Genomic DNA, 57,671 nt, shown 5'->3' with positions numbered 1-57,671 from the left:
AAATGATCTTCTCCGTTTGTGGTTACAGTTTTACCATCGTAATCTAATACACGTAAATTTTTCCAAACATTAACGCCTAATTTTATTAAAAAATCTTCTGCTTTTTCAGAAGCTTGTGCGCTCATTCCTTTTAAAATTTCACCAGAACTTTGTATTAAATTTATTTGCATTTGACGAATGTCTAAATCTGGATAATCTTTAGGTAAAATTCCTTTTTTCATTTCTGCCAAAGCACCAGCTAACTCAACACCTGTTGGCCCGCCACCAACAATTACAAAATTCATTAAAGCTTTTCTTTCTTCGTAATTAGAAGTTAAAAGTGCTTCTTCAAAGTTTTCTAAAATTAAACTTCTAATGTTTAAAGATTGAGGTACAGATTTCATTTCCATGGCATATTTTTGGATGTTTGTGTTTCCAAAAAAATTGGTCGTAGAACCTGTTGCAATTATTAATTCGTCGTATTCTAAATTTCCAATAGAGGTTTCTATCGTATTTGTATCAGTATTTATTTTATCTACTTCTGCTAATCTAAAATAGAAATTATCTACATCATTAAATCTTTTTCTTAACGGAAAAGCAATAGAATCTGGCTCTAAACCACCTGTTGCTACTTGATATAGCAAAGGCTGAAAAGTATGATAATTATGCTTGTCTAATAAGACAACTTGCAATTCTTGCTTTTCTAATCCTTTTGCTGCAGCTAAACCTGCAAAACCGCCACCAATAATTACAACTCTTGGAAAACTAGTTTGTGGTATGTTCATATTGATGTTAAAACTTTTAGATTTTATATTGAGAAAGACAAATTTACAGAAAACAGATGATTTCTTATTTGAATCTTATTTTTATTTCTTGCAATGTTTTATCAGAATTTATAAACTCCGAAATAATGTTCTTTCTAATAATTTCAACATCATCATCAAAATATTTAGCCCACTTATCATCTTTAAATAAGTGAGTTATTTGTTTGATTCTTTTTTGAGCTTCAGAAAAAGAAAATAAATAATTGGTTGTGTTTTCTTTTTTAGGGTTGATTTTAGCTGTTTTTTCATCAAAATTAACTTCAATATAAAAGTTTTTTTCTGATGAATTAATAGGGTAAAAGCAGCTCCATTTTGCATAAGCAGTAACCGTATTCTGATTTTTATAATTTTTATCTGCAATTAATTTCCATCTGCAATTGGCAACTCTTCCCCAGTGGTTTGATTTTCTGTAAACTCCTTCACTTGTATAGAAATACATGCTATTAGATTTGCTTACATAGATTGTGTTTTCTGGAAAATCAAAATTATCAATTTGTGTAAATTCACAAAAAGTATGTTTAAAAAAATTTGTTTTGTTATAGGTTTTCAATCGTAATTATTTAATCACTAATTTTCTAGAAGGTTCTCTATAAAAACCGTTTACAATAATTGTATCTTTTTTGAATTCTACATTTGCAAAGGCAGATTCATTTTCTGTATCTACCATACCTTTAAAGGTTAAATAATGCACGTTGTCTTTTAATTCATATGCTCCGGCATGATTATGTCCGTTAAAGAAAAATTTAACATTGGTATAGGGCTTAATTAGTGCTAAGAATTGTTCTCTGTTCCAGATATTATGTTGATCGATTGGATAAATAGGGAAGTGACAATAAAAACCAACTTTCTCATTATTTTTTGTTGCAATATCTAGTTCATTCTTAATCCAACTTAATTGTTTAAAACTTAATGCACCATTCCATTTTTTTACAAAAGGCAGGTTGTTATCCTTTAGTAAATTAAAAATTGAGTCAGTTTGTCTTTTTTTATCCTTAGAAAGAGCGCCAAAAAAACTTAAGTCATTACCATCTAAAACAATAAAACGCCAATCATTTTTTACAATACTGTAATATCTGTTTTTTAAATTTAATTTTTTAATAACTTCTTTTTTCAAGGAATCTTTTACTTCAAAGTCATGATTTCCTAAAACATGATATGTTTCTGATTTTAATTTATGCCAAGTTGGTAAAATACTATCTAAACTCTTAAAATCTTTGTCTATAAAATCTCCTAAATGAATTGTGTAACTTAAAGTGTCTTTATTTAAAGTATGTACTGCTTCTTTTAATCTTGTGGGTGATTTTTTGTAATAACGATCCCATTTTACGTCGCAATGGCAATATTGGCAGTCTGAAATTACACCAATTTTAAAGTTAGTATTTTCTTCTTTTTTACAAGAAACAATACTGATTATTGAAATTAAAAAGAAAACTATTTTTTTCATTAGAATATGTTTTTTACAAATATATCACATTACAAAAAAACGCAATCAAATTAATGATTGCGTTTTAGTATCTTTTTCTTTTTTTGGGGGATTTTATTCTTTTACAAATCTTTTTAAACCAATATTATTATCGATTGTTGTTATTTTTAAAAGGTAAATGCCGGTACTAAGTTTGCTAGTATTTATTGTTTTTAGTTTGCTAAAAAGTACTTTTTGTCCTTGTAAGTTGTAGATTTCTGCTAATTTGATATCTTCATTTAACTTGATGTTTAAAACATTTACTGTTGGATTAGGATACACAGAAAACGCTATTTTATTAATGTCGCTTAAACCTGCTACTGCAGATGCGCCAAACTCATAAGCTCCTAAATCTACAGTGGTATCAAATATTCTTGTATTGCCAAGTATATCTGCATTAATATCTGCAGGTACTTTAGAATTATCACCCATGTTTATGGCAGGAGAATTTGCTTTTAAACTAAAATCTGTTGCACTAGTAAATAATGGATCTGAAGTTATAATGTTTTGTTTATATGTAACTTTAGAAAAACCATCTGAATCTAAACTATTACTTACTAACATATTTGTAATATCTGGGTATGCATCATTTCCGTTTCTACCCAAAGCAGGTACAATATTGCCATTACCATCTGTATTGTTCCAGAAAATACTGTTAGAAATATCTGTTTTTATAACTCCTTTGGTTTGCCCAACGGTTATAACAGGTAAGTCATTACCGGCAGAGGGCACTCTATTACCTGTATTATTAACAAAAGTATCATTTATAAATTTTGCATTTACTGTACATGCACCCTGATCATTTCTAAACCAAAATACACCAGAGCCGTTTACATTATCTATTATGTTGCTATCATATAACATATTTACACTGGTAAAATTTAATATTTTTCCAGAAAGAGTTCTGCTGTACAATGCATTTGCAAATGCTGCTAAATTATTTTTAAAAATTGAATTTGAAAATAATATTGATACGTTAGCCGAAGGATCTATACTTTTAATACTACCAGCTCTTTGGTTGATATTATTAGAAATAATGCTATTATTTAGCACAAAGTTTTTTACAGTTGGTAAAAGCGTTATAGCACTTCCTTCTTGTTCATTTTGTGTACTACCATTTGCATTTGCATTTGTAATTGTAAAACCATCTAATAATACATCTTCTGCACTTACTTTTACAATGTTGTAAGTGTTTTCTGCCATTGTAGTGTTGTTAAATGCCAATGCACCAGAATCATCATTATTTAAATCGCCAGATAATATTGTTGGATTACTAGAAATATCTCTTTCAGAAATAGAGGTTTCTGATCCATCAAAACCACCATATAGTTTTAAGTTATTATTAGATATAATGTTAAAAGATTCACTTCTGTCTGTTGTACTTGCATAATATGTGCCTTTTGCAACCCAAATTTCTTCAGTTAAACTAGTAATATTTTGTAAAGCACTTTGTAAACTAGGGTTTGCATTTGTCCAAGAGCTACCATTTCCATTTACATTCGGCGAGTTTTTATCTACATAAATTATAGGTTGATTAGCAGGTTTAATTATTGAAAACTTCTTAACGGAAGCTTTAGAACCATCTAAATATACTACATAAATAGAACCATCTATTTTATCGATAGCCATGTTTATAAAGAAGTTAGCGCTACTATTACTATCAATACTAGTTGCTGGTAAATTAGACCAGCTATCTGTAATAGAATTATAACTCTGAAAAGCAATATCAGCAGAATTTTTTTCTGCATACATAACATATAATTGATTATTTACAAAGTTTTTTCTGAATTGAACAATTTCATTTACTGCACCAATTCTTTTTACCTCTGTTGTATTATTGTAAATTACAACCTCATTAGCAGGTTCTGTTATACCTGTAGTGCTGTTATATCTTGCAGATACATCAAAGGCGGCAACAAAATCATTATCAGAAATTCCAGAAATATTTTTTAAAGTGATTTCTGTTCCTCCACCGTAAGAACGTGGTCTTATCGTAAAATCTGTTATACCATATCTATCTACTGATATTTTATGAATTTCCCATTCACTTCTAGATTGATAGACTCTATTTGCAATGTAGTATTTGTTAAAAGCATTAAAATCAAATTTATTTTCGGTACCATAATATTTCGGAGTAGTATATTTAGTAATTGGACCCGACATTTTCTTTTCAACTACTACCAATCTATCATTGCTTTCATGTCCAGAAAATCGCATGTCACCCGCGGCGTTAAATTGAATTTGAACTTTATGGTTTTTAAGCGTAACATTATAATTCATTATTAAAGACCATGCTGTTCCATCAAATGTATAGGCGTACAAAGTAGAATCAGTTGTGTCTCTATATGCAACAACAGGTTGATTGTTAACCGGATTAATGGCTAAAGCGATATTTATTGCATTTTCACCAACTAAAGTGCCTTGAGAAACCCAGTTTGTACCATCAAACTTTTTAACAGAAATTTTGCTAGAACTTAGAGGTTCTACAATAGCAACATATGGATCACCGGTAGATGGGTCTGTTGCTATGACGGCGTCAGAAGCAAAGTTGGTAAATTGTGTTGTACCAACTTGAGACCAGTTTTGTCCAAAAGTTGTTACCGTTACAAATAACACTAATAATAGTAATTTTAATTTCATTTTTTCTTTTTTTAATTTGTTGATGTAAAAATGAAAAAAGTACTAGTTGTTAGAGTAAATTATTTAGTGAACCGTTTAAAAAATTTAGTGAACTGTAATTTTTAATTAAATTGTTTAAAATGTGTTGTTAATCATTTTTAAGAATGCATCTTTTCTATCTCTAGCAATTGGTATGGTTCTTTTATTTTGCATAACAATGTGTATTCCGTCTTTTTTAATAAGTTCGTCCATAAATTTTAAATTAATTAAATAAGAACGGTGTGGTTTGTAAAAAAGAGGTTTGTCTGCTAATTGATCTGTAAAATGCTTTAAAGTTTTACAAATAGTTTCTGATGATCCATTTACCAAGTGTACTTTAGTGTATACACCATCTGCTTCAAAAAATAAAATTTTGTCATGCGATATAAACTTAATACCACGAGGTAAGTCTAACGCAATTTTATTAAGAGCTAATTGCTGAAAAGATTTTTCTAAAGTCAATATTTTATCTTTTACCGATAAGTTTTCTGATATTACTTTTACTTTATTTACAGCAGATTTTAGTTCATCAGAATCTATGGGTTTAAGTAAATAATCTACTGCAGAAGTTTTAAAAGCCTCAATTGCATATTGATTGTAGGCAGTTGTAAATACTATTTTAAAATCTATAGGTTCACCTTTAAAATAATCTAAAATTTCTAAACCAGATTGTTGTGGCATTTCTATATCTAATAAAATTAGTTGAGGTTTTTTTGATTTTATGATAGATACACCTTCGCTTAAATTAGTAGCTTGATAAATATTTTCTACACCATTGCATTCTTCTTCTAGTAATGTAGCTAAAACATTTCTAGCATGACTTTCATCATCTATTATTAAAACTTTCATAAAATTATTGTATTGGTATTGTAAGAATTATTTTAGTTCCCGTTGGTTTGTTATCATCGGCTACTTTATCTATAATTTCTATTTCTATTTTTTCTGTTGTTGTAGAGTTTATTAGATCTATTCTTTTTTGATTTGCTTTTGTTGCAAAAGATTTAGGAAATTTAGTTCTTTTCTTTATAATCTCAGAAGCATTTCTACCAATTCCGTTATCATCAACAGTACAAATAATTTTTTTGTTGGTTGAATTTAGTGAAAAATTTAAATTTAAAATTTTGCTACCTTTTTTATGTAATAAACCATGTTTTATGGCATTTTCTACATAAGGTTGTATAAATAAAGACGGTACAAATATTGTTTTTGTGTTTATTTCATCATCTATAAAAATGGTAAAAATAAGTTCGTTATTAAATCTATCTTTTTCTAATTCTAAATAGAGTTTTAAAGCTTTTATTTCTTCTTCTAAAGTGATATTTGTTTCTTGACTGTGTTCTAAATAGGTTCTAATTAATCTAGAAAATTTAACTAAATACTGTCTCGCTAATTTTTTTTCGTTTAAAATGATGTAATCCTGAATGGAATTTAAAGCGTTGAATATAAAATGAGGATTCATTTGAGATCTAAGGTTTTCTAATTGAGAAAAAACCAAAGCTTTACTAATTCTCTCTTTTTCTAATTCTTTTGCTTGTAATCTTTTTAGCCTTTTTGTTTTTGTGTTTACATAAGTAATCGTTAGCAATACAATTAAAAGGAAACCTATTAAAATAAACCACCATCTTTGATAAATTGGGGCAAGTACTTCAAAATTTAGTTCTATTGTTTTCGAATAATTTTTACTGAATTTGTTTTTTGCACGTAATTGAAAGATATAATTACCAGGTGCCAAATTTATGAATTTAACAAAATCTACTTCTTCTCTTAAAATCGTCCAATCTTTATCTTTTGCAAATTTGTATTCGTAAATAATGTGTTTTACAGATTGAAATTCTTTTGTGTTAAAACTAATATCAACATTGCTTTTATTGTGGTCTAAAACATATTTTTTTTTAATTTCTACTGGTTTTTCTTGAATAGAAATCTTTGTAAGATATATAGAAGGAGGTTCCTTTTGCTTAAAAATTTTAGTTTTATTAAAGCCATAAACACCTAGATTATTGGTGTAAATTAAAAAATCTCCTAAAATTTCTAAATCTTTAATTTTGTAAGAATTTATACCGTCTTGCTTGGTTAGTACTTTTACTTCATTTAAGTTGCTGTTATAGTATTGCAAACCTTTATCTGTAGAAATCCATAAACCTTCATTATCTGCACTGATGCAATTAATGTCATTAGATGCAAGACCATTCGTTTCATTTAAATGATAAATAACTTTATTGTTTTTAATACCTAAAATACCGTTATCATAAGTAGCAACCCATATTAAACCATTGTTTGTTTCTACAATATTAAAACCATAAATAGGTTTGTTTTTGTAGGTAATATTTGGTTCTTTTAAATAATTTTCATCATAAACTTTTAAACCTTCTACATCTGCCAAAAATATTTTTTTATTTGTTGCAGAATAAATAGACTCGTGTGATCTAATATTACTTATTGTGTAATTATTTTTAGGATTCACAATTTTTGTACCTGATGAAGAACTTATAAGAAACGTAGTGTCATTAACAAAAGCAACAGATTTTATAGATCCAAATTTAGTTATCTCTTTTTTCTTGCTATAATTATTAGAATACACCAGGTTTTGATAATCGGAAAAGTATAAAAGTGTATTGTTGCTTTTATTATAATCTAAAGCTCGTATGGGTGTTTCATCTATAATTAAATTTTTATGTAGCTTATTAGTTTTGATATTTAACTCTAATAATTCGCCATTTCTTTTAGCTAAATAACAAATCGAATCATTTTTTTGCTCTATTATTTGTACGTTCTTAAAAGTATTAAATTGCTTTAAATTTTTATTAGGTATTACAAAAACACCATTTTTTAATGTGGCAACCCAAATGATATTATTTTTGTCTTCAATAATATCTGTTATCATTTTATCTTTTAAAAAATGAGTTGTAAGAATTAATTTACCTTGATGAGATTCTGTGATAAAAACTCCTTTATTTGTAGCTAAATATAATTGATTATTGATGTTTGTAATCCTACTAATTTTAGAGTTTTTAATTTTTTTAGGAAGTTTAATTTGTGTTGTAGATTTATGGTCTATATCTACAGAAACCAATAAAGACCTGTTTAATATATTGTCTTTAAAAGCAATAAAGACTTTGTTGTTTGCTTTTGTAAAATGAGAGAAAAATGTAATATTTTCTTTGGTTTTTAATTTAAAACTAGATTTTTTAAGTAAGGTATCTAGTAAAACAATATTATTATCTCTATTTAAAAACAGATATTGATTAGGCATTGTGATTCCAATACTAGTTGTATTTGCATTTTTATAAATAGATTTGATTTCTTTTGTTTTAATATTTATAGAGAGAATGTTGTCTCTTTGTCTTATTAAAAGTTTTTTATTGAAAAAAATATAGTCTGCCAGTTGACCTTTTAATTCTTTTTGATAATCATTAAATAAAACCAGTTTATTATTTTCTACATAAAAAAACTGGCCTGCAATATTATTACACCAAACTCTTCCTTCTGGACCAATTTTTAGGTTAAATAGAGATCGACCTTTTTTATCTGGATGAGAAAATTGCTTAAATACTTTACCATCATATCTATGCAATCCTTTATCAGATGCAAACCAAATAAATCCTTCTTTATCTTCTTTCATAGAATAAAATTCTATGTCTGGTAAACCATCTTTATCTGTTAAATGTATAGATACTGGTTCTTGTGCGTTACTAGAAATAGCATTACAAATAATAAGAAATAGATATAAAATTCTTAATAATTTCAATAGGATTTATATTTGGTTATAAATTTACTAATTTAAATATTTTTGTTTTCAATTTTTTAGTGAAGCGTTTATTTCTTGTAATGAGTTGTTATTTATTTTAAATTATTTAAGAATCTAAAGTTTGTTAAAATAAAAAACGCAATCAAATTAATGATTGCGTTTTAAAATATTTAAAGAATATAATTTTCTTTTTTTGAATAAGTGCTAAAATTAAATTAGCAAAAGTGATTTACTTAAAATTTCTAATGAAATTTTGTTATCTGCTTACTTTACTTCTTCGAAATCTACATCTTCTACATTGTCACCTTGATCTGCATTACCAGCTTCTGGTTGACCTTGTTGTGCACCTGCATCTGCGCCACCTGCAGCTTGTTCAGCAGCATACATTTCTTCAGAAGCAACTTTCCAAGCTTCATTTATCTTTTCCATAGCAGCATCAATTTGTGCTAAGTCTTTAGATTCATGTGCAGCTTTTAATTCTACTAAAGCAGCTTCAATTGGTCCTTTTTTATCATCAGATAATTTATCACCAAATTCTTTTAATTGCTTTTCTGTTTGAAAGATCATAGAATCAGCTCCATTTACTTTTTCCGCAGTTTCTTTAGCAGCTTTATCAGCTTCTGCATTAGCTTCAGCATCTTGTCTCATTTTTTCGATTTCTTCTTCAGATAAACCAGAAGAAGCTTCGATTCTAATTTCATGAGATTTGTTTGTACCTTTATCTAAAGCAGAAACTTTAATAATACCATTGGCATCAATATCAAAAGTTACTTCAATTTGAGGTACACCTCTTTGTGCTGGTGGTAAACCATCTAAATGGAAACGACCAATTGTATTGTTGTCTGCTGCCATTGCTCTTTCACCTTGTAAAACGTGAATTTCTACAGAAGGTTGGTTGTCTACAGCAGTAGAAAATACTTGAGATTTTTTTGTAGGAATAGTTGTGTTTGCATCTATCAATTTAGTGAAAACATTCCCCATTGTTTCGATACCTAAAGATAAAGGTGTAACATCTAATAATAATACATCTTTAACATCTCCAGATAGAACTCCACCTTGTATTGCAGCACCTAAAGAAACAACCTCATCTGGGTTTACTCCTTTACTTGGTGATTTTCCAAAGAATTTTTCTACAGCTTCTTGTATTGCAGGTATTCTAGTAGAACCACCAACTAAAATAATTTCATCTATTTCAGAAGTTGATAAATCAGCATTTTTTAATGCAGTTTTACATGGCTCAATAGTTCTTTTAATTAAATCATCAATTAACTGCTCAAATTTAGATCTGCTTAAAGTTCTAACTAAGTGTTTAGGACCGCTTGCAGTTGCAGTAATATAAGGTAAGTTAATTTCTGTTGAAGCAGAAGAAGATAATTCAATCTTCGCTTTTTCTGCAGCTTCTTTTAAACGTTGTAAAGCCATAGGATCTGTAGTTAAATCCATGTTTTCATCAGCTTTAAATTCTGCAGCTAACCAATCGATAATTTTAGCATCAACATCATCTCCACCTAAATGCGTATCACCATCTGTAGCTAAAACTTCAAAAACTCCGTCTCCTAATTCTAAGATAGAAACATCATGTGTACCACCACCAAAATCAAAAACAACAATTTTTTTATCATCATTAGCTTTGTCCATACCATAAGCTAAAGCAGCTGCAGTAGGCTCGTTAATAATTCTTTCTACTTTTAAACCAGCAATTTCACCTGCCTCTTTAGTAGCTTGTCTTTGTGCATCGTTAAAATATGCAGGTACTGTAATAACTGCAGAAGTTACATCAGATCCTAAATAATCTTCAGCAGTTTTTTTCATTTTTTGAAGAACCATTGCAGAAATTTCTTGAGGTGTATATAAACGACCATCAATATCTACTCTAGGTGTATCATTATCTCCTTTTACTACTTTATAAGGTACTCTTTTAACTTCGTTAGAAGATTCAGAAAATTTATTACCCATAAAACGTTTAATAGAAGAAACTGTTTTTGTTGGGTTTGTTACTGCCTGTCTTTTTGCAGGGTCACCAATTTTACGTTCTCCTCCTTCTACAAAGGCAACAATAGATGGTGTAGTTCTTTTTCCTTCAGCATTAGGAATTACAACTGGCTCATTTCCTTCCATTACAGAAACACAAGAGTTTGTTGTTCCTAAATCGATTCCAATTATTTTACTCATAATAATTATTTTATATTAATTTTTTAAATTCAATTTTACATTCACACTATAGTCAAAGGGTGTGCCAACTGGTTATTTATTATGAAATGTCAGTTTTTTTTAAAAATGACGAATTATTTATGTGACATTATGACATAAATTGTGTCTAATTTATTGAACACAAAGAATATTTGAATACAATTTTAAATTCCTTATATTTGGATAGTTCAATTAATTTTTTAAAAAATAAAGAAAAAATCATGAGTAAATTTGACGAGAAAGTAGCACAGTATTCTAAGTTTATGGACGAAAAAGGTCTAAGTTATGATGCTGATTTATTAAAAGCAGTAACTAAAGGTTTAGGGCCATCTATTTATAAAAGAGATGCAGAAACTGTGTCTGGTTCTGATGCAAAAGAATTATTAACTGTTAAGAAAAATTTCTTAATGAAGAAGTTAGGTTTAGAAGATGGACCAAAATTGGACGAAGCTATTGCTAAAGTTGTAGATGCAATAGGTAAATCTGAAAGAAATAAATACAGAGCAGTTGTTTACTATATGTTAGCTAAAGAGTTTAATAAAGAGTCTGTTTACGGAATGTAGAAATATATCTTTTTAAATTATATAAAAAAATCCAACTCATTGAGTTGGATTTTTTACATTTACAGCATATTTATTAATCATTTTTACGAATGTCGCAATTTATTAGTGTTTTTGATATGTTAAAGATTGGCGTTGGCCCATCTAGTTCACATACTTTAGGTCCTTGGCGCGCTGCAGAACAGTGGGTTAAAACGTTAAGAGAGCATAATCTTTTAGAAAAGTTAGATGCTGTAAAAGTAGATTTGTACGGTTCTTTATCTTTAACAGGTAAGGGGCACGCCACAGATTTGGCAATTTTATTAGGTTTAAGTGAAGCAGACCCTGAGTACATACCTATCGAAGACGTTTTTATTATTGTTGATAGAATTAATACACAAGAAGAGCTTTATTTTAAAGGAGGTAAAACAGTACCTTTTTACAAGGATTCTATAGTTTTTAATAGAGATTTTTTACCTTTTCATTCCAATGGTGTTACTTTTCGAGGTTTTTGTAAAGGTGAAGAAATTTCTACCGAAACTTATTTTTCTATTGGTGGAGGCTTTATTGTTCAAGAAAATGATCATTTAGAAGAAGAGATAGAAATCAATAAAAAGAATTTTCCGTATCCAATAAATAGAGCGATACAGTTAGAAGAATATTGTGAAAAAGAAAACTTATTAATTTCTGATATTGTTTTTAAAAATGAATTAGAAATAAATTCCGCAGAAAAAATAGACGCAGAATTGTCTAGAATTTGGGATACAATGTTAGAGTGTATGTATATTGGTTGTCATACAGAAGGTACGTTACCCGGTGGTTTAAATGTAAAGAGAAGAGCTTTTGGCACACATCAAAAATTAATAAAAGACGCGACTTATAAAAATCCACAAGAATGGATTAAGGCAATTCGAAGTACAGAAGTTAAGTTTAGAGAAATTTTAAAATGGGTAAGCTGTTTTGCATTATCTGTTAACGAAGTAAATGCATCTTTAGGAAGGGTAGTTACAGCACCAACAAATGGAAGTGCAGGTGTTATTCCGGCAGTATTGATGTATTATTTGGTTATTGAAAATCATGAAGCAGATTTTAAACAAATTAAACAATTCTTATTAACTGCGGGAGAAATTGGTAGTATTTTTAAGAAAAATGCTACGATTTCTGCAGCTATGGGTGGTTGTCAAGCAGAAATTGGTGTTTCTTCTGCAATGGCTGCGGGTGCATTAACAGAATTGTTAGGCGGTACACCAGCTCAATCTTTATCAGCAGCAGAAATTGCAATGGAACACCATTTGGGTTTAACTTGCGATCCTATTGCTGGTTTGGTACAAGTGCCTTGTATAGAACGTAATTCTATGGGCGCAATTAAAGCGATTCATGCAGCAGAAATTGCATTAGAAACCAATCCTAAAGAATCTTTAGTGCATTTAGATAAAGTGATTGATACTATGTGGGAAACTGCGAAAGACATGAATAAGAATTACAAAGAAACATCAGAAGGTGGTTTGGCTGTAACCGTAAGAATGGTAGATTGCTAATTTTTAGGAGTATTTAATTTTTTATCAATAAAATAAGAAATTGAAACTCCTAAAAGATATGCTAAAAGATCTAACCAATCGAAAGTTGCGCCTAAAACTGTAACCGCTATTTTGTTATTTTGTAAACCAAGAATTTCTATCAATTTTAAATATTGTAAAAGCTCTATGGTAAATGAGAATATTAAAACGCCAAGAGCTAATTTTAAAGCGTTACCCTTGTAAAATATTCTACAAAAAGCAAACAGTAAAACGGTTGCCAATACATCGCCTATAAAAGGTCTAATAAATTGATCTCTTACAAATAAAGCAATTAAAATTTCTACAAAAAATATTAGTAAAAAGAATAAAAGATATTTTTTATTGATTTGCATTATCTTGTAAAAACCAAATCGTTACCAGAAGAGATTTCTTCAGAAAAACGATATTTATCTACATTAAATCCTTTTAAATCCTCTATAGTTTCAACATCGTTTTCTATAATATAGCGTACCATTAAACCACGAGCTTTTTTGGCATAGGTCATAATTGTTTTATACTGTCCGTTTTTAAAATCTTTAAAAACAGGTGTTATCATTGGTACTTTTAATGTTTTTTTAGGTAAAGCCTTAAAATACTCTGAGCTTGCTAAATTTACAAGCAATTCGTCATCAGTTAATTCGTTATTAAGAGAATCTGCTAAGTCATTATCCCAAAACTTATATAAGTTTTCTGTTCTACCTACCTTTAATTTTGTTCCCATTTCTAAACGATATGGTTGAATTAAATCTAAAGGTTTTAATAAACCATACAAGCCAGAAAGAATTCTAAGTTTATCTTGTAAAACGGGTATTTTATCTTCTTTTAAAGTTGTTACATCAATTCCTTGAAAAACGGCTCCGGTAAAAGAATAAATTGCTTGTTTTGCATTTTCTTTTGTGAAAGGAGTGCTCCAAGCTTGGTTTCTATCATAATTAAGTGCAGCTAAATCATCGGAAATTTTCATTAATTCTGATAATTTATTTTTAGAAATCGATTTTAATTTTTTACTCAATTTTTCAGATTTATCTAAAAAACGTGGTTGTGTAAAGATTTCTGTAGATGCTTTGCTTTCAAAATCTAAAGACTTTGCTGGTGATATTATGATTTTCATTTTATTTAAAATTGAAAAATTAGAATTGTAATTTTGTTTGATAAAAGTACAAATGATTGTGTTAAATTTAAAAGATTATAAGTAGTAAATTCTGATATTTGTATCGATAAAATTTATTTATCTTCACTAATAAAAATTATAGTTTTTAATGATAAGAATTAGTAAAAACATTACGTACAAAGAGTCTCGTTTTTATCAGTATATAAAAAGACATCAAAAATACGCGCCTTTACTTTTTTTTATAGGTGGTTTTACTTGGGATTCTTTAACACTTGGTAGAATTGATCGTGTTTATGATATCGTAATACTATGCACTTATATATCGCTTTTAACAGCTAGTATTTACATTTATAATTTGGTTGATGGTGACAAATGGAAAAATACTTTTTTTAGAAAAAATGAAGCGTATTTACCTTTAGCCATTCAGTTTTTTTTAGGAGGATTAACAAGTGCGTATGTAATTTATTTTTCTAGAAGTGTTTCTTTATCTAAGACCGCATCTTTTTTTCTCATTTTACTTTTTTTATTGTTTGCAAATGAATTTTTTAAGAAAAGAGTTTCAAATAAATACTTGCAATTTGGTGCTTATTTTTTTGTAAATTTTACTTTTTTGAGCTTTTTTATTCCGGTGATTTTAAAAAAAATGAATACAGAAATATTTATTATTTCTGGTTTAATAAGCCTAGTATCTACATTTTCACTAATAATTTTAGTTTATAAAAATAGTTACTCTACAAGAGTAGCAATGGTAAAGTGGAAAATGATTGGTTTAATTTTTAGTATTTACATACTTATAAATACTTTTTATTATTTCAGATTAATTCCGCCTGTGCCACTAGCACTAGATAAAGGTGTAGTTGCACACAATATTCAAATACAAAATGGTAATTATAAAGTTTCTTATGAAATAGACAATTGGTATATCTTTTGGCGAGATCATAAAATAGATTTCAATAGAACTATAAACAAACCTGTATATGTTTTTACTTCGATATTTGCACCAACAGATTTAAAAAAGAAAATATATCATCAATGGAAATGGTATAATAAAACTTTAGATAGTTGGCAAAATCTAGATAAAATTGGCTTTGAAATTACCGGCGGAAGAGACAATGGTTATAGAGGCTACAGTTATAAAAACAACGTAAAAGATGGTATGTGGAAGGTAGAGGTAATTACAGAAGAAGATTTGGTTTTAGGTGTCGTAGATTTCAACATAAAAACAGGTAAATCCTCTAAAAAAACCAACTTAAAAGTTAGAGAATTTTAATACAATATAATTTGTAGATTTTCTATCTGTTTAAAAATTCATATTTTTAACAAATCATTCAAATTCATTCAACTTTATAGATTTAAAAAAATTATTTTAAATCTTAAATACATCAATCATGAAAAAAATTACAATACTATTATTCTTGTTTGTTTCAGTATCACTTTCAGCACAAACAGACGCAAAAATTTACGATATTATTAATGCTGTTTCTGCAGATAGAATTAAAGCTGATGTTAAAAGGTTAACAGAATTTGGTACTCGTAATACATTTTCTGATACCATTTCTAACACACGCGGTATTGGCGCTGCAAGAAGATGGATAAAGTCTGAATTCGAATCTATTTCTAAAGACTGTAACAATTGTATTGATGTGTTTTATCAGAAAGATTTTGTTACCAAAAAAGGAAACGGAAGAGTGCCACATGATGCTTGGGTTGTAAATGTTGTTGCGGTTCAAAAAGGAACAAAATATCCAAACAAATATGTTATTATGAGTGGTGATATAGATTCGAGAGCTAGTAATACTATGGATTTTACAACGGATGCACCCGGAGCAAACGACAACGCATCTGGAATGGCAGGAACCATTGAAGCGGCAAGAGTTTTAAGTAAATATAAATTTGAAAGTAGTATTATTTATGTTGGTCTATCGGGTGAAGAGCAAGGTCTTTTTGGAGGTGCAGGTTTAGCCAAATATGCAAAAGATAATAATTGGGATATTATCGGAATTTTAAACAATGATATGATTGGTAATATCGAAGGAGTTGATGGAGTAATTGATAACAGATCTTTTAGAATTTTTTCTGAACCAGTACCAGCAAATGAATCTGAAAGACAAAGAAGAATGAGACGTTTTTATGGTGGAGAAGTAGATGGTATTTCTAGGCAGTTGGCAAGATATATTCATAATAATGTAAAAACATATATGCCAGAAATGAATCCGATGATGATTTATAGATTGGATAGATTTGGTAGAGGTGGGCATCATAGACCTTTTAACGATTTAGGTTTTGCAGGAATTAGAATCATGGAAGCTCATGAAAATTATACACAGCAGCACCAAGATATTAGAACCGAAAACGGAATTAATTATGGTGATACTTTTGAACATGTTAATTTTCCGTATGCTAAAAAATTAACTGCTGTAAATGCAATTAATTTAGCAAGTTTGGCATGGGCACCAGAAGCTCCTAAAGAAGTTGCCATTGGCGGAATTGTACAAGCTAGTGCAAAATTAAAATGGAGTAAAGTTGACGGAGCTAAAGGTTACAAGATTTATTGGAGAGATACAACTTCACCAACCTGGGATCATTCTAGATATGTAGAAACTACAGAGTTTACTTTAGAAGGTATTGTTATAGATAATTTCTTTTTTGGTGTTTCTGCAGTAGGAGAGAACGGTCATGAAAGTGTTGTAGTTTTTCCGAATAAAATATGGAGATAAAGTGATTTTTAGAATTTTAATTATTGGTTTTTTATTGGTCTCGTGTTCAGAAACATATAAAAAACCAAATTATATTAAATTCAATCTAACTACAGATTCAATTTTTGTAATTACCAAAAACAAGAATGTTTCTCCTATATTTATTAAAATAGTAGATAAAACTGCCAAAGAACAGTTTATAGATATTGATAAGAAGAGTGAAAAAGTCTTATTAAAATTCAATAAATCTGTTGTTGATACCAATTATGTATTAGAGCATTACAAATTCTATGGTTATTATGGTATTTCTAATTTAAAGAATTATGATACGCTTTATAATTACCAATTGCCTTTTTTAAAAGGGAAACGTTATAGAGTTTTACAAGGTAATTTTGGCAGTTATTCTCACTATAAAATAACATCAAAATATGCTATAGATTTTAAAATGAAAATTGGGCAAGAAGTATGTGCTATAAGAGATGCCATAGTTGTAGATGTAAAAAATCATTTTGAAAAAAATGGTACAAGTAAAAAGTATCTAAACAAAGCAAATGTTGTTTTTGCAATGCATAAAGACGGTACTTATGTTCAATATGCGCACTTTAAGAAAAATGGCGTGTTAGTTAGTAAAGGTGATTCGATTAAAAAAGGTCAAATTATTGGTTATTCTGGTAATACAGGTTTTTCTTCAGAACCGCATTTGCATTTCACTATTTATAAGCCAACAAAAAATGGTTTGGTTTCAATTCCGTTTATACTAGATAGTATACCAAGTTCTAAATACAAGAAAGGTAAATACGCATTACATAATTAATGTAATAATTATATCAAACTAAAAGCATTAATTTCTTTTGCTGAAATAACAGGATTTGCACCTTCATTTGCAGCTACCAAAGCACCAACAGCACAGGCGAAGTTTATAGAATCTTGTGGTGTAGCACCATTTCGCAATTTACTAATTAAAGAAGCTAAAAAAGAATCGCCAGAACCTACAGTATCTTTAACCTTAATTCTATAACCGCTATTGTAAAATAAACAATAGTTGTACAATAAAACGGCACCGTGTTCTCCTTTTGTAACACAAATATGTTTTGTTTTTGTTTTTTCTGATATAAAATGAATATTCTGTTCTAAATTATTAAATTTTGAACCTAGAAAATCAGAAATTTCATAGAGTTCATCATCATTAAATTTAATAAAATCTGCTTTGTACATTAAATCTATTAAAACCTCCTTCTGATAAAAAGGAGCTCTTAAATTAACGTCGAAAATTTTATAATTAGATAATTCTAATAGTTTAAATAAAGTTTCTTTAGAAACGTTGTCTCTTGTTATTAAACTTCCAAAAACAAAGGCATCAGCTTGTTTTACTAAGTTTTCTGATGCTTTTGTATAAGGTATTTTGTCCCATGCTTTTGGTTGTGGAATGCTATAAGTTGCCGAACCTTTATTATTTAATGTTACATTGACTTCGCCAGTATTGTAATCATTTAAAATAGAAACTGCGTCTAAATTAATTTTTAAATCTTCTATTAATTTTAAGATAGGTTTTGCTAACTCATCATTACCAACGGCAGTTATTATTGCTACATTATTATGAAAAGACTTTAACCTATTGGCAACATTTAAAGGAGCGCCTCCAATTTTTTTATGAGTATCAAAAACATCCCATAAAACTTCACCAAAACACACAAATTTTGTCATAGAATATTAAAATATATTAGTTTCCATTGTTTGTTGATTTATAGAGCTGTTAAAAATAGTCAACATTCTTTTAGCAATACCTGTCCAACCAAAATTTCTTCTTGCAAAACGAGCTCCTTCCACAGACATTTCGTTTCTTAAATTAGGATACAAGAGCGGCATTGCCATCATTGCGCCAAACTCTGTTGGTCTATGCGGATCTGCAAATAAAGCTTGATTTCCAAAATCTATTAAATCGCACAAACCACCATGCACAGTTACAACACTTGGCGTACCACAAGCCATTGCTTCAATTGCAACCATACCAAAAGGTTCGTATCTAGAAGGCATTACAAAGATACTTGCAGATCTGTATACGTTTGCTAAATCTTCATCAGAAATATAATTTTTCCATTTTATTTTATCTGTAATACCAAGTTCTTCTGCCAATTCTTTCAATTTTTCAATACCATCTCTGTCTTGCTGAGAGTCTCCACCAATTGCAGCGACCAATCTCGCTTCCGGACACAATTCAAATACGGTTGGTAAAGCATGTAGAAGTAAATCGTATCCTTTATTATGCGCCATTCTTCCTAATGCTAAAATATCGGTAGGTTTTATATCGTATTTTAAACGAATCTTGTCATTTTCTTTTGAAGGAACAGGAAAAAATCGATTCTCGTCTATTCCAGGAGGAATCATACTGCAGTTTCTAGACAAAACATCGTATTGCTGAATTAATAAATCTACTTGAGGTAACGTTGTTGCAATTACATAATTACACATTTGATACACAAAATATTCTTTTCTAATACGTTCTTTAAATCGGTAGGTTTTTTCCATTTCCTTTTCGTCCATATCACTTCCCATGGTGTGCTGTTTCCACCAACCCAAAGAATGTGGTGTATGAACGTGACAAATACCTAATTCTTCTGCTATTTTCTGTCCTGCCCAACCAGCATCCCAATAATGAGAATAAACAACATCATATTTTTTATTCTCTTTTTTGATGGCTGCTAAAGTGTTTGTAACAAACTTTTTAAGATGGTCGTGCATATCTTCTTTTCGGATGAATTTTTTTCCACCAAAAGGAATCCTCCAAATATTAAAATTATCATCTACATGATCGTATTCTGGTTGGTCTTCAAATTGTCTTGTTACTAAATCTACACGTTTGCCTAATCTACTAAACCTGTCTGCTAATTCTAAAACATATACTACTTGGCCTCCTGTATCTGGTTTTCCTAGTTCTGCATTTGCTCCAACATACCCATGTAAAGAGATCATTAAAATCGATTTCATATTTTTATTTTTTTGTATTGATTATTTTTAAATTACTACACGCAGAAATATATTGTGCGGCAGACCAAGCTTGGTAAGCTTTACCCATTGGTTTACCTGTTGTACCATGAGCCCATTCTGTAAATTCCCATTCGTCTGTTATACCTTCTTTATTGATAAGCGCAAGCTTGTAAAGTTCTGCAATTGCGATATCTCTAAAACCAAGTTTGTTAACAAATTTCACCCAAAAGCCACCAACAAAAGGCCAAATTCCGCCGTTGTGGTAATGGTTTGGTAGATTTAAAAGATTTACGGTATAGTAAGGTTTCCAATCTGGGTCTCCAGGACTAACTACTGGGTAAACGTTGGCAACAGGAAAAGGATCATTTACACCAACACCCAACATAAATTTAAATGTTTGATGCGCTTTTTCTGCATCTATTGTGCCATGTAAAAAGGCTAAAATATTACCTAAAGTATCACAACGCCAACTAAAATCGAAAGGTGTAGTTTGTGCTATTAAATAAGAAGTATCACCAAGTGTAAATTGTTTTTCTGCAAATGATACAGATTGAAATAATTTTTGCTGCGTAGAAGGCCAAAAGTTTTGAACGATTTCTTTTTTAATTACTTGAGACCACCTAATATATTCACCAGCTTCTTCATGATTACCTAACATTTCTAACATTCTACCAAAGCAAACGTTAGATCTGTACCATAAAATCTCATCATATAAAATGTTATAACTTCTTCCAAATAGATCGGTCCAATCACCAGCTTCTGGTATTTCTAAAAGTGCATCGTTATTACTATCGTGTGCACCTAACCAACGCATGGTTTCTTTAATGGCATCAATGTATTTTCTTAAAAAGGCAATATCTTTTGTAACATTTACATATTCATAAAATGCAATAACTACCCAAATTCCGCTATCGATAGAGCAAATTCCGCCTACACCAGAATAATCTGGTTCTTCATTTTTTAAGCGAACATTGGCAGGTATTTGTCCGTTTCTAGAAATATGTTCTAATAACGTAATTAATGTTTGTCTTTGACATTGATGAATTTCTTCATCATCTATTAAAGAAAGAGAACCAATTACTGTAATTGCGCCATCTCTTGCCCAAACGCTGTGGTAATTTTCGTCGGTGCCGTTTGGTATATTATCTTTAATAGAACAAGCCGAAAAACCAAGTGGTGTAATATTTTTCTTTAAAGCTTCTATCGCTTTTATGTATCCTTCTTTAATTAAGGCAATTTTTTCATCTGTATCTTCTTGTGCTATATTTTCCTTTTCCCTTTTTATAAAAAAGTCATCAGAATGATCTATTACAATATCTTTAATGGCTTTTTCAGGAAATATTCCGTAGAAAATTAACCCTTCTATAACACCATCTCCTTTTGTTTTTTCTGTGTGATAAACTTTTTTATGTTTTGTATAAATATATAGTTCTTCATGTGCATTAGAAACAACAATACCATAGACGTTTTTAAGGTCGAACATGGCAGAGTCATTACCACTATCTCCAGCAACTAAAACTTGGTTTGTAGAAATTTTTAGTTTTTTAAGTAGCCATTGCAAGGCGTTACCTTTGTTTGCCCATTTTGGTAAAATATCTAAAAACTTATTACCAGAATATACAACGTTAACATCCATGTTGGCATCTATAAAATCTTGCTCTATACTTTCTATAAGTTCTGTGTTTGCATCATGAAAAAAGTAACTTCTCTTATAAGAATGTTGAAATTTGCTTGGTTGATCGCTAATAGGGTGTTCTATTTTTTTAACAATGTTTTCTACAGCATTTAAATTCCATCCATCATCTAAAACATCATTAAACTCTTTAATTACAGCTTTGTCTTTAAAATTATAAATATGTGTACCAACACCAGAAATAATATAATCGGGTTCTGGTAAAATGTTTTTATTAATAAGATGTAAAACATCATCTATTAAACGCCCAGTGTTATATGTAAGAATTGTTTTGTTATTTTTTCTGTACTTATCCCAAACTTTTTTGAAATTACTTTTGTAGGTATGAAAATCGATTAATGTGTTGTCTATATCAAAAGATAAAAGCTTTATTTCATTTTCAATTTTTAAGTTATTTACGCTCATTTTAGTGTAATTTTTAAGTAGAAAATTATATTTTTCTCTTAAATTATTAAAAATTAACAGGTTAGGCAAGGCGCAAAGAGCTTAAGATTTAATTTTTATGATTGTGATAATTAAGCCTATCAAAAAATACTATATAAGGAATATTAAGGGGAGTAGAATCGTATTTTAAAAATGACGAAGAATTGTGTGTTTAATAATTAAGTATCTTTATTTACCTAATTATTAAAACTCTTTAAATTGAAAAAATAAGTGTCTTTTTTTAAATTGATAGTACTATCAATTTAAATAAAAGTATAGAAGAGGTTGTGAAGTCTTTTATTTCGGTTTTAGATATAGATTATCCGAAGGTATTTAATTCATTAAAAAGACCTCACAAATTTTTATATCTGTAAGGTCTTTAAGTAAATTATAATCCGTTTATAAAATTACCATAAGGATCTTTAAATTGAGTACCTTCTGTAAAACGTTGTTTGCTTAATTTTTTATACTCTACCAAAGCCCAAAGAACAAATTCTTTCATAAAATAAGTATCTGTATCATTCATGTTTGGTTGATACTTTGTAATTAATTTTTGCAAGGGTTCTATTTTATCTAATTCACTTTTGTATCGTTTATCAGAATAATCATCTAATAACTCAAAATCAGTATCAATATTAAAAAACCAAGAAACAATAGTGTCATAAGGAGATTCTTCTTCTTGTTTTTCTAATTTTTTAATTTCAGGAAAATAATCAGGAAAAAGATTTTTAATAGCAGTTCTAATTAATTTTTCTGCAACTACGTGTGCACCTTCCTGTTCACCTTCATAAACCAATTCTACTTTACCAGTAATGGCAGGTATAATTCCATCAAAATCGCTTAAACGAATCATTGTTCTTGAATCGCCAGATATAATGGCTCTTCTTTCTGCAGTACTTAATAAGTTTTCGAATGCAGAAATACTTAATCTTGCACTTACACCACTTTTAGCATCTATATATTCGCTATCTCTAGCTTCAAAAACAATTTGCTCTAATAAATCTTTAGCTAGTTCTGGTACTTCTATAAACTCTTTTTGTGATGCTACTTTATTTGCTTCTTGTGCGGTAATTATTTTAGCTGTTTCTATATCTGCAGGATAATGTGTAAGAATTTGAGAACCAATTCTATCTTTTAAAGGTGTAACAATACTACCTCTGTTTGTATAATCTTCTGGATTTGCTGTAAATACAAATTGCATATCTAGAGGCAAGCGTAATTTAAAACCACGAATTTGAATATCTCCTTCTTGTAGAATATTAAATAAAGCAACCTGAATTCTAGCTTGTAAATCTGGCAATTCATTAATTACAAAAATACAACGGTTTGCTCTTGGTATCATTCCGTAATGAATAACTCTGTCATCTGCGTAACTTAGTTTTAAATTGGCAGCTTTAATAGGATCTACATCACCAATTATATCTGCTACAGTAACATCTGGCGTTGCTAATTTTTCTGCAAAACGTTCGTTTCTATGCAACCAAAAAATAGATGTGTCATCTCCTTTTTCTTTGATTAATTCTACTGCAAATCTAGATATTGGGTTTAAAGGATCATCATTAATTTCAGAACCTTTTACTACCGGAATGTATTCGTCTAACAAGGTCAACATCAATCTTGCCAATCTAGTTTTTGCTTGACCACGTAAACCTAATAAATTGATGTTATGTTTACTTAAAATAGCTCTTTCTAATTCTGGTATTACTGTATTTTCATATCCATGTACACCTTTAAAAATGGTTTCTTTATTCATCATTTTACTGATGAGGTTTTCTCTTAATTCATCTTTTATAGATTTCGATTCGTATCCAGATTTTTTTAAATCTCCTAGTGTATTTATGCCGCTTATATTCATTTGAGTTTTCTTTTACTTGCAGTAATTAATATTTTATAGTTCTATTTTTACTACTTGTATTATTTATCCTTTAATTCTTTTTTTTCTATTGGTTTCGTAGTCTTCAAAAATCATTTCTCCTAAACCTTTTAAACCGGTATAAAACGCTTTACCTTGATTTGCTTGGGTAAATGCTCTAACAAATTGCATTAAATACGGATCTTGTGCAATCATGAAAGTTGTGATAGGAATGTGTAATTTTCTTGCTTGTTGTGCCATTGCATAACATTTGTTTACAATGTATTTATCTAAACCATTACTGTTTTTATAATATTGACCATCGGGTAAACGCAAGCAACTTGGTTTTCCGTCGGTAATCATAAATATTTGTTTGTTGGTGTTTCTTTTTCTTCTTAACAAATCCATAGCTAAATTTAAACCCGCAACCGTATTTGTGTGATAAGGACCAACTTGTAAATATGGTAAATCTTTAATTTTGATAGACCAAGCATCGTTACCAAAAACGATAATATCTAAAGTGTCTTTTGGGTATCTTGTTGTAATTAATTCAGCCAAAGCCATGGCAACTTTCTTAGCAGGCGTAATTCTGTCTTCGCCATACAAAATCATAGAATGACTAATGTCTATCATTAAAACAGTACTCATTTGGCTTTTATGCAGCGTTTCTTCTACAACTAAATCATTTTCTGTAAGATTAAAATCGTTAATTCCGTTATTAACTTGTGCGTTTCTTATACTTTCTGTCATAGAAACCTTGTCTAAGGAGTCTCCAAATTGATATGCTCTAAAATCACCAGTATGTTCATCTCCAATTCCTGGCGATTTACTTTTATGATTACCAGCACCGCTTCTTTTAATTTTACCAAAAATATGATTTAACGCTTGTTGTCTAATAGCACGCTCTGTTTTTGCAGTAATTTTTGTTCCGCCAACTCCATTACCATCGATTTCTTCTTTGATGTAACCTTTCTTTTTTAGGTCTTCTACAAAATCATCAATCGTATAATTTTCATCGGTTAATTTATACTCTACATCCAAAGATCTTAACCAATCGATGGCTTCATCAAAATCACCAGAAGTATGTGTAATTAGTTCTTTAAATATTTCGAAAAGTTTTTCAAAAGGAGAGATGTTTTCTGCTTCGTAAGATTTAAAAACAAATCCTTTTCTTATTTTATTTTTTTTCATCATAATAAAAATACAACATTTAGTTATTTTAAATCTTTCTAAAAAGTTAATTTAAAAACCTTATTGTTTTACAAAAATACAAAAAGATTAAACAAAATTATATATATTTGTCGCATGTCTATAATATTAATTACAGGAGGTACAGGTTTAGTTGGTAGTAAATTAACAGAAGTTTTACTAGCTAATAATCATGAAGTAAGAATTCTTAGCAGAAATCCTTCCAATGAGAATGAATTTAAATGGGATATTTCTAAAGGATTTGTTGATGAAAAAGCATTGACAAATATCGATTATATAATTCATTTAGCAGGAGCTGGTATTGCAGATAAAAGATGGACTGATAAAAGAAAACAAATTATTATTGATAGTAGGGTAGAGACTGCCAATTTACTTTTCGATAAGATTAAAAAATTAGATATTCAATTAAAAGGTTTTATCTCTGCTTCGGGTAGTAATTACTACGGAGCAAAAACAGTGAATAATGTTTTTAAAGAAAATGATAAATCTGGAGATGATTTTTTAGGAGAGGTTTGTTTAAAGTGGGAAAATGCGGCAAATAAATTTAAAGAGTTAAATATACCCGTAACAATATTAAGAACAGGTATTGTATTGTCTAAAAAAGGTGGTGCGTTAGAAAAAATGAAAACACCTATAATTTCTCCGTTAGGTTCTGGAAACCAATATATGTCTTGGATTGATATCGAAGATTTATGTAATTTATATTTAAAATCTGTTGAAGAAAATTTTGAAGGAGTTTTTAATGCCGTTTCTCCAGAATTTCACACAAGTAAATCTTTTTCTAAAATATTAGCAAATTCTATCGGTAGACCTTTTTTACCAATAGCCGTACCTGGTTTTCTGTTAAAATTAGTTTTCGGAGAATTGGCAGTTATCCTTTTAGAAGGTAGTAGGTTATCTAGTAGTAAAATTTTAAATACTGGTTTTAAATTTAAATTTGAAAGTTTAGAAAAAGCATTGCGTAAAATGTAATAGAAACAAGCTTATTTTATATAAATTAAGTTTATGATATATTAAATGTAACGTTTGGGGGAATGTTATGTTTGGTGTAGTTTAAAGTAAAAAGACGAACTGATAAGTTCGTCTTTTTTGTTTTTTATAACCTATAAAATATATGGGGGTATAACTTATAGGTAATAAAAGCTAGGGGATTTATGTAAACGAAGTTAGGGCTTCATTTGAAATCTCTATAGTCTAACATGGGGGTTTTTAATAGAGTTTTTTAATTAATTTATTGATTAATAATCTTTTGTTTCTACGATGTAAAATTATTACAGTTTTATGAATCAAAAAAAAAAAAATAAATCGAAAACGTTTTCGGAAAATCGAAAACGTTTTCGATTTATTTTTTAACCTACTTTAGTATGTTAATTTTTGATTGTTTAATTATTTAATACAGGAAAAACACCCTATAATTTATCTTTTTACTTTTTTTTTAGGGTAGCAATAAACTTATTCATAAAAAAACATTTAAAAATTATCAATTTCGTAGCTAGTAGTTATTCTAAAAAAAAAGACGAACTATAAAGTTCGTCTTTCTCTTTATGATTTTAAAAAGTATCTGGGGTTCATTAGACTTTTAAAAATCATGAGTAAAAATTGTTTTAAAAATTTGAACCAGGTGCTTCAGGTAGTGGTGATTGCGCTTGCGCTTTCTGCGGATTTAAAATCATATAGGTTCCTAAAGCAGTTAAAGCAGCATATTTACCATAATTACCAATTTTTTTTATGGCTTCTTTTCTTGTAATGTCTTTATTGTTTTCCATTTATTGAATGTATAGGGATTATTCTAAAATTATTTTTTTTGTAATGTTATTTGTGCTACTCTTTATTTGTAAAAGATAAACTCCTTTAGATAATTTTGGTAATGTAATTTCTGATCTACCATTAGATGTAAAGTTTGTCTTGTAAACTTTACTACCAAGAATAGTAAAAATCGATAAGTTAATATCAGAATTAACAATACCATTAACAGTTACTTTACCTTTAGAACTATAAATAGATACGTTATCTAAAACTTCTGTTTCTGTAGCTAATACTTTGGCTCTAGTATGTAAGTAGAAATTACCAGTTCCGTTTAAATCTTCTTCTAAAACAATTTTATGTTTGCTGTTACTATCGCTTAATTTTGTAAATGTATTTTTAGATGTATCTTCTAAATAAACATTTAAACCAGCTGGTAGGTTTTTAATTTCTGTTGAAAATTCAATTTCTGTTCCAGATTTTGCATTAATTCCTATTGGTATAATCATTGCTTCATGATTACTATTAGGTAAAGATTGGATGCTTAATTTTTTCTCATCAGTTTTAGAAACTAAACCGCTAAAAACCTGAAAATTAGAGCTAACTCCGTTAAAGATTTCTCCATCATAACCATTGTCAAAACCTGTTGTTGTACCGTCTATATAATAGATTTCTGTAAATTTAATATTTGTACCGTCTGTAATATTCAATTTAATTTCTGGTCTCTCAGATTTTAAGAATGTATCTGTATTTTGGTGACTTTGGGCAGCCGCAGAAAAATTGATATCATTAGTATTTTCAACTTCAACAAAAAAGGCTTGTCCTGGTGCTATCTCAAAATTTTGAACAGTTACTCTTGTATCATAATCACCTAATCCACCGTTTAAATTTTGATTCCAAATCCATAAAGTTTGTGTTTTTAAACTTTTTCCTAGACCAGAATTTTGAGTTAAGAAATCGGCACTACTTAAATAAGAAGTATAAGGATTCGCAACTAAGTTAAAAGAGTTTGTACCTTGAGTTACCGTTCTTGCAACATTTTCGGTATTTATTGTACCTGTAAAAGCTAAAGTTCCATTGGAAGTTAATCTAGTGGTAAAACCCTTTCCTGGAGCTAACAAATCTGCAGTATCATCACCATTAATTTCATCAACTTGACCAACTTTATAATAAGACCATCTTAAAGAATTTGCTTTTGAATTGTCAAAAGGAGCCAAAGCAATGTTTCTATCAGTTCCAGATCCAGATCCTTTAGCAATACTTGGATGATTGTTTGCAAAGTCTACAATAGTCTGTCCTGCTAGTGGAGATCCTATTAAATACCATTTATTTCCATCAATATTTCTATTGTAAACCAGGTTACCTGTTGCGGTACCATTTACAATTAAAGATGCACCAGATGCTATTGTAAAATTACCTGTATTATCTAAATTACCAGCAACTGTTAAGGATTTATCTGAATTTATAGTTAAGTTTCCTTCTACAGTAATATCATTAATCGATTTTTGATTGCCATCTAAATATGCAGTATTTCCAGAAGGAATTAAAACATTATCTGTTGCTATTGGTTCTCTATTTAAACTCCAATTAGAAGGTTCAGACCAATTACCAGTAGTAACTGTAAACTCATTAGTAACTTCATCTGTATTAATGGTAATTTCTGTTTCTTTTTTATAAAAACTACCTACGTTTGGTGCTTTATATGTAATTGTATACGTTCCTGGGGTAGAAGAAGCAACGTTAATTTCTCCGGTAACAGTGTTCAAGTCTAAACCAGAAGTTGAAGAAAACTCTCCACCCGAAATTCCTTGTATGGTTGGTGTTGTATTAATTCCGTTTATAGAGTAGCTAGTGTTATCATAAGAAAAATTAGAAAAATCATTATAATGTAAATCGATAAATTTTTCTAATACTTTAGCGTAATCTCTAGAAAAATAAGGAATTGTAGCTGATCTAGAATCAGAAACACCGTAAGTAGAAGCGTAAGCATTTCCTAAATCTCTAACTCTTCTATTTACTTCAGTCATAATACCATCAATAGTACCACCACCACCGTTTACAGTACCACCACCGCCTACAACAGAGTTTGCGTTACTTGTACTACCAGAACCGTGTCTAATATTACTATAATAATCTCCGGCAAAATAAGCATTACTCCCAGGATTCGTATCATCACAAGAACCTTGTCCACCATTTCCAATATGACTTGGTACAGTTCTGTATCCTTCAGTTTTTCCACAACCTGCATGTCCTAAAGCAGCATATTCAGCACCTCCGGTAACTTGCATTAAACCTCCAAAACTTTCAGATCCTCTAACTAAATCTTCAAAAGTTAAATTTTGTAAGTTATTTTCAATTAAATTTTTGATGGTTACTCTTGCTAATTCTGCAGCATTAGTTGATGTATTATTTAAATCTTCATCAAAAGAGCTACTTGGTAAATTATAACCAGCTTCTATTCTTGGAATCGAGTGACTTTGTCCGTGTAAATCTATATACAAACCTTTACCAAACTTAGTATTAACATCTGCACTTGCTTGATCTATAAAATCATGGTAAGCATCAAAGTATTCGTAAGCACTTGTATTATTACAAGTCGCAACACTTTTAGTTCTGTTAGGATCTAGTTTATTTCTTCTAAGATTATTGATGATTATATAAGGATATACACCAAATTCATCAAAACACTTTTTTTGAATTTCTCTAATTAAAACGTCTGTGTTATCATCCATTTCTCCTGTACCACAACTTCTAGTAGTTAATTCTCCGCCGGTAAGTCTCCCACCGTGAGGAGCCGAAATAATAACAGGCATTGTACCAGGAATATATTCTATATATTTTTTTGAAGTATTATGGTATTGAGATTTAGCAAAATTAATTGTAATGTTTTGCTGAGAACTACTTTGATCTGGATCGTTTGTAGTATACGTTATTGTATGATTAGCAATAGTAGATTCTGAAAGATCGATAACACCTGTTGTAGCATTGATTACCAAACCGGCTGTTGCAGTAAAAGTACCACCTGTTTCTCCTGTAATTGTAGGAGTAGGGTCGGCGTCCGAAATTGAATAACTATTATTTGGATAAGTAAACGAAGCGTCGTCTAAATTAGGAGCCTTGTTTACAGCAAAGTATATTCTATTAGAAACAACTGTTCCACCACCACTAGAAGATAATCCGGTAAAGTTATTATCATTAACTGTTAATATATCTTCACCATCAACATTAATTGTGGCATACCCGTTTCCATTCCATCCATCTCCGTAAGTATCGTATAAAATAACATAGTATCCTGATCCTGAAGGTATGTTATCATTAATACTTCTATTAGAAACTACTAATGGAGAATCCAAATTGTTCGCAGAAGTATTACTCGTACTACCTGTATAGCCATCATCTAATGTTGCAATTAGATCATTGTTAGGAGCATATAACTCAATTCTATTTTCTTTAGAATAATTTGGCCAACTATATCGAATAGTTATGTCTACTGTTTGAGAAAAGATGAATAATGATTGTGAAAAAATAATTAAGGCAAGACAGTGCCTTAAAAAATTAGGGGTAATTTTTTTAGTCATTTATTTTAGGGGTAAAAAAGGTTAATTAAAGCTTATGTTAGAGCAAAAAAAAGGCTGTTAACATAAATTTAACAGCCAAATATAATATATTTTTTGAATTATCGTTACTAATTTCTAGAATTTTGTAGTAATGTTTAGTGCAACTTCGCTCCAAGTCTTAGAAACTCCGTCAGAACCAGTATGTAAAGCTTCACAAACTTTATTTAAAGAAGCCAAAGCATCTAAGGCATTCCAATTACTAACGTCCATTTTACCACTCATGGCAAAAGTATTGTTTACAATTGTGTATTTAAAAGGTACTTTGTTAGATACACCGTTCATTTTAATTGTTGCACTTCCAATAGAGTCATTTTCGATATTTAATTTCCCAGAAAGTAATTTTGTGTCAGACATTACTCCGAAGAAAAACTTCTGAATTTTGTAATCTCTACTAGAATCTTTTGTAAAAATACTACTAACAGGAATAGAGAATTCTGTATTATTAATTGCTTCTTTAATCGTTTCTCCAGTTCCACCAGAAATTACATCTACTTGTCTAAATTGACCACCTACAGGTGTTTTTTCTGTAAATTTATAGGCTGTAAAATTAATTTCTTTTTCAGCTTTATTTACAGAAAACTTAGCATTGTCTTCTTTTTGTGTTGTTTTCGCTGTTGTTTTATCAGATTTACAAGAGATAAAACTGATGTTTGTTGCAACTAATAATAATAAAATAAATGCTTTTTTCATTTTGATTGTTTTTTATTTAATACTGCGTTTGCTAATTTTATATATTCTTGTTTTGCTTCTTCAGAAGACATGTCTTTTAATTGCATCCAAGCATTTAATTTAAATGCATTTCTAACATTTAAATCGTTTTCAAAAGGTAAATTACTTCCATAATTAGCTTGTTTGTAATACGCATAAAATTTAAGCATAATATCTGGTGTAACTGCCTCTTTAAGCTCAGATATTTTAATGAAAGCTTCTTTAAACTCTTTGTCTAAATCACTATTCATATTATTTATTTTCTTGCTACAATTTGTGTGCCTCCTTTTACTTTATCACCTAGTTTTACAGCCAATTCTGTACCTAATGGTAAATATAAATCTACTCTAGATCCAAACTTTATAAAACCAGCATCTGTACCTTGCACCACTTCTTCACCTTCTTTTGCGTAGTTTACAATTCTTTTAGCCAAAGCACCTGCAATTTGTCTGTATAAAACTTCTCCTATTACATTATTTTCGATAACAACCGTTGTTCTTTCATTTTCTGTAGAAGCTTTTGGATGCCATGCAACTAAATATTTACCTGGATGGTATTTGCTGTATTTAATTATACCGCTCATTGCATATCTAGTAACGTGTACATTTATTGGAGACATAAAGATAGATACTTGTAATCTTTTATCTTTAAAATATTCTGGTTCTTCTACCTCTTCTATCACAACAACTTTACCATCAACTGGCGCAATGATAGTTCTTTCATCTAATGTGGTAATTCTTTTAGGGTTTCTAAAAAATTGAAGTACTGTAAAAAGCAATATAAGTATCGCTATTTGAATAACTTTTACAAGCCAAATAATTTCAATGAATTTATCTGCCAATAAAATACCTGCAATAGATAAAATAAAAGCAATTACAATAATTTTATACCCTTCTTTATGAAAACGAATCATACTTAAATAATAAAGTTAATATACAAATATACAAACGGAGCCGCAAATAATAAACTATCTAGCCTATCTAAAATACCTCCATGACCTGGCATAATATTACCACTGTCTTTAATTTTTGCTTGTCTTTTCAATTTAGATTCTACCAAATCACCAATTGTACCAATTACAGAAACAATAGTCGCTATGATAAACCAATTTAGTAAAGAAAAATCGTTATTTAATTGACTAATAAAATATGCTGCCACTAAAGAAAACACAAAGCCACCTATAAAACCTTCTATGGTTTTTTTAGGAGAAACAGAAACAAACAATTTTGTTTTACCAAAGTTTTTACCGACCAAGAAAGCGAAACTATCGTTTACCCAAATAAGGATTAAGATAGATATCATTATATAAGGTCTGTACTCTTGATTTACAAAAGGTAATAAAATTAAGAAACAAAAAGAAAAAATAAGATATCTTATTGTTAAGCCTAGTTTATCTCTTTCTGTTTTAAATTTAATTTCTTTCTTTTTAAATAACTGAAAAATTAAAAATAATGAAGACGCAATATTTATAGCCAAAATAATATTGATAGCGTAATTGTAAGGTCTTTTAATTATTAGAAATAGCGAAAAACCAAAAAGTAAATAAGCACCGATACTTTTTAATTGAATCATTTTTGAAAGTTCCCAAACGGCAACAAAACCAAAAAATGCAATTAAAGCCATATAAGATTCTTTAGAAAAAAGAATAGCAGATATAAAAATTAAAACATATATGATTCCAGAAAAACTCCTTCTTAAAAGGTTGCGCATATTATAAATCTTCTAACAGCAGCAAATATAAGTTTTTTGTATTACTGTTGCCATAATTTAAAAAATTATCATCTTTTTTATTAATCTCATAATTTTTTACTGAAGATATATTTGTAGGCAAAGTATCTTTAGAGTTTGTTTTGATACCTGTTAAACCCTCGCCAGTGTTTCTAACTAGTTGACTAGTTGTGGCGTAAACAATAAAGTTTTCTGATAATTCTGATAATTTGGTACTCTTTAATTGATTGGAAGAAAATAAAACTTCTCCTTTATCTGCAATTAAATGTTCGCATGAAGTAAGAAAAGGAACCGATTTTTTAAAATTACTGTGTATTGCAATTTTATCTTCGTCTATAAATCTGCGTAAATTGTCATTTATTAGTAAAATTTCTTTCCAATCGTTTTCAGAAAGTATTCTTTTTAGATTTTCTAAAACCTCTTCTTTCTTTAAACAATATAGAAATTTACCACCTTTTTCTATAAAATTATGTACAAAAAGATCATCCAAAGACAAGTTTACTTCTTGTCTTTGGATTTCTTTATCTTCTTTAACCGGTATGTTAAATATCTTTTTTAAAAAATTCATTCTTAATTGTCGAATATTAGATTATTCCTCAGTGCTTTCTGCTGCTGGGGGAACATTCGCTTCTTCTTCAATCAATTTTTCTACTTTTACTTCTGCATCTAATGCTTCAAATGGTCTTTTACCAAATACTTTTTCTAAATCGTCTTTAAAGATAACTTCTTTCTCTAAAAGCAACTCAGCTAAAACTGTTAATTTTTCCTTATTATTATCTAATAACTCAATAGCTCTTTGGTATTGGTTTTCGATTAATTTAGAAATTTCTTCGTCAATTCTTTTTGCAGTATCATCACTATAAGGCTTCACAAAAGAATCGTTTCCAGAAGAATCATAATAGGTAACATTACCAACTTCTTCATTTAAACCATATACAGTTATCATTGCTCTAGCTTGCTTAGTAACTTTTTCTAAATCACTTAAAGCACCTGTAGATATTTTATTAAAGATGATTTTTTCTGCAGCTCTACCACCAAGTGTAGCACACATTTCATCTAACATTTGTTCTGTTTGCACAATCAACCTTTCAGCTGGTAAATACCATGCAGCTCCTAGAGATTGTCCTCTTGGTACAATAGTTACTTTTACTAAGGGTGCAGCATGCTCTAACATCCAACTTACTGTTGCATGACCAGCTTCGTGATAAGCAATTACTTTTTTCTCTTTTGGTGTAATTACCTTGTTTTTCTTTTCTAAACCACCAACAATTCTATCTACAGCATCTAAAAAGTCTTGATGATGAATCGCAGTTTTACCATTTCTAGCAGCAATTAAAGCAGATTCGTTACACATATTAGCAATATCTGCACCCGAAAAACCAGGTGTTTGTTGTGCTAAAAACTCAACATTTACATCATCTGCTAATTTTAAAGGTTTAATATGAACCTCAAAAATTGCTTTACGCTCATTAATATTAGGTAAGTCTACATAGATTTGTCTGTCAAATCTACCAGCACGCATAAGTGCACTATCTAAAACATCTGCTCTGTTGGTTGCAGCAATAACAATAACGTTTGTATCTGTACCAAAACCATCCATTTCTGTTAACAGTTGGTTTAATGTGTTTTCTCTTTCGTCGTTACCACCTGTCATGCTATTTTTACCACGAGCTCTACCAATTGCGTCAATCTCATCAATAAATATAATCGAAGGCGATTTTTGTGCAGCTTGTTTAAACAAATCTCTAACTCTAGAGGCACCAACACCAACAAACATCTCTACAAAGTCTGAACCAGATAATGAAAAGAAAGGTACACCAGCTTCACCTGCAACAGCTTTTGCTAATAAAGTTTTACCTGTTCCCGGAGGTCCTACTAATAAAGCACCTTTTGGTATTTTACCACCAAGAGAGGTATATTTTTCTGGGTTTTTTAAGAAATCTACAATTTCTTGCACTTCTTCTTTAGCACCTTCTAAACCTGCTACATTTTCGAAAGTGGTTTTTACTTTCGTGTCTTTATCAAATAACTTTGCTTTCGATTTACCAATGTTAAAAATTTGGCCACCACCACCAGAACCAGCACCACCGCCAGACATTCTACGCATAAAGAATAACCAAATAGCAATTAAGATAATAAAAGGTAAAAAACCAATTAAGGTATCTAACATGCTTGTTCTACTTTCGTTTTTTAAATCGAAAGTTAAATCGTTTTCTTTTTTAGCTTCTTGTAAGCTGTTTTCAAAATTTTGTAAATCACCAAAATTATATTCGTACAAAGAAGATCCTTTTCTGTAAAATGTAGAATTTATTAATTTTTGATATTTCTCTTTCTTAATAGCTTCTTCTTTTATAAAAACCTGAGCGACGTTGTTATTAACTACAATTATTTTAGAAATATCATTATCTCTTAAAACCTCATTAAACTCGTTTTTCGAAATGCTTTTAGTAGCTAAATCACCACTGCTAAAAAACTGGAATCCAATTAGTAATACTAAAATTGCACCATAAATCCAATAAGCGTTAAACTTAAATTTTGGTGTATTTGTGTTGTTGTCTTTTTTATTTTCGTTCATTTTTTATAAAATCTAAAAATTTAAGCTGGTTTTATTTCTGTAATTTTTGCATCTCCCCAAAGACCTTCAATGTCATAAAAATCTCTTGTTTGTTTTTGAAAGATATGTACTGCAACGTTTACGTAGTCCATTAGAATCCATTCAGCAATATTTTCACCTTCTATGTGCCAAGGCTTATCTTTTAGCTGTTTGCTTACCATTTTTTGAACCGAACCAGAAATTGCTTTTACTTGTGTGTTGGAGTTACCAGAGCAAATTATAAAATAATCGCAAACGGTATTTTCAATTTCGCGTAAGTCAAGTAATTGAATATCTTCTCCTTTAACTTCCTCAATTCCCTGAATTATAACAGATATTAAATCATCTGTACTTACTTGTTTATTTGTCATTAATTTTTTTCTAATTTAAACGCAAAGTTATTATTTTTTTGCGACTATTTTATGTAATATTGAACTTGTTTACACTTTATTTAACACTTGAAAATAATCAAACTTAGTGCCATCGATTCTACCAATTCTTTTTTAAAAGAAATGGCATCTAATTCTGTCTTAGAAAATTACACAATTGTTGTTACAGATAGCCAAGTAAATGGTCGTGGGCAACAAGGCAGTGTTTGGGTTTCAGAACCTTATAAGAACTTGATATTTAGTGTTTTTGTTCGTTTTTCTGATTTGGATATTTCGAAAAGAAGATATTTGAATTTTGCAGTTTCCTTATCCATTTATCAAGTTTTAACAGCTTTAGAAATTCCGAAAGTTACCATTAAATGGCCTAACGACATTTTGGCAGTAAACAAGAAAATTTGCGGAGTTTTAGTTGAAAATAGTTTAAAAGGGGCAAAAATAGTATCCTCTGTAATCGGAATTGGACTCAATGTAAATCAAACTGTTTTTCCTGTGCACTTAGAAAAAGCGAGTTCTTTAAAACTGATAAGACCCAAACCTTATAATTTAGAAGAAATTTTAGATTTACTTATTTTAAAGTTGAAAGAAAAGATAGCAGTTTTAGAATCTGATAATTTTGAGACTTTAGAAAAAGACTATTTACATGTGTTGCATAAAAAAAACATTCCTACTATGTTTAAAGATAGTAAAAATGCTTTATTTATGGGTGTAATTCGAGGTATTTCTATAGATGGTAAACTTCAAGTAGAAGTAGAAGATGAAACCATTTTAGAATTTGGCATTAAAGAAATTTCTTTACTTTAAAGTTTCGAAATATTTTCTGTCAAAGTATCTACAAATTTAGATAATGGTTTTTTTACCATCATAGCCATCATTGGGTTAAAATCTCCATTAAAATTTAAAGAAACCTCACTTTTAGTATCTTCAATTTTAACAATATCCGCAGCCAATGCAAAAGATAATTTACTGCTAGCAGCACCAAGGGTAATATTAGAAAATTCAGTTTTTTCTTTTAATACCAATCTTATTTCTGGCATTCCTGGTAAGCTAAATAAAAAAGAATCGCCATCAACTTCAAACTTTTGTGTGTTTTCTGGCATTATTTTTTCAAAATTATTTAAGTCGCTAAAAAAGTTAAATAATTCTTCTTGCGATTTATCAATCACAACTTTGTTTCCTGTAATATTCATGTTTTTAATCTTTTTTTATTGATTCCAAGTACTAGGCTCTCTTCTCCATTCGTGCAAGGTAATCAATTCTTTTTCAGAAATATAATTACTTTCTAGTGCTTGTTCTAACAAGTTGTCGTAGTTGCTTAATGTAGTAAGTGCAACGTTCTTTTCTTTAAAATTCTCTGTCGCAACCTCAAATCCATAAGAAAAAATAGCGACCATACCTTTAACAACAGCGCCCGCTTCTTTTAAAGCATCTACTGCATTTAAGCTACTTTTACCAGTACTTATTAAATCTTCTATAACCACTACATTTTGTCCGCTTTCTAAATGCCCTTCAATTTGGTTTTTTCTACCATGTTTTTTAGGTTCTGGTCTTACATAAATAAAAGGTACACCTAATTCTTGCGCTACTAAAATACCAATTGCTATTGCACCTGTTGCAACACCAGCAATTACATCTGGTTTACCGTATTCTTTCTCTACAATTTTTGCAATTTCTTCTTTTAAGAAAATACGAACCGGAGGATATGAAAGCGTTACTCTGTTATCGCAATAAATTGGCGATTTCCAACCCGATGCCCAATTAAAAGGATCGCTTGGGTTTAGCTTAATTGCTTTTACTTGTAGTAAAAGTTCAGCTGTTTTTTTTGCCGTATCTTTGTTTAAAATCATACCGCAAATGTATAAAGTTTTTGTAAATGATAAGCCAATAATTGTAACATCTTCTCAAAAAAAAGAGAATGATTTTCCTTTGTATATTTTAAAAAATTCTGTAACAGAAGAAATTATACATAAACTTAAAAGTAACAGTGTTAAGGGGATAACGCTTTATACGCCCAATTTAGAAGAAGGTTGGCGCGCTTTTTTAAAAACTTTTAATATCGTTTCTGCAGCCGGTGGTTTGGTTTTAAATACCCACAAAGAAATATTGTGTATTTACAGATTTGATAAATGGGACTTACCTAAAGGAAGAATCGAAAAAGGCGAGTCTGTAGAAGAAGCTGCTGTAAGAGAGGTAGAAGAAGAATGTGGTATAGATAGCTTGCAATTGGTACAGCCTTTACTTACTACCTACCATGTTTATTTTCAAAACGGAATGAAACTAAAAGAGACCTTTTGGTATTTGATGACAACGACGTATGCGGGTGCTTTAACACCACAATTAGAAGAAGGCATTACAAAGGTTGTTTTTAAGAATCAAAAAGAGGCAGCAATAGCGCTAACAAATTCCTACAAAAACATCGCTTTAGTTTATGATACTTACCTAAATATGTAATATTCTCAAAAAACATTCTATCTTTGCCGACTTCTAAAAAGCTACAATAAAATGACAGGATTTATCAAAAAAATAATGCCAAATGCAAAAGATGATGCATTAGCAGGTATAACGGTTTCTTTAGCAATGATACCAGAGGTGGTAGCCTTTGCTTTTGTGGCGCAAATTAGCCCAATTGTGGCCTTGTTTGGTGCTTTTGTTATTGGATTAATTTCTGCTGTTTTTGGTGGTAGACCAGGATTAATTTCTGGAGCAGCTGGTGCTGTAGCCGTTATTTTTGTAAATATGATACAAGAAGGGCACGCCAAAGGATTGCTTTTTGACACACCTGTAGAAAATATGGGGTATTTCTACCTGTTAGCAGCAGTGGTTTTAATGGGAGTTATACAGGTAATTGCCGGTTTGTTTAAACTAGGTAAGTTTGTAAGGTTAATTCCGCACCCTGTAATGATGGGATTTGTAAACGGTTTGGCTATTGTTATTTTTATGGCACAGTTGGGTATGTTTACAGAAAACAAGAAAGATGTTTACGGACAAAACATGCGTAAAACAACTGCCAAAGAATTGGTATATAAAGTAGAAAATAATCAAGTAAAAGATCTTGCTTCTGGTACAGTGTTGTTTACAATAGAAGGTAGTACCATTAAAAACGCAAATACCAGCCAAGACGCATTTTTAGTTTCAGAAGGTCAGGTTTTTGATATCAACACAAAAAAGGTAATCTATAATGCAGATAAAGAAGGTTTTTACACTGTAAAAGATAGTGGTGTGGTAAAAACAACCATGCAAGGTAAAACACTGTATGTTATGATTGGTTTGGTGTTGTTAACCATGTTTATTGTTTGGGGCTTGCCTAAATTAACAACTAAAATACCGGCAGCTTTAACAGCTATTTTAATTGTAACCTTGGTGTCTATATTTAGTGGTTTAGGTTCTATAAATGTGGGAGACTTTATTAGAGATGGAGGAGGAGCTGGCTTAAACGGAATAGCAGAACTTTCTAAAAACTTAAATGTATTAGATTTATGGAGTAACCTGCCTTTTAATTTAGATACTTTAAAATTCATTGCGCCGTATGCCTTTTTAGCTGCTTCTGTTGGTTTGATAGAAACGCTAATGACAATGAACTTGGTAGACGAGTTAACAGAATCTAGAGGTAATGGTAATAAAGAATGTGTAGCGCAAGGTGCTGGAAACATCTTAAGCGGTATGTTTGGTGGTACAGGTGGTTGTGGTATGATTGGGCAAACTGTAATTAATATCAACGCAGGTGGTAGAGGCCGTTTGTCTGGTGTTATGATGGCATTAACTTTATTAACCTTTATTTTATTTGCAGATAAATATATAGAACAAGTACCAATTGCAGCTTTGGTAGGAGTTATGTTTATGATGGTTATAGAAACCTTTGCTTGGTCTAGTTTTAGAATTTTAAAGAAAATACCAATATCGGATGCCGCAGTATTAATTATTGTATCTGCAGTAACCGTGTTTTTTGATTTAGCCATTGCAGTATTTGTGGGGGTTATTATTTCTGCTTTATCTTTTGCATGGACAAGTGCTAAGAAAATTAGAGCAAGAAAACGTTTTAAAGCAGATGGTACAAAGATTTACGAAATTTGGGGGCCTTTGTTCTTTGGAAGCATTACTGCTTTTAATGATAAGTTTGATATTAAAACAGATCCAGAACATATAGAAATAGATTTTGTAGAGTCTAGAGTTTCAGATCACTCTGCCATCGAGGCAATATTTGCTTTGGTAGAAAAATACCAAGCAGCGGGTAAAAAAGTTACGTTAAAGCATTTAAGTGAAGATTGTAAAGTGCTTTTATACAAAGCATCTCCTATTTTTGACGGAGTTATCGAAGAAGGTATCGACGATCCTCGTTATCACTTAGCTGCAAACCCAGAGAAGTTTCCGAAACCTCTTGGTGAATATAAGTTTTAAGGGAATATAATATACATCATAAAAAAAGGCTCAACTTTTAAAAGTTGAGCCTTTTTGGTTTTATTCTAAATTTAGTTTTAAGTTTCTTTGTTATTCATTAATTCAGTTAAGCTAGCAATGTAAGGTATTGCTGAAGCTCTTCCTAATTTATAGTTTTCTAAGTCCTTAAAACGCCATAATACATCTCTAAATTCTTTATTATTGCATTTTTCGACACCAATAACTAAATAATTTTTTTGTCTTGGATTTGGATATTTTAAGCGTACTAATGTGGCTTTTCTTGTTACTCTAAATTCGGTTTTCTTAATAGTGTAGAGTTTTGATGAAAACTTATCACCTTGCATATGAAGCAATAAATATTTAGCATTTAACGTCTCGGTAGTCAGTTTTAATGCTCCCCTATTGGAATCCATTCTAAAGTTATATAGAGATTTATCTTCAATCCATTTCAGATGTTCTTCAGATTTACAATAACCAACTAGAACATAAGTCTCATCAGGAATTAGTTTTTTGCCATATACATATTCCGGAATGGGTTCATTTAATGGCTTTGATATTCCATCTTTAGTAATATTATATGTTTTTGATGCGACGTTTTCTCGTTGAGAAGCTCTGTTTAAGAAATGGTCTTTTATTTCATTAATAAAATTTATTAGATACTCAATACCGCTATTCTCTTCAGAAGGTCGAATTGCAAAAGCACCTAAACCTGGCAATACTTCATGAAAACCTTTAAAATTAGTTGGTTCAATATCTGTTCCTGGATATAAAATATAAGCACCTCCAGTTCTTCTGATTGCATCTTTATAAGCATGCATTTTAAAAACGTCTTCAGGTTTAAATTTTGTATTATCTTTTTTGTTTTTTACTTTATACTTAGCATCAAAATGAATGTGCACAATTTGTTCTGTTCTCTCAGCTTCTTCCTCTTTAAGTTCTTTTGGCCAAATTGATAAAGTGTAATCCGGGTCCATTTGTAAAGTCCAACTTCCTTCTTTTGAAATATCATTTCTATAGCTTATTCCAAATGTTTTATTGTAAGAAAACTGTATAGATAGCTCTCGTTCTTTTGAAATATATGTGCCTTTTAATGCAATTTGCTTTCCTTCCTTTAATTTGAGACCTAATTTGTCATCAGTTTTACCAATTAATTTTTTGTATTCTTCAGAATCAATATTAAAAATGTGTTTTATTGCCTCTAATAATTTAAAAAACAGCCAATATTCATATAATTTTGAAACTCTTTTACTTCCGCCACCATAAACGTCTTCTCCTCCCAACCAAATTAATTTTGCTGATAAATCAAACATTAATTTCGTTTTTAAAACCTCTCTGTAGCCAGCTTTTTTTTGCAGAATAGGGCTGTTAAGTTTTATAGAGGTTAACCTAGAAACTTCTTTGAATAAATTATGTTGTAAATGATTCTCTAATTTATTAGAAATTAGTTTTGCTTCTTCGTTTAGTCTTGAACCATTTTTACTTCTTAATTGAATTTCTTCACAAAAGAATAAAAAGGTTTCTAAAACATGTTTTATAAATCTATTCTCAGGTGTGTCTGTAGTTTCTTTTTTTATTGAGGTAGGTATCTTTAGTGCAATAGATTCTATTCCTTTTTTTGTTAAACTATGATTAGTAGGAAGTTTTAATCTGTTTTGAGAATGAAGTAAGTTTCGGACATCTTTACTATTAAGTTTTTTTAAACTTCTTATGTCTCTATTTTCTGTCTTACTTGTCCATTCTGTAACAGGTGCTTTAACTATTTGTTGAATTGCAACTTCAAAATCTTCTGTTTCAATAATTGATTTTACAAAACAAAATTGCTGATATAAGGTTTTGGCGTTAGCTTCATTATTAACTTCAAAAGTTTGATTTACAGGTGAGTTGGTTTGTAAAATTAAATCGGAAGCATGTTTTGTAATAGATTCTAACATAAATCTATAATCCTTTCTATAAGAGGTTTTTATAGATTGAACTTCAAGTTTTAACTCGCCAATTTTATTACTATTCTTTAGAATTGGAATTGCTAGAGTCCCAACATAAGTATTTGGACTTATCCTGCCTTCTGAAGGATTGAAATTTGAAATTTCAACAACTTCATCTTTGGCTAGACAATAACCATCAGTTAGTTTATATTGATAAAAACACCCTTCTACAAGTTGATATTCAGCTTCGTTATTTTCAGGAGCATCATTTACTTTAAATAATGTGTCTGCAATTACTGCGTAAATATCAATAGATAAACCTTGAGCTATATGGTCTAGTTTTATATTATGCTTCTGCATAGCTTGCAAATCCGTTTTCAATAGCGTTTTTATACATTCTAGCTATTTTATAAAATGATAAGGGATATTTTATTTTATCTGTAGTAATATTAATTTCTCCGTCTTCTTTAAAGATATTGTCGATAGTCTCAGTTAAACAAAGTGCAGCTAAAAGTTTTAATGGTTTAGATAATTTTCTTCTACTTCCATGTATTTTAGGAAGTAGTTTTTGCATAATTGCTACATCTATTTTGAAATCATAATTCTTAGAATAAGTCTTAAGAAAATCTTCACTTTTATCATAATCTGGATTTATTAAGTCAATCATTCCAAATAAGGTTTGAATTTCTGAGGCAGTTCTGTAGCCAAACTCACTTCCAACTATTTGCAATTTATTGAAGAACTTAATCAATTCATCGTTAATTATTTTTAGATTTTCCTTCTCTGTTTTTTTAATGGATATTTTTACAAAATCTTCTCCATACTCAGCTCCTAATCCTTTTTTTGTTTCTTCTACCCATAATTTTTTCATATCAAGAGTGTTCGTTTCTGGTTTGAAATAATTTTCTAAGTCATCTTCAGTTACCCTAAACTCTATAACATTGGCTCTGTCTAAAACTTTAGGACTGAACATATAAGTTGTTTCATCAATATTCACTGTCCCTACAACAAATAAGTTTTTTGGCCAACCAATATCTTTAGGAACCTCAATAAGCTTATCATATTTTTCGTTTTCATTATTATTCAAATTCTTTTCTGAACTATGCAGTTTAAAGGTGTCATTAGACTCCATAACACTTAAAAAGTCAGCGAAATAACGCTCTACATGACTCAGGTTCATTTCGTCAAGAATTAAAAAATAAGGTTTTTTAGGATTGTTATTTGCTTTGATTATTAAATTTAAAGCACCGTTTTCTGGTAATATATACTCAGTGTTTTCTAAAGCATTTACATAACCCAATAAAGGTTCTCTGTTAGTCCAATCTGCTCCAACTGGCACAATACAATATTGTTCTTCGCTCTCACAAATCCATTGCGCAAATGCTTGTGCTAATTTTGTTTTACCAGAACCAGATAAGCCACTTAATAGTACAAATGGTTTTGTAGCTAAGGATGCAATGTATCTTGTAATTAATTCTGGATTGTAGTTTAAACCTGCATCTTTTGTAGCTGATATAAATTTGTTTATGTTGAATTTTTCTAATATCGGGAATTTTAATTTTAATCCTTCAAAATCACTAGATGTGATAAACTCTTGTAAAAATTTCAAATAATTTTTCTCACCTAAAACAGCCTTTGGGGCCCCTTTACTGCTAGATGCATTAAAATCCAACCACTCTTTGTTTGAGTTATTTGAGATTAAATTTTTAATCTTTGAGAAACTTTTTTGCTTGTTATTTATATCAATATTAAAAATTTGATTATTAAAGTAAGTTTGATCCCAGAAATATAAATTCTCCCTATTTACAATTCCTTTATATGAAAGCTTATAATTTTCGCTCTTTTCGAACCATTTCACAAATTTCTCAATGACTTGTAAATTATTTCTATTAGAAAAATTACTATTTTGATTTGTATATTTTTGAAAAATTTTCTGTGTTAATTTTTTTTCTGAAAATTTACTGTTGTATTCAGATAAAGCTTTTGAGAAAAGTTTGTCTTTTATCTCTAGGTTTTTAATTATATCTAAATCTTTTGATATTAAGTTCCTTTCTCTAAAGTATTCTATTAAGCTTAAAGCAATACCCTCTTTTAACTCATACAATCCTGCTTGATTTGGTATACCTTTTGTAGAAGCTCCTAAATTATTAATAAATTGCGGAAAAAAATAAAGATCTTCTTTTGTTACATGTTTTTCTAGACCAATTAAAGAAACTGAAACACTTTTAGCTTCTGAATTAATACTATTAATTACACCAATTGAATATATACCGTTAGTATAATTATTTAAAACTTTATTGTCTTTAAAGTACCTTCTTTTGTTAGAGCTATCACCTCCAATATGAATAAAAATAATATCTTTTTTGTTTGCATTATCTAAGTTGTTTGGGATGTTTTCTAATTCAAAATTAAAAATCCTTTTGTGAAAAATATGTTCAAAAAGATTAGAAAATTTATTATTGTCTTCTTGTTTAGGACAACTTAATTTAACATAGAAAAATTTTAAATTACTCATTTAATATTTTTATTAATTGCGTTGATATTTTTTTTACCACATTTACGGGAACTGAGTTACCTGCTTGTTTATATTTTTGTCCATCTGCAATTTTAACTTTTGAAAGTTTGGTAACTATTTTTTTACTAAAACCTTGTATTGCAAAACATTCTTCTGGAGTTAATTTTCTAATTATTTTCTCCCCATTATCTAATTCTCCACAAATTATTAACGGTACATTATGACCTCCTGTTCCCATATTGGCAGTTAGTGTAGGTGAGACTCCGGAGGTATTTCTTCGTACATATTTTCTTCTCCACTGATAAATATTTTGATAAGATTTATCATACCATCTTTCATCACCCCATTGTTCCCAGTTGTTTGTGTTTGGTTCTCCTTTAATTTTCCCATTAATAAAATTTACAGCTTTTATAAAATGACCGTTTTTACCATTATAAATAAAATTCTCCCAATCATTTCTATCTTCGAAATTTTGAAAATATTTATTAATTCGTTTAGATGGGTTATAATATTTCCCTTGTTTATCATTAATAGTTATAGGATGCCAATTTTTATTATTATTTGATATTTCAGAGAAAGTATTAATCTCAATTTTCTTAATTTTAGAAAAATCAAAACTTATTATCTTTGAATGATTTTGCTTGTTTAGGATTGTTTTAATCTCTTCAAACTTTAAAATATTAAAATCTGTAGGTAGTGGTATCTTTTCTCCATTCCAACAATTAGCTATTCCAACAATGTAAATTCGTTCTCTATTTTGATGTAAACCATAATCTTTTGAATTTAACACTTCTGCTTTTATTCCATATCCTAAAGAGGTTAAATGACTGCATATAGTTTGAAAAGTCCTACCTTTATCATGTGTTTTTAAATTTTTAACATTCTCTAGAATGAATGCTTTTGGCTTTTTTTTATCTAAAATACTTAGAATGTTAAAAAATAAATTTCCTCTACCCTTTTCATCTTCAAAACCTTTCCTATATCCAGCTATGGAGAAAGCTTGACAAGGGAAACCTCCACATAGTACATCAAAATCAGGAATTGATTTGTAGTCTAAATCACTATCTGTTATATCTTCATTAAAATTTCCATTTTCAAAAATTTCAGGTGAAATATTTTTAAAATTTTCTTTATAAGTAATTCTAGCATATTTATCAATTTCAGAAGCAAACACGCACTTTCCTCCATTTTCATGCATAGCTATATGAAATCCACCAATTCCAGCAAATAAATCAATAAATTTAAAGTTAGTTTTTCTCATTTTAATATTTTATTTTTCTTGGTGTACTTTACAAAAGGAATAATTAATTTATAACCATTTCAGCCATCTAATGTAAACAAACTATTTACAATATCTTACATAATGAGTGGTAAAGTTATTGTCAAGTTTATGTTTTTTTAAGAAATATATTATTTCTTAATTACTTTAATCTACTGTAATATTTTTTTCTTAAAAGAAGCTTTATAATATTTAAGCCTTAATAAACTTATTTTTAGGACTAAAAAATAAGTTGAGAAATAAACTAGATTAAATCATGAGTATAACAAGCCTCTAAGCTATCTTCTAATAAATTATATACGTCTTCTTTAGTACTTTGAGATAGTGTAAAAATTTGACTATCTGCTAAAAATAATTTAATTAGTTTTCTGTAATTTGAATAGCCTTCAATTGATTTTGTTTTAAAAATTTGATTCTCTCTTTCAGGTTCGCTACAAAATTCTAGAAACCATTGTATTTGAGTTCTCATATTTGCTGTAGATCTTTCTGTAACTTGTGTCATAAAATCTTCTGAATACCACATTGTTTCTAATAATTCTAAACTATCATTTCTGTTTTTATCATAGCATAAGAAAGCCGTCCAATAAATTCTTAAAATTGCATGTCTAGAAATGTTTACATTTGATAAGTTTTTAATTATCATTCTAATAGAGTCGCTGCTATTTCCCCATCTTTCTGTAACATAATTATTCAATTTAAATAAAGATAAATAATTCCAAATTCTAGAATCTGTAGCTTGCACAATACTAATGGGTATTCTATTTTCATTTTTATCTTTTCTATAAATTCCAAACTTATTTTGGTTTCCATCAAATAACAATTTAGAACTATATAAATCCCATTTACTTTTAGAAGGAAAATAAGAGCTTGGGTTATTTAAGTGAAATAAAACCTCATCATCAATATAGATTCCTGTATCTCCAGGTTCACAATATTTTTTTAAATCGTTTGAATATGTTCTGTGAATATCACTTAAAAATTCTTTAATAGTTTTGTCTTGATAATCAGAAGTCCAATTATCATATAGTTCAGAAACAAATTCAGGTTTTAAGGCATATAACTTTTCTTCCATGTCAGATTTTAATTAGTTTTCGTATTTACTTGTAAAGTAATCAATGAATTTAGGAATAGGTGCTTTTAGTATTTCATCACATTTTTTTAAAATATCTTCTTGAGATTCTAAATTTAAAATATCAAATTCTTGATCTAGCATCTGAGCCCATGGCTTTTCTTTATTTTGCTCATTATTATTAAGGTCTGATAGGGCAAATTGAAGTATAGGTAATGCTAGGATATTGTCTAGAAGTCTAGAATCTAAACTATTTAATTCTTTAAATTTTTGAAAAGTATTTTCATTTAGTTTTACAATTATATTAAACTGTTCTGAAAGTTTAATATCCATAGTTCCACACCTAGGGTTTTGATTTTTAGGTAACTTAGAAATTCTAATTAAAGGTCCAGAATCAAATAACTTATAGCCTCTTTGAAATTTTAGTTTTAAAGAGTTATGACTACCTAATATTTGGTTTTTTTTAATATTAAAACTATAAGAGTCCATTGGAAATTCTGCATTTGAATTTTGATAACTAAAGGTCTTTTTTGCAATTAATAAAGGTGTAAATTCAAAAGAGAAGTCTGCAGGAATTTCTTCATATTCAATATTAAAATTAACTTCGAAAGGGTTTGCTGTAGTAGCGTTAAAAACTTTAGAATAGTAAGGTTTGCAATCAACTTTAATTACAAATAGCACTGTCTGTTTTTCTATTAGATTGAGTATATTTGGTTCTGTTATTTCTGCTTCAAAGTGAAAAGAATACAAACCACCTTGAATCTTGCTTTCTAATAATTCACAATTAAATTCTTGATCTAAAAAGTTACCTTTTTCATTATCTAATAAAGGATGTGGGTTGTTAAATATGGCCATAAATTTTTATTTGATAATTATTTGAACTTTTTTATTAAATCGAGTTTTTACTATAAACTTATTTAAGCCTTGGTCTAATTGAAAGTTTTCAAATTCATTGGCTAAAGATCCTTTTTGGATATTTCGTTCTAGCATAATATTGTTCTTATCAACAATGTTATCAATAAAATCCAACTCAGCCAATTTTCCATTTTCCATTGGGATGTCAAAGCTTATTGTTTTAATATTAGCTTTTGTTTTTGACTCAATATAGAGATGATATTCATTTGTTTGAGCATCATTTTTAAAAATCATTGCTTTAAAATCATCTACTTTATAACTTCGTTCTTTTGAATTCTTTTTCAAAGGTGTTTTATCTGATGGTTTATTTGGTTTTAAATATGCTGGTTTTTTAGGTTTCGTTTTTTTCTTTTTTCCTTTTCTATCAACTTTTACCTCTCCGTTAAAAAAACTTTTTTTTATACTATTAACTGTTACATTTTTTGGAAAAATGATGGCAGTTGAATTTTTAGAGAGTTGTTTTGTCGGTTGATTGTTCTTTGCTTTACCAGAATTTCCGAACGAAAGTAAATTGGTGCCCGAAATTGAAAACTCATCAGAATTATCAAAAGTGGCTACTTCTTTTACACACCTCTCGATGAATTGATAAATCTCTTTTTTGATTCTTCTTCCCTTGGCATTTATATTAAACTTCCATTCTTTATGGTGGGAATCTTCTAGTAACCTTAATTCTTTATTTCCTTGTTCAGAATTACAAATAAAAATACCAGCAAAATTTATGTCTCCTGCAGAGATTTTTTCATTATAAATTTGCATCCTTGGACCTCTCATAAAATTAAAGTTTCTAGTAAATTCATCATCTTGTTGAATCTGGATGAAACATTCACCTAATATTGGTGTTTCTAATTGTTTTGATTTAAATTTTTTACCATTTGCATACACATTTACAGCTTCTACAGTGAGACCCTCTGGTAATAATTTTGATTTATTTTTTAAATTAGTTTCGTCGAAATAATCTAAATGATTAATTATCGTGTCTATATTAATCATTATGGGGTCTTGGTCTTGATTTACTACAGAAACAATTAATTTTTTATCAAGTATTGCACCATAAAAGTTTCTAATTACTGCCTTTAATACCTCTATTTCCCAATTAAATTTTTCTTCATCCGGTATAGAAAACCCTAAAGAAAAAACATCTGTTCCTCGTTCTTTTCTTTCTGATAAAAAGCCTTCATGTAATGAAGATTTTCTTTTTAAGACATCGTTGTTGTTTCCACCAAGATTAATTTCTCCTGTATATTCTGTTTTTTTTATATTATGGGTGAAATATTTACCCCAACCATAATAAATATATTCATTGATTTTATTTCTTGAAGAGTAAAAACAAAACCCAATATTAGAAACTGTAAAAGGTGCATATTTACCAAGTCCACCAGAACCTCCACCAGAACTTTCATCGTCAAAAACACCATCACCTCCTAGAAATCTCCCCAAGTTAGAATTCATATCGTTTCTGCTTCCAACTAAACCAATTGTGTTATAATCAGAAATTTGTAAAACACTAATTTCTCCTTCTTCAATTGATGCTTTTGCTTTGGAAAAATGATTTATGTGGTTTTGAATTAAACCCGTTTCACTTTTCTTTTGACTATATAAAGTTTTCAAGAGGGCATTAATAGTTTCTAAAATCTCCTCATGTTTTGGGATTTCAGAAACCTTCATCATTCTTTTTTTAAAGACAATTTTAACTGGTTTGTTTTTATATAAAGGATTATCTAGAGGGTTTTGAATTGTTTCTCTAACAAGTGTATCTATTCTGGTATGAATATCTCCAGAAAAATATTGCATATTGGCATTTTTAGGGCCAATTTTATTTGCGTTAGGATCTTGTTTAATTCTATTGAAGTGAAATCTACTCATTTCTTATTTTGTAGCAATTATTTTTTAAAAACTGTTTGATATCTTAATTGTTTAAATAAGATCAGAAATTTAAAATTTTAATTTCAAATATACATTAATTAGAAAATGTCAAAAAAGATATCTTCAATTATTCTGTGATTTAAGAAAAAATAAACGTTATAATCATTTTACTTATATTTAATTCCTTAATTTTTTCTCTTTTTATACATTCAACTTCTGTTTCTCCTTCTTCAATTTTTCTTCCTGGAAATTCCCACTTTAGTGGAAGTTTCCTTTTTTCACTTCTTTGAACTACTAAAACGTCATTGTCAAATAAATTGATAGCACTAGTAACTTTGATAGTTTTATTAATTATTGAACCACATAAAAAATTATAAGGTCTAATTTATAAAAAAAATAAAGGAGTAATCTATAGCATCAAGTAGTAATCACAACACAACACAGTAGCAAATACTGCAAAGCTGCTGAGCTATTGCAACATTGCACAGGAGCAAGTTTGTAAAAGTTGTAGAATATATTTTAAAATATACTAGTATATTTTTGAATTTATACTAGTATAAATTTTAAGAAGTTGTAGTGTTTTTATTAGTATTGGTTGTAAGCGCTTGTTTTGTAGGCAAGTATGCGCCTTGTACAATATACAATATTTAAACTTAAAAAAAGGTTTTATGTTGCATATTTATTCAAAGAGATACCAAGGGTTTTTAACAATTACACAAACCCAGCATTTGTTAATGGCAAACTTCTTACACGTTGCCCTGTAGCTTTAAAAATGGCATTGCAAATAGCAGGTGCCATTACAGGTACACCAGGTTCTCCTACGCCTGTTGGTGGTTCGTGCATTTTATCCATTATGTGTATGTGTATATTTGGGGCGTCTTGCATGCGTGCCATTTGGTAATCGAAAAAATTATGTTGCTTAACAGCACCATTTTCTGTAGAGATTTTGCCGTACATAGCTAAAGACATTCCAAAAATGGCTGCACCTTCTAATTGGTTTTTAATATTATCTTTATTCAAAGCCAAACCACAATCTATCGTAGTAAATACATTTTCTATTTTTACTTTTTTATCAATAACAGAAACTTCTACAATAGTGGCTACATAGCTATAAAAACTATAATGTATGGCAACACCCATACCGTGGTTTTTAGGAAGCTTTTTACCCCAATTGGCCATTTTAGCGGTTTGTTTTAACACTGCAATCATTCTGTTAGTGCGATATTGCAATGCTGTTTTTTCTAAACTTGGGGTTTCTTTGCTTAGTAAATCTAAATGTATTTGTACAGGATCTATATTCCCTGCAAAGGCCAATTCGTCTACAAAAGAGTTGTTACCAAAACCACTGTGAATATGCACTACAGAACGCAGCCAGCCAATTCTAAGGTTGGCTTCTGCCTTTACGTTTTCTAATCTAAAATTTGGAATTTGATATGGGTTTTTGGTAAAACCTTGGCCAAGTTCAAAACCAGAGGCATAATCAGACAAAGGTTTGAAAGAAGAAACAATAGAAGGAAACCCAACTCTTTGCAACCAACCGGTTACTTTACCGTTTAACAAACTTCCTTTTAAATATTGTGTACTTGTTGCATGGTAAAAGCTATGTTGTATATCGTCTTCTCGCGTCCAAACTACTTGTACCGGCGCGTTTATTTTTTTTGAAATAGTTACGGCTTCAACTACAAAATCTGACTTTGATTTTCTACCAAAACCACCACCTAAAAATGTAACGTTAATGGTGATGTTTTCAATCGGAATTTCAAAAAAGTGTGCTAATTCACTTCTAGCGGTTTGTGGATCTTGTACAGGTGCCCAAACCTCTATTTTATCATTTTGAAACCAAGCAGTAGCATTGGGCACCTCCATAGGCGCGTGTACTAAAAAAGGTACATGGTAGGTAGCTTCTACTACTTGATCTGCATGTTTAAAAGCGGTATGTACGTTTCCGTTACCACCAGGTACTAATTTACCTCTTTTGTGTACACGTTCTGTAAGTGTTTGTTTAAATTCTTCTGTATTATAAGTAGCATTGTCACCATAATTCCATTCGATATCTAAAGCTAGTTTACCTTGAAAAGCTGCCCAAGTATTGTTGGCAACTACGGCAACTCCACCGAACATACCAAAGAATTTTCCGGTAGGTGGCGTACGTCTTTCTAATGCTATAATTTGTGAAACACCCGCAACTTTTTCTGCCTTATTTTTTTTAAAACTCTTTACAGAGCCAAATGCTACCGGACATCTGGCAACGGCTGCAAATTGCATGTTTGGTATTCTTACATCGATACCATAAGTGGCGGTTCCGGTTGTAAAACCTTTTAAATCTACACTTTTTAAGGTTTTACCAATGTATTTAAAATCGGCTACTTTTTTTAACTGAATTGTTGCTTCTTTTGGGACTTCTAATTGAGACGCCAATGCCACCAAATCACCATAAAATAACTTGTCGTTAGTTAAGGTGTTTATAATAAAATGATTTTCTGCTTTGCAATCTTTTTCAGCAATGTTCCATTTTGTGGCTGCCGCAGAAATCAACATCATTTTAGCTGCTGCACCCATTTTACGCATGAGTTCTAATCTTGTTCTTACACTTCTAGAACCGTCTGTGTTTTGGTTTCCGTATTTTTCATGCCCTGTTGCTTGTTTTACTTTTACGTATTGCCAATCTGCTTCTAATTCATCTGCAATTGCAGAAGCTAAAGAGGTTCTTATGCCTTGTCCCATTTCAGATCTAGAAGCAATTAAAGTAATTGTACCAGCGGTATCTATCTGTACAAATAGATTAGGTTCAAAAAAATCTGGATTTATTGTGGGTTTAAATTTCTTGTCTATTGTGGTTGATGTGCATCCTAAAATTATTCCACCAGAAGCCAAACCAAATAGTTTCACAAAATTTCTTCTGTCTATTTTTTGTATGTTACTCATCTGTTTTGTTTTTTAGAGCTACTGCTTCATGAATTGCTTTTCTAATACGAGTATAAGTACCACACCTGCAAATATTATTACTCATGGCTTTGTCTATATCTTGGTCTGTTGGGTTGGCCACATTGTCTAGTAGTGCAGTGGCTGCAATTAATTGCCCAGACTGACAATAACCACATTGTGGTACATTAATTTCTGACCAAGTTTGTCTTAAGATTTCTAAATTTTTAGAACTCCCTTCGATTGTAAACACTTGCTTGTCTAGAGCGTAAGAAACCGGTACACTGCAAGATTTGGTTAATTTACCATCTAATAATACAGAACAAGCACCGCATTGGCTAACACCGCAACCAAACTTAGTACCTGTTAAGCCAACAATGTCTCGAATTGCCCAAAGAAGTGGCATGTCTTCTTGTGCATTTATGGTATATGTTTTTCCGTTGATAGATAAATTTGTATTCACTTATAGACGTTTTAAAGTCTACAAGTTACAAATAAAAAAGAGTTTGTTGCTTATTTTAAGTGATGGGTTTTTGTGTAATGTAAAGCAAGAGTTTATGGGCTAATTAAAAGCAAAACCATTGTTTGTATAATACAAAAATAGATTTGCAATCGCTGTTTAAAGCTTTTACAAATCTATTGATGTTGTCTATTTTAATAGGGTAGTATCTTTTAAAGCGTATAAGTATCGCTTTGTAAAAAGTTTAATACAATTTATAAACCGGCAGTAATAAATGTGCAGGCTCGTAATGCGGCGTTTGTTTGTACACAAAATCTAATTGTGCTCTTGGGTTTTTGGCAAAATTGGCATCATTTTTAATCTTTTCTGCCAAGGCGATTTTTAATTCAGGGTTTTCTGAAAGGTATTGTTCGGCAATATCCTCAAAAACATAAGCAGAATAGCCTTCTTTTTTCTGTAAAATAGTATCAAAGAAATTCCAATTAAAAAATGAATCTGTAGCTTCTGCTTCTAAAGTTTCTATAAGATATCTAAGTCCGTTTTGATTTGTAGGAATCAACAAATCGCCTGCCTTAAATGCAACTTCTTTTGTTGTTTTTACAGTTTCTGTACCATAATGTAAATAGTGGCCTTCGTACGCAGCACTTCTAGTTTTAAAATCTTTAATATGAGAAACCTCTACAGTAATTGTAGTGTCGTTTTTAAAACGAGTATAGGCAATGGCATTATTATCTAATCGATCTACAACTTTATGCCAACCTTGTTTTAAAATATAAGCATTCGGAATCTCTATTTCTTTTGTAATTTTAAAATTGTTGTAGTAGTTGGTTTCTTTTTCAAATGGTTTTGTAGTATCGTAAAACAACCTTTTGCCAGTTGTAACTTTACTGTCTATATAACTAGCTTCATATCCTTTAAAATTTAGTGTTGTGGGTTTGGTATTATCAACGGCAAATGCAATTGGGTATTTTTTCTTAGCAAGAATTTCTTCGAGTGCCTTTGCTCTTAATTCTTTAATTTTTTCTGAATTTTTTTCTGTAAAATCAAAAGCAGAAAGCATTAGTTCATAAGTTTGTTCTACTCTAATTTTATAAGGTTTTAACATGTGTGTTTCTACCATTAAGCCCAGAGTGTTAAATAAAGTAGTGTACCCTGTAGAATATCTTGGCGAATCGAAAAATTGCGAAAAACCTGCCTCTGGTGTATTGCCCCAAACATTTACATACGGTGTAATAATAATGTTTTTTTCTTCTAAAGATTGTTCTATTTCTGGCCTCATGGTCGTTTCTAAAAAACTACCTAATTTACCGCCCAATTTATTGTGCTGTGTAAATAAATGAGTAATTGCATATTGATAGTCTGCACCGTTGCTAACATGGTTGTCTACAAAAACATCTGGTTGTACCGCATGAAAAATTTCTGCAAAAGCTGCCGCATTTTTAGTGTCTTGTTTTATAAAGTCTCTATTTAAATCGAAGTTTCTTGCATTGCCTCTAAACCCATATTCTAACGGACCGTTTTGATTGGTTCTTGTATGCGAATTTCTATTTAAAGAACCCCCAACATTATACACAGGTATTACTGCAATTAAAGTGTTTTTGTATTTTTCTTGTAAAGAATCATTTTGAACGATGTCTCTTAAAAGCATCATCGATGCATCAATTCCGTCTGATTCTCCTGGATGAATTCCGTTATTTATCAGAATTCTATTTTTAGAAGAATTGGTAATTTCATCAATATTATAAACACCTTCTCTATTGTAAGTAATTAGATGTAAAGGCTCGCCAGCATCCGTTTGTCCGAAGGTAAATACAGAGATTTCTGAATAAGCTTCTGCTAAATTTTCATAATACGTAATAATATCTTTGTATTCTGGTGTTTCTTTTCCTTTTGATTTTTCGAATTGTGTTGTAAAATCGATAGTGTCTTTTGCATCTTTATTACAAGAAATTATAAAAAGAGTTATGGCAAATAGTAGTAGTTTTTTCATGGTAATTTATTGTTTTACTCTAACAGGTTTCGGAACTAATTTGGTGTAATCACCATTATTTCTAATTACATCTCTTACAATAGAAGAAGAAATATAAGAAGTGCTAGCCGCAGTTAATAAAAACACTGTTTCTATAGCTGCTAAATCTCTATTGGTGTGTGCAATGGCTTTTTCGAATTCGAAATCTGCCGGATTTCTTAAACCTCTTAATATAAAATCGACATCATTTTGCTCGCAAAAATCTACTGTTAAACCTTTATAGGTAACCACTTTTATTTTTGGATTGTCTTTAAAACATTCTTCAATAAAGTTTTTACGTTCTTCTAACGAAAACATATATTTTTTATCGGCATTTACACCAATGGCAATAATCAATTCATCAAAAAGGGTAACACCTCTTTCGATAATATCGAAATGGCCTAGTGTAATTGGGTCAAAAGATCCCGGAAAAATTGCTCTTTTCATGTTTAATATTTTAAATTAGCTACAGTATAACTGTGGCATTTTTTAGTTGTTTAAAGCAGTAGTTATGGCATTGTCAAATAATGCAGCTAAAGTAATGCCTGCAGCTTGTGCTTGTTGTGGTAATATGCTTTCTTCTGTTAATCCTGGTACAGTATTCATTTCTAAAAAGTAAGGTTCTTCGTTTACAAAAATGTATTCAGATCTAGAAAAACCACGCATGTTTAAAATGGTATATACTTTTTTGGCAACTGCTATTACTTTTGCTTCTTGTATAGAAGAAATTCTTGCCGGCGTAATCTCTTGCGATTTGCCTTCGTACTTTGCTTCGTAATCGAAAAAATCGTTTTCAGAAACAATCTCTGTAATTGGTAACACTTTAACTTTACCTTGGTATTGAATAACACCAACAGAAACTTCTGTACCATCTAAAAAAGATTCGATTAAAATTTCTGAATCTTCTTTAAAAGCAGTTTCTATAGCGGGTAAAATTGCCTCTTTTGTATGCGCTTTAGAAATACCGTAGCTAGAACCTGCGTTGTTTGGTTTGATAAAACAAGGCAAACCTACTTTTTTTACAATAGCATCGATATCTATAAAATCGCCTTTATTGATGTAAATAGATGTTGCTGTTTGAATGCCATAAGCTTTTACTGCACTTAACGTGTCTCTTTTATTAAAAGTTAAAGCCATTTGATAAAATGGGGCAGAGGTGTGTTTTATATTGATAAGGTTAAAATACGCTAACAGCTGTCCGTTTTCTCCGGGAGCACCATGTATGGCATTAAAAACACAATCAAAAGTAACTTTAGCATTGTTATAAATAAAAGAAAAATCGTTTTTATCTATTGGGTATTCTTTCTCATTATGATCTAATACAACCCATTTTTCTTTAAAAATAAGGACTCTATAGACATTGTACTTGTCTTTATTTAGATGGTTATAAACTACATTTCCGCTTTTTAAAGAAATGTGAACTTCAGATGAATAACCACCCATTACTATGGCAATATTTTGCTTCATTTTATAAAAAATAATAAAACAAATTTATCAAAATATAAATAGAAATAGCAACGTTTAGTTTTTATATCTTTGCGTGATTAAAAAAATGATTATGAGTTTAATTCAGTTTTTAAAAAGTAAAACTTTTTTTGTACAAATAGCTATTGTAGTTATCGGTTTATTGGTGTTTGTTTTTGCACTAAAATTTTGGTTAGGTGTTACCACCAATCATAACCAAAAAATACAGGTTCCAGATTTGCAAAAACTCTCTTTAGAAGAGGTAGAAAGAAAGTTAACCGAATTAGATTTAACTTATAAAATTATAGATAGTGCTAGCTTTAATCCAGATTATCCAAAAAAATCTGTAATCGAACAAACACCTTTAGCAGGCGATTTTGTAAAAGAAAAACGTAAAATCTATTTAACGTTAAATCCGTCTAAATACAGAGATGTTACTATTCAGAATTTAAACGGAAGAACCAAAAGACAAGCATCTTCTCAATTAAGAGCAATGGGCTTAATTGTTGGTACAAACTACACGTATGTAAATGATATTGGTAAAGATGTTGTTAGAGGTTTGCGCTACAAAGGAAAAGTTTTAAATGAAGGCGATAAACTGCCTTTAAACTCTATTGTAGATTTAGTGTTAGGAGATGGTAACGGTAATTAATTTACTTTTTATTGTTGTATTGCGAGTAGTAAGTAATTAATTAGAAATAAAGAAAATCGGTTTGCAAGAAAATCAAAATCAAGATTTAGAAAAGGAAGAGTTGTACGAGCACCATAGGTTTACTGCTAGTGAAGGGCAAGTACCTTTAAGAGTAGATAAGTTTTTAATGAATTTTATTGAAAATGCTACACGTAACAAAGTACAACAAGCGGCAAAAGCAGGTAATGTTTTGGTAAATGATGTTGCTGTAAAATCGAATCATAAAGTAAAACCTCACGATGTAGTTCGTGTTGTGTTAGCGTATCCGCCAGCAGAAAATCTTTTGGTAGCAGAAGATATTCCTATCGATATTGTGTATGAAGATGATGCTGTTATTGTGGTAAACAAACCCGCAGGTATGGTTGTGCATCCTGGGCATGGTAATTATTCTGGTACTTTGGTAAACGGTCTAATTCATCATATAGAAAATTTACCAACCAATTCTAACGAAAGACCAGGTTTGGTGCA

Annotated in this window: 48 protein-coding genes (2 of these 48 cut by a window edge); 11 read left to right on the top strand and 37 right to left on the bottom strand. The window is 29.9% G+C overall.

Annotated features, from left to right (window positions below; all coding sequences use genetic code 11):
- The 7 genes from B5464_RS02120 to dnaK form a co-directional block, all read right to left on the bottom strand.
- Positions 1-764, bottom strand: partial view of an NAD(P)/FAD-dependent oxidoreductase gene (locus tag B5464_RS02120; RefSeq protein ID WP_079737002.1) — the 5' portion only. The gene continues 532 nt to the left of window position 1, outside the view; 764 of the gene's 1,296 nt are visible here — the first part of the coding sequence; its start codon is at positions 762-764; its stop codon lies beyond the left edge, outside the window.
- A gap of 64 nt (positions 765-828) precedes the next feature.
- Entirely contained in the window at positions 829-1,353 is a 525-nt protein-coding gene (locus tag B5464_RS02115) for a hypothetical protein (protein WP_079737001.1), read from the bottom strand.
- Positions 1,354-1,359: 6 nt separating this feature from the next.
- Positions 1,360-2,247, bottom strand: coding sequence for a metallophosphoesterase (locus B5464_RS02110; RefSeq protein WP_079737000.1), 888 nt, complete (start codon positions 2,245-2,247; stop codon positions 1,360-1,362).
- A 93-nt stretch (positions 2,248-2,340) separates the two neighbouring features.
- Positions 2,341-4,905: a T9SS type A sorting domain-containing protein gene (locus B5464_RS02105; protein WP_079736999.1), complete on the bottom strand. Its 2,565-nt coding sequence runs from the start codon at positions 4,903-4,905 to the stop codon at positions 2,341-2,343.
- A gap of 114 nt (positions 4,906-5,019) precedes the next feature.
- A complete protein-coding gene (locus B5464_RS02100; protein WP_077809770.1) occupies positions 5,020-5,772 on the bottom strand; it encodes a LytTR family DNA-binding domain-containing protein in 753 nt (250 codons plus the stop codon).
- A 4-nt stretch (positions 5,773-5,776) separates the two neighbouring features.
- Entirely contained in the window at positions 5,777-8,671 is a 2,895-nt protein-coding gene (locus B5464_RS02095) for a sensor histidine kinase (protein WP_079736998.1), read from the bottom strand.
- Positions 8,672-8,935: 264 nt separating this feature from the next.
- Entirely contained in the window at positions 8,936-10,843 is a 1,908-nt protein-coding gene (gene dnaK / locus B5464_RS02090; RefSeq protein ID WP_077809768.1) for a molecular chaperone DnaK, read from the bottom strand.
- Positions 10,844-11,082: 239 nt separating this feature from the next.
- Between dnaK and B5464_RS02085 the strand changes: the two genes are divergently transcribed.
- Both B5464_RS02085 and B5464_RS02080 read left to right on the top strand, forming a co-directional pair.
- Positions 11,083-11,424, top strand: a complete 342-nt coding sequence (locus tag B5464_RS02085) for a DUF2853 family protein (protein ID WP_077811369.1) — start codon at positions 11,083-11,085, stop codon at positions 11,422-11,424.
- 89 nt (positions 11,425-11,513) lie between these two features.
- The gene (locus B5464_RS02080; RefSeq protein ID WP_079736997.1) at positions 11,514-12,938 is read left to right on the top strand and encodes an L-serine ammonia-lyase; all 1,425 of its coding nucleotides are present in this window, start codon (positions 11,514-11,516) and stop codon (positions 12,936-12,938) included.
- Here the strand turns inward: B5464_RS02080 and B5464_RS02075 are convergent.
- Positions 12,935-13,309 (bottom strand): DUF2809 domain-containing protein, encoded by a 375-nt coding sequence (locus B5464_RS02075; RefSeq protein ID WP_079736996.1) that lies wholly within the window; start codon positions 13,307-13,309, stop codon positions 12,935-12,937. The two genes, B5464_RS02080 and B5464_RS02075, sit on opposite strands and share 4 nt — an antisense overlap.
- Positions 13,309-14,067: a peroxide stress protein YaaA gene (yaaA, locus tag B5464_RS02070; protein ID WP_079736995.1), complete on the bottom strand. Its 759-nt coding sequence runs from the start codon at positions 14,065-14,067 to the stop codon at positions 13,309-13,311. The genes B5464_RS02075 and yaaA overlap by 1 nt, the downstream gene beginning before the upstream one ends.
- Before the next feature lie 148 nt (positions 14,068-14,215).
- Here yaaA and B5464_RS02065 point away from each other — a divergent pair, with 148 nt between their 5' ends.
- From B5464_RS02065 to B5464_RS14545, 3 genes are all read left to right on the top strand, one after another.
- Entirely contained in the window at positions 14,216-15,337 is a 1,122-nt protein-coding gene (locus B5464_RS02065) for a DUF2914 domain-containing protein (RefSeq protein WP_079736994.1), read from the top strand.
- Positions 15,338-15,455: 118 nt separating this feature from the next.
- The gene (locus tag B5464_RS02060) at positions 15,456-16,784 is read left to right on the top strand and encodes a M28 family peptidase (RefSeq protein WP_079736993.1); all 1,329 of its coding nucleotides are present in this window, start codon (positions 15,456-15,458) and stop codon (positions 16,782-16,784) included.
- 1 nt (position 16,785) lies between these two features.
- Positions 16,786-17,577, top strand: a complete 792-nt coding sequence (locus B5464_RS14545) for a M23 family metallopeptidase (RefSeq protein WP_079736992.1) — start codon at positions 16,786-16,788, stop codon at positions 17,575-17,577.
- Between the two features lie 8 nt (positions 17,578-17,585).
- Here B5464_RS14545 and B5464_RS02050 read toward each other — a convergent pair whose 3' ends face one another.
- From B5464_RS02050 to B5464_RS02030, 5 genes are all read right to left on the bottom strand, one after another.
- Positions 17,586-18,467, bottom strand: coding sequence for a PfkB family carbohydrate kinase (locus B5464_RS02050; protein WP_079736991.1), 882 nt, complete (start codon positions 18,465-18,467; stop codon positions 17,586-17,588).
- Positions 18,468-18,473: 6 nt separating this feature from the next.
- Complete coding sequence (locus B5464_RS02045; RefSeq protein WP_079736990.1) at positions 18,474-19,748, bottom strand: glycosyltransferase; 1,275 nt, start codon at positions 19,746-19,748, stop codon at positions 18,474-18,476.
- 4 nt (positions 19,749-19,752) lie between these two features.
- Complete coding sequence (locus tag B5464_RS02040) at positions 19,753-21,846, bottom strand: HAD-IIB family hydrolase (protein WP_079736989.1); 2,094 nt, start codon at positions 21,844-21,846, stop codon at positions 19,753-19,755.
- A gap of 406 nt (positions 21,847-22,252) precedes the next feature.
- Complete coding sequence (locus B5464_RS02035; RefSeq protein WP_079736988.1) at positions 22,253-23,719, bottom strand: magnesium chelatase; 1,467 nt, start codon at positions 23,717-23,719, stop codon at positions 22,253-22,255.
- Between the two features lie 63 nt (positions 23,720-23,782).
- Positions 23,783-24,907, bottom strand: a complete 1,125-nt coding sequence (locus tag B5464_RS02030) for a VWA domain-containing protein (RefSeq protein WP_077809759.1) — start codon at positions 24,905-24,907, stop codon at positions 23,783-23,785.
- A gap of 114 nt (positions 24,908-25,021) precedes the next feature.
- Here B5464_RS02030 and B5464_RS02025 point away from each other — a divergent pair, with 114 nt between their 5' ends.
- Complete coding sequence (locus B5464_RS02025) at positions 25,022-25,897, top strand: TIGR01777 family oxidoreductase (RefSeq protein ID WP_079736987.1); 876 nt, start codon at positions 25,022-25,024, stop codon at positions 25,895-25,897.
- A gap of 632 nt (positions 25,898-26,529) precedes the next feature.
- Here the strand turns inward: B5464_RS02025 and B5464_RS14420 are convergent.
- From B5464_RS14420 to rsfS, 9 genes are all read right to left on the bottom strand, one after another.
- The gene (locus tag B5464_RS14420; protein ID WP_172830846.1) at positions 26,530-26,691 is read right to left on the bottom strand and encodes a hypothetical protein; all 162 of its coding nucleotides are present in this window, start codon (positions 26,689-26,691) and stop codon (positions 26,530-26,532) included.
- An 18-nt stretch (positions 26,692-26,709) separates the two neighbouring features.
- On the bottom strand, positions 26,710-30,246 hold the full coding sequence (locus B5464_RS02020) for a T9SS type A sorting domain-containing protein (protein ID WP_079736986.1): 3,537 nt from the start codon (positions 30,244-30,246) through the stop codon (positions 26,710-26,712).
- A gap of 114 nt (positions 30,247-30,360) precedes the next feature.
- The gene (locus tag B5464_RS02015) at positions 30,361-30,975 is read right to left on the bottom strand and encodes a YceI family protein (protein ID WP_079736985.1); all 615 of its coding nucleotides are present in this window, start codon (positions 30,973-30,975) and stop codon (positions 30,361-30,363) included.
- Positions 30,972-31,244, bottom strand: coding sequence for an acyl-CoA-binding protein (locus tag B5464_RS02010; RefSeq protein ID WP_079736984.1), 273 nt, complete (start codon positions 31,242-31,244; stop codon positions 30,972-30,974). Before B5464_RS02010 ends, B5464_RS02015 begins: the two co-directional genes overlap by 4 nt.
- Before the next feature lie 5 nt (positions 31,245-31,249).
- On the bottom strand, positions 31,250-31,906 hold the full coding sequence (locus B5464_RS02005) for a phosphatidylserine decarboxylase family protein (protein WP_079736983.1): 657 nt from the start codon (positions 31,904-31,906) through the stop codon (positions 31,250-31,252).
- A gap of 2 nt (positions 31,907-31,908) precedes the next feature.
- Positions 31,909-32,703, bottom strand: coding sequence for a phosphatidate cytidylyltransferase (locus B5464_RS02000; RefSeq protein WP_079736982.1), 795 nt, complete (start codon positions 32,701-32,703; stop codon positions 31,909-31,911).
- Position 32,704: 1 nt separating this feature from the next.
- The gene (locus tag B5464_RS01995) at positions 32,705-33,289 is read right to left on the bottom strand and encodes an LUD domain-containing protein (RefSeq protein ID WP_077809752.1); all 585 of its coding nucleotides are present in this window, start codon (positions 33,287-33,289) and stop codon (positions 32,705-32,707) included.
- Positions 33,290-33,310: 21 nt separating this feature from the next.
- Positions 33,311-35,296, bottom strand: coding sequence for an ATP-dependent zinc metalloprotease FtsH (gene ftsH, locus B5464_RS01990; RefSeq protein WP_079736981.1), 1,986 nt, complete (start codon positions 35,294-35,296; stop codon positions 33,311-33,313).
- A 20-nt stretch (positions 35,297-35,316) separates the two neighbouring features.
- On the bottom strand, positions 35,317-35,685 hold the full coding sequence (rsfS, locus tag B5464_RS01985; protein ID WP_077809750.1) for a ribosome silencing factor: 369 nt from the start codon (positions 35,683-35,685) through the stop codon (positions 35,317-35,319).
- Positions 35,686-35,772: 87 nt separating this feature from the next.
- On the opposite strand from rsfS, the gene B5464_RS01980 reads away from it, so the two are divergent.
- Positions 35,773-36,504, top strand: coding sequence for a biotin--[acetyl-CoA-carboxylase] ligase (locus B5464_RS01980; RefSeq protein ID WP_079736980.1), 732 nt, complete (start codon positions 35,773-35,775; stop codon positions 36,502-36,504).
- Here B5464_RS01980 and B5464_RS01975 read toward each other — a convergent pair.
- Complete coding sequence (locus tag B5464_RS01975) at positions 36,501-36,890, bottom strand: orotate phosphoribosyltransferase (protein WP_077811368.1); 390 nt, start codon at positions 36,888-36,890, stop codon at positions 36,501-36,503. The genes B5464_RS01980 and B5464_RS01975 overlap by 4 nt on opposite strands.
- A 15-nt stretch (positions 36,891-36,905) precedes the next feature.
- Entirely contained in the window at positions 36,906-37,547 is a 642-nt protein-coding gene (gene pyrE, locus B5464_RS01970) for an orotate phosphoribosyltransferase (protein ID WP_079736979.1), read from the bottom strand.
- Between the two features lie 7 nt (positions 37,548-37,554).
- Between pyrE and B5464_RS01965 the strand changes: the two genes are divergently transcribed.
- Together B5464_RS01965 and B5464_RS01960 are read left to right on the top strand one after the other, a co-directional pair.
- On the top strand, positions 37,555-38,151 hold the full coding sequence (locus B5464_RS01965; RefSeq protein WP_079736978.1) for an NUDIX domain-containing protein: 597 nt from the start codon (positions 37,555-37,557) through the stop codon (positions 38,149-38,151).
- 51 nt (positions 38,152-38,202) lie between these two features.
- A complete protein-coding gene (locus tag B5464_RS01960; protein ID WP_079736977.1) occupies positions 38,203-40,095 on the top strand; it encodes a SulP family inorganic anion transporter in 1,893 nt (630 codons plus the stop codon).
- 77 nt (positions 40,096-40,172) lie between these two features.
- On the opposite strand, the gene B5464_RS01955 is transcribed toward B5464_RS01960, so the two are convergent.
- From B5464_RS01955 to B5464_RS01900, 12 genes are all read right to left on the bottom strand, one after another.
- Entirely contained in the window at positions 40,173-42,377 is a 2,205-nt protein-coding gene (locus B5464_RS01955; protein WP_079736976.1) for a DUF2357 domain-containing protein, read from the bottom strand.
- Positions 42,364-44,532 (bottom strand): McrB family protein, encoded by a 2,169-nt coding sequence (locus B5464_RS01950; RefSeq protein ID WP_079736975.1) that lies wholly within the window; start codon positions 44,530-44,532, stop codon positions 42,364-42,366. Before B5464_RS01950 ends, B5464_RS01955 begins: the two co-directional genes overlap by 14 nt.
- Positions 44,525-45,793, bottom strand: coding sequence for a DNA (cytosine-5-)-methyltransferase (dcm, locus tag B5464_RS01945; protein WP_079736974.1), 1,269 nt, complete (start codon positions 45,791-45,793; stop codon positions 44,525-44,527). Before dcm ends, B5464_RS01950 begins: the two co-directional genes overlap by 8 nt.
- A gap of 262 nt (positions 45,794-46,055) precedes the next feature.
- Positions 46,056-46,883 carry a DUF6339 family protein gene (locus B5464_RS01940; protein WP_079736973.1) on the bottom strand — a complete coding sequence of 276 codons (828 nt, stop codon included), beginning with the start codon at positions 46,881-46,883 and terminating at the stop codon, positions 46,056-46,058.
- Between the two features lie 12 nt (positions 46,884-46,895).
- Positions 46,896-47,735 (bottom strand): hypothetical protein, encoded by an 840-nt coding sequence (locus tag B5464_RS01935; protein ID WP_079736972.1) that lies wholly within the window; start codon positions 47,733-47,735, stop codon positions 46,896-46,898.
- A 6-nt stretch (positions 47,736-47,741) separates the two neighbouring features.
- Positions 47,742-49,658: a hypothetical protein gene (locus B5464_RS01930; RefSeq protein WP_079736971.1), complete on the bottom strand. Its 1,917-nt coding sequence runs from the start codon at positions 49,656-49,658 to the stop codon at positions 47,742-47,744.
- 139 nt (positions 49,659-49,797) lie between these two features.
- Positions 49,798-49,980, bottom strand: a complete 183-nt coding sequence (locus B5464_RS01925) for an NUDIX domain-containing protein (protein WP_231963669.1) — start codon at positions 49,978-49,980, stop codon at positions 49,798-49,800.
- Positions 49,981-50,369: 389 nt separating this feature from the next.
- The gene (locus tag B5464_RS01920) at positions 50,370-52,583 is read right to left on the bottom strand and encodes a xanthine dehydrogenase family protein molybdopterin-binding subunit (RefSeq protein WP_079736970.1); all 2,214 of its coding nucleotides are present in this window, start codon (positions 52,581-52,583) and stop codon (positions 50,370-50,372) included.
- Positions 52,576-53,043, bottom strand: coding sequence for a (2Fe-2S)-binding protein (locus tag B5464_RS01915; RefSeq protein ID WP_154066916.1), 468 nt, complete (start codon positions 53,041-53,043; stop codon positions 52,576-52,578). Before B5464_RS01915 ends, B5464_RS01920 begins: the two co-directional genes overlap by 8 nt.
- A 241-nt stretch (positions 53,044-53,284) precedes the next feature.
- Positions 53,285-55,030: a M14 family metallopeptidase gene (locus B5464_RS01910; RefSeq protein WP_079736969.1), complete on the bottom strand. Its 1,746-nt coding sequence runs from the start codon at positions 55,028-55,030 to the stop codon at positions 53,285-53,287.
- A 6-nt stretch (positions 55,031-55,036) separates the two neighbouring features.
- The gene (gene coaD / locus B5464_RS01905) at positions 55,037-55,495 is read right to left on the bottom strand and encodes a pantetheine-phosphate adenylyltransferase (protein WP_079736968.1); all 459 of its coding nucleotides are present in this window, start codon (positions 55,493-55,495) and stop codon (positions 55,037-55,039) included.
- Positions 55,496-55,537: 42 nt separating this feature from the next.
- Positions 55,538-56,515, bottom strand: coding sequence for a D-alanine--D-alanine ligase (locus tag B5464_RS01900; protein ID WP_079736967.1), 978 nt, complete (start codon positions 56,513-56,515; stop codon positions 55,538-55,540).
- Between the two features lie 91 nt (positions 56,516-56,606).
- Here B5464_RS01900 and B5464_RS01895 point away from each other — a divergent pair, with 91 nt between their 5' ends.
- Positions 56,607-57,164: a PASTA domain-containing protein gene (locus B5464_RS01895; protein ID WP_079736966.1), complete on the top strand. Its 558-nt coding sequence runs from the start codon at positions 56,607-56,609 to the stop codon at positions 57,162-57,164.
- A 61-nt stretch (positions 57,165-57,225) separates the two neighbouring features.
- On the top strand, positions 57,226-57,671 hold the start of the coding sequence (locus B5464_RS01890) for an RluA family pseudouridine synthase (RefSeq protein ID WP_079736965.1). The gene runs 604 nt beyond the window's last position; only the first 446 of its 1,050 coding nucleotides appear in the window; it begins with the start codon at positions 57,226-57,228; its stop codon lies beyond the right edge, outside the window.

The sequence above is a fragment of the Polaribacter sp. KT 15 genome (assembly GCF_900143115.1).
GTDB lineage: Bacteria > Bacteroidota > Bacteroidia > Flavobacteriales > Flavobacteriaceae > Polaribacter > Polaribacter marinaquae.
The sequence above is the reverse complement of the archived record's forward strand: the minus strand, read 5'-3'. Positions and strand labels throughout refer to the sequence as shown.

What these genes read in the sequence shown, in the direction of transcription:
- B5464_RS02110 (WP_079737000.1), bottom strand. Translation starts at nt 2,247, where the DNA reads ATGAAAAAAATAGTTTTCTTTTTAATTTCAATAATCAGTATTGTTTCT.
- B5464_RS02105 (WP_079736999.1), bottom strand. Translation starts at nt 4,905, where the DNA reads ATGAAATTAAAATTACTATTATTAGTGTTATTTGTAACGGTAACAACT.
- B5464_RS02100 (WP_077809770.1), bottom strand. Translation starts at nt 5,772, where the DNA reads ATGAAAGTTTTAATAATAGATGATGAAAGTCATGCTAGAAATGTTTTA.
- dnaK (WP_077809768.1), bottom strand. Translation starts at nt 10,843, where the DNA reads ATGAGTAAAATAATTGGAATCGATTTAGGAACAACAAACTCTTGTGTT.
- B5464_RS02085 (WP_077811369.1), top strand. Translation starts at nt 11,083, where the DNA reads ATGAGTAAATTTGACGAGAAAGTAGCACAGTATTCTAAGTTTATGGAC.
- B5464_RS02080 (WP_079736997.1), top strand. Translation starts at nt 11,514, where the DNA reads ATGTCGCAATTTATTAGTGTTTTTGATATGTTAAAGATTGGCGTTGGC.
- B5464_RS02075 (WP_079736996.1), bottom strand. Translation starts at nt 13,309, where the DNA reads ATGCAAATCAATAAAAAATATCTTTTATTCTTTTTACTAATATTTTTT.
- yaaA (WP_079736995.1), bottom strand. Translation starts at nt 14,067, where the DNA reads ATGAAAATCATAATATCACCAGCAAAGTCTTTAGATTTTGAAAGCAAA.
- B5464_RS02065 (WP_079736994.1), top strand. Translation starts at nt 14,216, where the DNA reads ATGATAAGAATTAGTAAAAACATTACGTACAAAGAGTCTCGTTTTTAT.
- B5464_RS02060 (WP_079736993.1), top strand. Translation starts at nt 15,456, where the DNA reads ATGAAAAAAATTACAATACTATTATTCTTGTTTGTTTCAGTATCACTT.
- B5464_RS02050 (WP_079736991.1), bottom strand. Translation starts at nt 18,467, where the DNA reads ATGACAAAATTTGTGTGTTTTGGTGAAGTTTTATGGGATGTTTTTGAT.
- B5464_RS02045 (WP_079736990.1), bottom strand. Translation starts at nt 19,748, where the DNA reads ATGAAATCGATTTTAATGATCTCTTTACATGGGTATGTTGGAGCAAAT.
- B5464_RS02040 (WP_079736989.1), bottom strand. Translation starts at nt 21,846, where the DNA reads ATGAGCGTAAATAACTTAAAAATTGAAAATGAAATAAAGCTTTTATCT.
- B5464_RS02035 (WP_079736988.1), bottom strand. Translation starts at nt 23,719, where the DNA reads ATGAATATAAGCGGCATAAATACACTAGGAGATTTAAAAAAATCTGGA.
- B5464_RS02030 (WP_077809759.1), bottom strand. Translation starts at nt 24,907, where the DNA reads ATGAAAAAAAATAAAATAAGAAAAGGATTTGTTTTTAAATCTTACGAA.
- B5464_RS02025 (WP_079736987.1), top strand. Translation starts at nt 25,022, where the DNA reads ATGTCTATAATATTAATTACAGGAGGTACAGGTTTAGTTGGTAGTAAA.
- B5464_RS14420 (WP_172830846.1), bottom strand. Translation starts at nt 26,691, where the DNA reads ATGGAAAACAATAAAGACATTACAAGAAAAGAAGCCATAAAAAAAATT.
- B5464_RS02020 (WP_079736986.1), bottom strand. Translation starts at nt 30,246, where the DNA reads ATGACTAAAAAAATTACCCCTAATTTTTTAAGGCACTGTCTTGCCTTA.
- B5464_RS02015 (WP_079736985.1), bottom strand. Translation starts at nt 30,975, where the DNA reads ATGAAAAAAGCATTTATTTTATTATTATTAGTTGCAACAAACATCAGT.
- B5464_RS02010 (WP_079736984.1), bottom strand. Translation starts at nt 31,244, where the DNA reads ATGAATAGTGATTTAGACAAAGAGTTTAAAGAAGCTTTCATTAAAATA.
- B5464_RS02005 (WP_079736983.1), bottom strand. Translation starts at nt 31,906, where the DNA reads ATGATTCGTTTTCATAAAGAAGGGTATAAAATTATTGTAATTGCTTTT.
- B5464_RS02000 (WP_079736982.1), bottom strand. Translation starts at nt 32,703, where the DNA reads ATGCGCAACCTTTTAAGAAGGAGTTTTTCTGGAATCATATATGTTTTA.
- B5464_RS01995 (WP_077809752.1), bottom strand. Translation starts at nt 33,289, where the DNA reads ATGAATTTTTTAAAAAAGATATTTAACATACCGGTTAAAGAAGATAAA.
- ftsH (WP_079736981.1), bottom strand. Translation starts at nt 35,296, where the DNA reads ATGAACGAAAATAAAAAAGACAACAACACAAATACACCAAAATTTAAG.
- rsfS (WP_077809750.1), bottom strand. Translation starts at nt 35,685, where the DNA reads ATGACAAATAAACAAGTAAGTACAGATGATTTAATATCTGTTATAATT.
- B5464_RS01975 (WP_077811368.1), bottom strand. Translation starts at nt 36,890, where the DNA reads ATGAATATTACAGGAAACAAAGTTGTGATTGATAAATCGCAAGAAGAA.
- pyrE (WP_079736979.1), bottom strand. Translation starts at nt 37,547, where the DNA reads ATGATTTTAAACAAAGATACGGCAAAAAAAACAGCTGAACTTTTACTA.
- B5464_RS01965 (WP_079736978.1), top strand. Translation starts at nt 37,555, where the DNA reads ATGTATAAAGTTTTTGTAAATGATAAGCCAATAATTGTAACATCTTCT.
- B5464_RS01960 (WP_079736977.1), top strand. Translation starts at nt 38,203, where the DNA reads ATGACAGGATTTATCAAAAAAATAATGCCAAATGCAAAAGATGATGCA.
- B5464_RS01955 (WP_079736976.1), bottom strand. Translation starts at nt 42,377, where the DNA reads ATGCAGAAGCATAATATAAAACTAGACCATATAGCTCAAGGTTTATCT.
- B5464_RS01950 (WP_079736975.1), bottom strand. Translation starts at nt 44,532, where the DNA reads ATGAGTAATTTAAAATTTTTCTATGTTAAATTAAGTTGTCCTAAACAA.
- dcm (WP_079736974.1), bottom strand. Translation starts at nt 45,793, where the DNA reads ATGAGAAAAACTAACTTTAAATTTATTGATTTATTTGCTGGAATTGGT.
- B5464_RS01940 (WP_079736973.1), bottom strand. Translation starts at nt 46,883, where the DNA reads ATGGAAGAAAAGTTATATGCCTTAAAACCTGAATTTGTTTCTGAACTA.
- B5464_RS01935 (WP_079736972.1), bottom strand. Translation starts at nt 47,735, where the DNA reads ATGGCCATATTTAACAACCCACATCCTTTATTAGATAATGAAAAAGGT.
- B5464_RS01930 (WP_079736971.1), bottom strand. Translation starts at nt 49,658, where the DNA reads ATGAGTAGATTTCACTTCAATAGAATTAAACAAGATCCTAACGCAAAT.
- B5464_RS01920 (WP_079736970.1), bottom strand. Translation starts at nt 52,583, where the DNA reads ATGAGTAACATACAAAAAATAGACAGAAGAAATTTTGTGAAACTATTT.
- B5464_RS01910 (WP_079736969.1), bottom strand. Translation starts at nt 55,030, where the DNA reads ATGAAAAAACTACTACTATTTGCCATAACTCTTTTTATAATTTCTTGT.
- coaD (WP_079736968.1), bottom strand. Translation starts at nt 55,495, where the DNA reads ATGAAAAGAGCAATTTTTCCGGGATCTTTTGACCCAATTACACTAGGC.
- B5464_RS01900 (WP_079736967.1), bottom strand. Translation starts at nt 56,515, where the DNA reads ATGAAGCAAAATATTGCCATAGTAATGGGTGGTTATTCATCTGAAGTT.
- B5464_RS01895 (WP_079736966.1), top strand. Translation starts at nt 56,607, where the DNA reads ATGAGTTTAATTCAGTTTTTAAAAAGTAAAACTTTTTTTGTACAAATA.